Origin of the sequence: Streptococcus cristatus (genome assembly GCF_001588905.1) — a bacterium.
In the GTDB taxonomy this organism is placed as follows: domain Bacteria; phylum Bacillota; class Bacilli; order Lactobacillales; family Streptococcaceae; genus Streptococcus; species Streptococcus cristatus_N.
The window spans coordinates 57672-115342 of sequence record NZ_LAWH01000019.1; the positions used below are offsets into that span (position 1 = coordinate 57672).

The window sequence follows — 57671 nt, forward strand, 5'->3', positions numbered from 1 at the left end:
TTATTTTCAAATATTGGAAAGTTGTACTGAAAAATCAATTAGAATTGAGAAAAGAGGTAAGTTAAAACCAATTGATATGTCTGATATAATCTCTATTTGTGATAATGGTTTAGGGTATGAAACATCAATGGTTTTAAATGCGATTAACAACAATCTTGAAAAAATAGTTGGGGATGGATTGGAAGTATTGACTATGTTAATAAAGAAACTTAAATATGGGCTACCTCTGGAAAAAGAGATCAATATTTATGAGTTAGGGTTTTCAGATAGAATTGTAGCCCAAGTTATTGGTCAAGAGATTAATTCTCAAAGTAAGGATCAGATTAAGAATGAAATCAAGCGAAAATCAGCTGGAATAGAAGATAAATTGAGTGATTTTCCAAGTTACTACATACAGTTAATTAATGAAATTTAAAATAGTGAAAAGAAAGGAGAAAAATGACTAGGATATCTTTTGAAATCCAACAACAAATTATTCAATGTTTTGGATTATGTTTTCATTATAAAGATACTGTTGCTGCATTTATGCAGGCTTCGGGAGTTCCTAATGATTTGATAGTAAGATGGAAATATGAACCGAAGTTTGTTTGGGCAAAAAATGTTATAAATGAACTTAATAAAACAGAAAACGGAAGATTTATAATTAGGCAAATAGCAACTGAATTTTATAAAATGAAAAATATTCCTGATGAAGTACAAGATAGAAATAGGGGATTAGATGCGTTAAGAAAATTAAAGCGATTGTTAGGTAATATCCAACAGGATAAGACTAATGAAACATCGAATAATTCCTACCATCGTTTAAAACAAGAAAAAAAAATTCAAACCAAGCAACATCAGCTTCAAAAAATCGAAGAGCTAAAAATGGAGTATTATTCGCTATTTTCAAGTGAGAATCCTCAAGAAAGAGGATATCATTTAGAACAAATTATTGCTAACTTATTCAAAATTAACGATATTGATTATCATGATCCGTACAGAAATAGCTCAAATACTCAACAAATAGATGGCTATTTTAGGTTTGAGGGGTTTGATTACTTAGTCGAGATAAAATGGACTAAAGATCCAATAAATTCATTAAACATTTCTTCTTTAAAGCAAAAAGTTGATACAAAACTAACTTCTACTCGTGGACTATTTATTTCAATAAATGGTTTTAGAGATGAAGTGATTCAAGATTTTTCTAATAGAGATGCAAAAATTTTATTTATGAATGGACAAGAATTATCGTATATTCTAGAAAATAGAATTAGTTTGGATGAAGCTTTAAAGTTGAAGATAATTGGAGCTTCTAAAACAGGAAATCCGAATATTTCTATAATTAACTAATATATTTCTAAAATCTCCTATCGACTTTTATTGTATTATTTTATTTTTGATGTGCTTATAATCGATATAGGATAGTTGAAATTTGGCATAGGTTTCTATTTCTATAAAAATGTACAAAACAATAACAAAAATGGTGTGAACTTTTTTGTAAAATCTAGCTCAATTCGTGTATTTTTAGGGTAAAATTCACACCATTCAACTGAAATTTATTCAAATTAGATGAAATTCTGTTTTCTGTAAATGTTGGAAAATATTGATTTTAAGCGGATATTGAAACTTATTCAAATAAAAGTGTTTCCAACCAGGTCTTAAGAAAGCTCGTAAAGCATCACAATTATCAAAACGTTAATCAACACGCTTATATCAACGTTTACAGACATTTAAGAAATTTCTCTTGGATGTCTTTTTTTGTCTAGCTAAATTTTACAAATTGGGCAATTTAGGTTACTCAATAATATAAAAAAGATAAAAATTTAAAGTTCGAATTTTAATTTTAAAAAAAGTAATTATTATTGAATATCTGTTCAAACATTTTTTCTTTTCTAAGGTTAATATAAATATATATACTTTAAAAAAGGAAGTCAAACATCTTGCTCATAGATTTTTGCATTTTTAAAAAATACATTTTGTCATATAATAATGTGGAAAATTGACGGATTCCTTAAATAATCATATAATATGAATATGTAAACCCTTACATACTATTCTACTTATACTTGATAAAATGCAAGTTCTTGAGGATCTATAAATATATAGACACTCTTCTATTTATAAAGTGAAATAAAGAATCACGGAGAAAGTTTATGGATATTAAAGAGTCATTCAACCAGCTAGATAATACAAAATTTAATGATTTCAATAATCGCCTTGAAGGTTTTGAGAAACTTTTTAAAGACAAATATTATTTTACCCATCCCGAAGATTTTAGCTCAATCTTTAGCATTTTGGTAAAGTATGGAAAAAGTACAAGTAAATATATTTTATCGAAAGGAGAGATATATGAGTGAAATAGTTATTAATGCTCAGAATTTATCTAAAAATTTTTATAATTTTGATTCAAGACTCCCATTTATCAAGAGATTTTTGAAACGTAATCAAATAACGATTCGAGCTGTTCAAGATATTAGTTTTACGATTAAGAGAGGGAGTATAGTTGGCTTTATTGGGAGTAATGGAGCTGGTAAATCCACAACGATTAAAATGTTGACTGGGACTCTTTATCCTAGTTCCGGAAAATTAGAAGTGAATGGAGAAATTCCATTTAAAAGAAGTATAAATTTTAGAAAAAAAATTTCAATAGTAGTAGGAAATAAATTACAGTTATTTCAAGATGTTTCGGCTATGGATTATTTTCAATTGATTGGTACTTTATATGAGGTAGAACCGGCGATTTTACAAGAACGAATTCAGGAATTAAGCAATTTGTTGAATGTAAAAGATCAGCTTTACCAGCAGGTCCGGACCCTCTCTCTTGGACAAAAAATGAAAATGGAGTTTATCGCGGCATCTTTAACAAGTCCGGAAATATTATTTTTAGACGAGCCTACTATAGGGTTAGATATACAGTCTAAAAAAGATATCAGAACATTTTTAAAGAAAATGAATGAAGAATGTCATACTACTATTATTTTAACGAGTCATGATATGGATGATATTTCGTCTGTTTGTGACGAATTAATCGTCATTGACAAAGGAAAAATTATTTTGCAGGAGTCAATGGATGTTATTTTATCTAAATTTTCTGATTTTAAATATTTAAAGATAAAAATGACATTAGATTTGGTACCAGAGTTATGCTCTGTTAAAGGAGTAGTAGTCATTTCTCAAACAAAATCGGAATGTATACTAAAAATACCTAGAGATTTTGTCTTTGAGACATTAGAATCAATCAATAAGCTTGTAGATATAGAAGATTTTGAAATATCAAATCTTTCTTTAGAAGAAATTATTTTACAAAACTATTTTACAAAAAAGGAGCACAATTGAAAAAAGAAATGTCTATTATTCTGATATCATTTCGATCTATTTTGAACTATAAATCAAGTGTACTATTGTTAATGTTACAGGCAAGTATACAAATTATGATATCAGTATTTTTATGGACGTATATATATCAGAGTAACCAGATAAATATAGCAGGATATGATTTTACCTCAATGGTTCAATACTATTTGGGGACTATAATTTTTTCATATTTTGTTTTTTATCCAGTTGATTGGGAAATCAATGACGATGTTCATTCAGGAAATTTTTTTAGCATATTAATAAAACCTGTTACTTTTTATAAGTATTATTTTTGTAAAATGCTTGGAGATAGGCTTGCTCATTTATTATTTATCATCATTCCTGTCATTTTATTCTCCAGTGTTTATTACAAGAATGAGTTATTAACCATTGAAATTCTTATTTTAGGAAGTATTGCAATTATTCTATCTATGGTTCTATGGTTTTTAATATCATGTTGTGTAGGTATGCTTTCTTTTTGGTTAGAAAATATATTTTTTGTCCTTACTGTTAAAGAAATAGTAATTCAGTTTTTATCAGGAATATTATTGCCTTTAAGTTTTTTTTCAAATAATTTTCGTCTGTTTTTAGATGTATTACCTTTTAAATACTTAGTATATGAACCGCTTCAGATGTTTAGTAATGATACATATAAATTAATAGACTATTTGAGAATTATTTGTATTCAATTGATTTGGTGCATCATTTTTTATATTATATCAAGATTCATATTGAGAAAAGGAGTGGAGCACTTCTCAAATGTGGGAGGATAAAATGTTTAGAATAAAAGTAATTTTTAGGCTACTTCATTTTGGTTTTAAATCTGATATGAATTTTCATTTTGACTTCTTTTGTGGTCTATTTTCGTCGATACTGTGGATTGGTTTACCTATTGTATTTTTTAGATTGATTTTCTTAAACATAGACTCTTTTAATGGTTGGGACTATTATCAAATTTTATTTTTGGTAGGTTCCTACACTATTGTAGATGGAGTTATGATGGGATTGTTAATTAGAAGTATGGGAATTTTAGAATCAGATATTTTGAGTGGTAACTTGGATCAAATTTTATTGAGGCCGTTTGATACTCAGTTGTTCTATATTTTTAGATCATTTAATTTAGTTCAATTCGTGAATACTTTTTTTGGTCTTGCGATCATTTTTATAAGTTATGGAAATTTAAATGTACATTTAAATTCATTAAAAATATTATTTTATATCCTTTCTTTAATGTGTGGTTGTATTATATATTATTCAATTTGGTTTCTAATAACGATTAGTTCATTTTGGTTCCCAACTAAATTTTCAAAAGTAGATGTATTTTTGAATTATATTGGAATTTCTAAGTATCCATATAATATTTTTACAGGTATTAACAGATTGATCACTATGTTATTTGTTCCCAATTTATTAATTGCCAATCCTGCAGTATTAATATTTTTAGGGAAAGATACATTGAACCTATTTTTCTATCAAATAGTTTTTACAGTTTTTTTGATTATTATCAGTCGTACAATTTTTAGAAAAGGATTGAAAAAATATGAAAGTGCAGGAAGATAAACAATGTTGTTCAGTTATATGTTTGACTAAAGGAAGTGATTCGCTGTACTTTGTTTTGTGGTCATTGAAACATCAGATAATTATAAACTATAATTTAAAGAATAGTATTATTAACTTATAGGTGCTAAGAAAAAATTTAAAGAAATTCCTTCATTCAATCAAACTTATTCATATTTTTTAAAATAAGAAAATAGTTGGATTTTGATGATGGTTGATATAAAGCTAAACTGAAAGTACCTGAAATCCAACTGTGTCAAACCAGGTCATACGATCTGTGAGAAAAAGAACACATAACAAAAAGAGGAGCTTCACAATAAAGTTCCTCTTCTTTTATATATCCGAATCATTATTCTTATTTCAAAAAAGGTAGTGAAAAAGGTAGTGATTCGGTTGATTTATATTGCAATGTAGTGAAATTTAGAATTTCAAGAATCGCTTAAAATCAAGGTTTCTAACATCTATTGACGTGTAGTGAACCCCTATTTCACCTCTGTAAAGATTAAATAATTTCTATTTTAGCTGTTAGAAACGTTGGTACATCAATGTTTTTAGAGTGCTACATAATAAAAGGTAGAGTGAATGGTAGAGTAGTAAAAATAGTTGTTATCCTAGTTGATTAAAAAAATCTCTGATTTCCTCATCTTTTATAAAATAATATATAATTTTCCCCTCTCTTCTAGTATCCAAGATGTTTTGATTGGCTAGTTTACGAAGATGGTGGGAGGCAGATGCCATACTGAGATTTAGTAAACAGGCTATATCACAGACACAGAGTTCTTCAACAGCAAGGAGATAAAAGATGATATTGATCTGTTTATTATCGGTAAACTTTGATAAAATACGAAGTGATTTTTGGACTTTTTCCTTTTCAAGGTAGTTCGTTGCGGTTGTAACATTTTGTTGATTTATAATATTCACTTGGCAGATACTATCTTTTTTCATAATTTTTTCTCCTAGCCGAACACAGTCCTTAGCATGTCAAAGCTGTTGTTTTCAATCAGGATATACATCCCCAATCCTAAATAAACAACGGCAATAAACCATCTGCTATATTTTTCCAAAGTTTCTCCAACAGAAGGGACTTGTGCCAATTTTTGGGCAGAAAAAACCAAGAGATAAATCATGACTAGAAAAGTAAGTAAAGCCACTATCAAATTCGCTAAATTTAAGGTAATAAAATATGGGACAAAAACACCAATATTGTCAGCACCACAACTTGCAAAAGTAATCATAGCGACTAGAAAAATCAGGTTTTTATCATCTTTGCGCAAACCATCTTTTGCAATAGCTTCTCCATCAGAATCTCCTAAAAGCAAAACTTTGAGTCCTAGGAAAATTGGAATCAAACCGAGCAAACCTAAAATCTCTTTACTAGGAATATAATTTAAGACAAATGCAAAAAGCAAACTTAGGAATATTAGACTAACAGAGCCTAGAAATTGTCCTAAATAGATGTTAATGATGTCCTTTCTGCTTTTTCTTTTGGCAAAAAATAACATTAGGATAATAAGTAAGTCTACGGCTGTCCCAGAATACAGGATTATTGAAGTAACAATATTTTGAATCATAAAACACCTCATTCAAATATATTTTTGAATGTATTTTAACATTAAACTTTGTAGATGTCAACTTCAGCTCCATCAAAATATAGATAAGAAGGTAGTGTACCAAACATTAAAAAGCCCTGCCATCGAAATGATAGCAGGGCTTAACTTCAATATCCAGATGATATATTTATCTAAAAAAGGTAGAGAAAAAGGTAGAGTTTGGACTGAAATATAGTGAAATGTATTGAAATTGAAAAAAGAAAAAACGCTTGAAATCAGCGTTTTTCTTATGTATTGATTCGTATTGAATGCTTACTTCACTTCTATAAATTACCAAGTATTACAACCTATATTTCTTTTAATATTTTACCAAATAATTCTTCTAACTTCCCTAAGTCTCCATAGACAGTTCCGTCCATATAAAGGTTGTAAACTTCATCATCTTGTTCTACTCGTATTTGTGCAGAATACCCTTTTAATAGTGCTAAGGAACGAATAACTTCTCGTTGAGTTCGTCCATTTCCTTCTCGAAAGGGATGGAAATAATTAAGATTATCAAGAATTTTTGCTAAATGTTTAATGATTTCATCTTTTGAGTTGGCAGTTTGATGATAGGAATGAATGAGATGATTTATATAAGTTTCTGCAGCATTAAACGACTGTATCGACATAAAAGGATTACCACTTTTAGAGATATTCACCTTGCGATATTGTCCTGACCAGGCATAAACGTCTTGAAACAAATAGTTATGAATGGCTAAAATATTACTCATGGAATAGACTTCAATGGCTTTCAAGCGCAAGTCTGCAAGTCTTTTAGTAACGAATAAGTGTTCATTTCGGTAGGCTTCTTCAATATTTGTAACATTTTGTTTGTTGATTAAGACTGTGGAATTTGGATAGGTATATTGGTGATTAGGGTCAATGTACTTATAGCCTTCGTATTGATTTTTAACCAATATTCAATTCCTTTCGTCTATTGACAACATAAGTTTTTAAATCAATCACATCTTGAACAGTAGGTTCATAATTTTCAATCATTGATGATCCAATAGCATACCAGACGGTATCGAAATCTGAAAAATTATCAAAGGGAATCCCTAAAATTGTTAATTCTTCTTTATTTACATCAAGAGTCATGGCACACCTCCTTATATAACGTTACCTTATTATACCATAAAATCGGTATTTGTACCTAAAGGGATAGTGACTAAATCTATATTATGTTTAATGTAGATTTATGATAAAATAGTTTTATTATAAAAAGAAATAACAGAGGTATAGCATGGAGCCATATATTACAGAAGCTTTAGTAAAAGCAGGGATTGAGTTGGGAACTCTAACATTTAAGGGAACAACAACACTAGTGAATAGTAAAATTCAATCATTAAAGGAAGAACGTAGCGCCGATAAATTACGAAATACTTATGATGAGATTGTAAATGAGTTCCTTTCGGAACGAGAACAGGCAATCAGAATTGCTCAGGCATATAAAGAAGAATATGAAAAAGTACATATTGATGATAAAGATATTGAGTATTTGCACAACACTTTAGAACGGGTTATTTCTCTTCTATCTTCATTTACTAATGTTGAAGATGGGAAAGAAGATTCAATGAAACAATTGGTTGCTCTGCTTAATAAGGATACTTTAAAGACTATGCAACTATTAGGATTTAATTACAAGGAGGCAATAGGAGAACCTTTAACGGAGGTTTGCTCAAATGCTATAAGAAATACATTAGGAAGTCTATCATCTAAGAAAAACGTACGTAACAAAAAATAATTGAACCAATGGTGTGAACTTTTTGGTAAAATCTAGCTCAATTTGTGTATTTTTAGGGTAAAATTCACACCATTCAACTGAAATTGATGAATGTAACGATAACAAATAAAATGTTTGATAAGGTAAAGAGATTTAATAAGCGGAGGAAAACAAATTGAAAATTTTTAAGGGAGAGTTTTATCGAATCTCTGTATTAACAGACAAGTTAGTAAGGTTAGAATACTCTCAAACTGGAAGTTTTGAGGATAGAACTACACAACTTATCTATAATAGAGATTTTGGTCAAGTTTCGTTAGATTATATCGAGACATCAAACGTACTAGATATTATGACGGACTATTTTCATCTGCACTTTAATAAAGGAGAATTTAACGCCGAAAATTTATTTATAGAATTAAAAGGAAATTTTGCCGTATATGGTAGTCGCTGGTATTTTGGTGAATCTATTGAAACGTTAAAAGGAACAGCTCGGACTCTGGATGAGGCAGATGGAGCAATCTCGTTAGAAGATGGAATTATTAGCCGAAATGGTATTGCCTTACTGGATGATTCTCAAGGATTTATTTGGGATGAACAGTCTGGTTATATTGAGAGAGAAAATCAAATTGACCTGTATTTCTTTGCCTATGGGCATGATTATAGAGGAGCAATCAGAGACTTTTACCATTTGACTGGTTCAACACCCTTGTTGCCAAGATATGCTTTAGGCAATTGGTGGAGTAGATATTGGCCTTATACGTCGGATGAATACTTGGATTTAATAGACAGATTTGAAACAGAGAAAATTCCATTATCTATCGGTGTTTTAGATATGGATTGGCATATAACTGAAATTCCAGCCCGTTTTGGAAGTGGGTGGACAGGATATAGTTGGAATAGAAACTTAATACCAAATCCAGAACAGTTATTGCAACAACTTCATGATAGAAAGTTAAAACTCTCTTTAAATGTCCATCCTGCTGATGGTATACGGGCTTATGAAGAAGCTTATCCTCGGGTCGCAAAACGATTAGGGTTAAATGTAGAATTAGAGGAACCTGCTATTTTTGATTTTTTTAATCCATCTTTTAGAGAATCCTACTTTAAAGATGTTCATTATGAGCTAGAAAAGCAGGGAGTAGATTTTTGGTGGATTGACTGGCAACAAGGGACTCAAGGTATGTTGGATCCACTGTGGCTTTTAAACCATTATCACTATCAGGATAGTTGTAAAAATGCAGAAGGTGGTTTGATTTTATCAAGATATGCAGGTCCTGGCAGTCATCGCTACCCTGTTGGTTTTTCAGGAGATACTATTATTAGTTGGAATTCGTTAAGATTTCAACCTTATTTTACAGCGACAGCATCTAATATTGGTTATAGTTGGTGGAGTCATGATATTGGTGGGCACATGCTTGGAGATTATGACGAAGAATTACAAACTAGATGGCTACAGTTTGGTGTTTTTAGCCCGATTACTCGATTACATAGTTCTATAAGTCCCTTTAATAGTAAAGAACCTTGGTTTTTTTCAGAAACAACATCTAAGATTATGAAGAAATACCTTTGTTTGAGACATCAGATGCTTCCATATCTATATACCATGAATGTAAAGACACATGAGGAAGGTGCCCCATTAATCAGCCCAATGTATTATTTCTACCCAGAGAATGATGAGAGCTATAATGTTCCTAATCAATACTTTTTTGGAACAGAACTGATGGTGGCTCCCATTGTAGAAAAGATGGATTTGGTATTCCAATCTGCAAAAGTAGATGTATGGTTCCCTGAAGGTGAATGGTATGACTTCTTTTCAGAGAAAAAATATACAGGTGGTGTAAAGTTGAGTGTTTATAGAGATATTTCGACGATACCTGTGTTCGCAAAAAGTGGTGCAATCATTCCCTTGGTTGGTTCTGAGATAGATATGGGTGTTGATTTACCTGAAGTTGTAGATTGGTATGTATTCCCGGGCAAACAACATTCTTTTGAAATGATTGAAGATCAAAATGGTCAAAGATACAAAACAAGATTATCAATCGATTGGGAAATGGGAATGGTAGAGTTAGTATTACAAGGAGATTCTAGTATCGTTCCAAGTAATAGAAGGCATAGAATTCATTTTAAAGGAACGAATGTGTCTATAATTGAATTGCCAAATAAGAATGATACAGCTAAATTCGAATGGAAAGATAATAAAATTCCATCTCTAAATGATGAAGTTTTTAGACTACTAAAGACGGCTTCTCTGCCATATGAATTAAAAGATAGATTGTTAAATCAATTCATCAATGCGAAAAATTCTCCTGAGTTAATGAATATCTTGCATCGTCAGGACGAGGAATTGAGAGGGCGTTTGTTAGAAATGATATTTACTAGTGAAAACTAATTGAGACATTTCGTAAACAATTTCGATTCTTTAATGTGTAATAGTTTTACATCTCTATGCTTATTGGCTTGTATTGCACTAGCTACAAGCTTGGTATAGGGATTTTTTTGTTTATTGAAGAGGATAAGTACGTTTCAAAGTTTGAAAAACTACTTTAAACCAAACAAGAGTAAATTTATATATACAATGATCATTACTTTATTTTCTATCAATATGAAGAAAGATAGTAGAGGAACTTAGCAGTATGTATATCATTAGAATTATTGTGAGAGTTTTTGTAGTTTGAAAGTATTGAAAATCGTAAAGATATCATTACGAGAATACAAGAAGATATTGTTCTATTTCCATTTAAAATTACTTCTTTCCTTAACAATAAGGAAAAAGAATGCGTTTTCATCTTTTGGTTTGAGGTTTATAATAAGAGTATCAAAGTCAGGAGGAAAAAAGATGACTACTTTTAAAGATGGATTTTTATGGGGTGGTGCTGTTGCTGCTCATCAACTTGAAGGCGGATGTCCTTGAAAAAGAAAAACCAGGAATCTTTGATGATCCATCTAAGACATTCATTGATTTGTACATGACATGAAGTCAAGTCTCTATATTGCAGAGGTTGTTAAGCGACTATATAATAGCGAAGGCTTGAAAGATGTATTTCCGAATTCTGAAGAACGATTAAAACATATCCTAGAAAATCAAGTTTATGGATTTGCGCCTTCAGAGATTATCTATAACATCTCGACTAATTTTATTTTTAGAAATCTCTCTCAAGATATCAGTAGAAAGAACTTTGTTCTAGAAGATACTATTCCTGCTGCTAAAGAAGGTAGGATTCAGGAATTAGTAGATAATCATTTCGGGTAGAATGGTTAAAATATAATAAAAGTTTCCATTCCTATAAACAATATAGGAGAACAATAACAATTTAAATGGTGTGAACTTTTAGGTAAAATCTAGCTCAATTCGTGTATTTTTAGGGTAAAATTCACACCATTCAAATGAAAGTTATTCAAATTAGATAAAATCGTTCTTTCTGAAAACGTGGGAAAACATTGATTTTAAGTCCATCTTGAAACGAATTCAAATAGAAATGTTTCCAACCAGGTCTTAAGAAAGCTCGTAAAGCTTCACAATTCTCAAAACGTTAATTCGTTGCTGGGAAGCACAATACAAACGAAAATACTTTGCAACTTGCAAGGTGTTTTTTCTATGAGAACTGGCGGTGCGCAATTAGGATAGCTCTAGCGGCTTTAGTCGCATAGAGATATGCTATACACAGTTGCCCAAAGAAAACAAGCGAAGCGATGCTTGATTGGATTGCAACCACTATATAATGGAAATATCTAGAAATGTCTATTATAAGCAAATAAAAAAGTTTCAGGGAAATAGGTCTTTTTCGGAAAGTAATTATTGAATGTTGGTATCATGTTATTCTATGATATACTGAAATAGAACCTTGTCAAATCAGTCTTGAATAAGTTTGTAAAGTTAGCCAGTTATCTAAATGATAATATTCATTTATGTTAACTCAAATCATTAGCATTTCGTTATATACGAGATGATTTTTTATATTATCTAATGATTATCTAATATGTATTTTTTAATTGGAATAATCAAAAAGACATCTGAGAGTGATTAAATCAGATGTCTTTTATTCTGTCTTTTAAAGTAGTGGCTATGACACAATTATTGCTCAGGATGTTCGTTTTTAAAGGAATTATATACTTCGAAAAGTTGATTTCGTTTAGTGATCTCAAGTTTTAAAAAAATATTGTGTACATGTGTCTTCACGGTTCCAACTGAAAGAAACAATTGATCCGCAATTTCCTGATTGTTTTTGTGTTCAAGAAGTAAAGGAAGAATTTCTTTTTCACGTTCAGTTAAATGAAGTTTTTCAGAGAATAGATCTAGTGTACTGGGGTTGTCAATTTTTTGGGATTTATCAAATGAACTTAATTGTTCTTCTACATTCGAAATAGCTTTCCAATCAGAAAGAATATATTTGATTATTAAATAACAAACAGCAATAGTAAACATGTCTTCACACATATTTCTATTTTGAATTCGCAGATTCAACAAGTCATACGAATCTATATTAAAAATTACAAATAAATCTTCTAAGATAATTAGAATGCCAAATAGCACTCCGATATTTGAAATAGTTTTTAAGTAATTTTTATTTCGACTACTAATATTCAAAGATTTTAGATTTCGTCTCGCATATATACCAGTATAAATCAAAAGAAGCTGATTGGGTAAATAGTACATAAAAACTCTTAATGGAGAATTGTTTAGAATTGGGAAAGCCATCCATATGAAAGTAATAGAAATAAAGCAATAGTGCGTTAATAAAGGTGTTTCTTTCCTCAGTCTAGCAACTATCCAAAACTGACAAATATTATTAACAAGATATATGACAGTTTTAACAAATGGAACTCCCAGAAAGTGTTGGTTATATGTGTTTCCGAAATCTTTAATTATTTCTGTCATTGATAGGATCAGATTATCAAAAATAAAAAAAACAAGATATAAACCGACTACAAAAAATAAGTATTTTTTATCCTTTTCTGAGTTTAAAGAATAGGTCAATACAATACCAAGGGTCAAAGTATACAGTATAATTAAAAATACATTGTATATATAAACTATTTCAATCATATTTAGCCTCCATTTATTCTGTGAAACTAATTAAAACTCTAAACTTTATTTAAAAGCAATAAAATAGGGAGTTTATATTTAAAATAGCATTACATTTTTAAAAGCATAAATACTGGGTTTAGTACTTAAACTTTTAAAAAAGAGGGTTTACACCTTTAAGTTTATCGCAAACTATAAAATTTTGCAATATCATTAAAGCATAACAACACAGGAGGTCTCAATTATGAGCAATAAAATTGATTATATTACAACAGAAGAGTTCTCTAAAGAGCAACTTTTAGAAATAGCTGAGCTATCTCTTAAGATTAAAGCTTGTATTAAAAATGGGTATTACCCACCTTTGTTGAAAAATAAAACTCTAGGTATGATTTTTCAACAATCATCTACAAGAACACGGATTTCTTTTGAAACCGCTATGACTCAACTTGGAGGGCACGCACAATATTTGGCACCCGGTCAAATTCAACTAGGAGGACACGAAACACTAGAAGATACAGCAACCGTGGTTTCTCGCTTAACAGATATTATAATGGCACGTGTTGAGCGTCATAAGAGTGTAGTTGATTTAGCAAAATTTTCTCAAGTACCAGTAATTAATGGTATGAGTGATTATAATCATCCTACACAAGAATTGGGAGATCTGATTACGATTATTGAAAACTTGCCGAAAGGAAAAAAATTAGAAGATTGTAAAGTAGTATTTGTAGGGGATGCAACTCAAGTATGCTTTTCTTTAGGATTAATAACATTGAAAATGGGTATGGAATTTGTTCACTTCGGTCCGAAGGGATTCCAATTAAATGATATGCATAAGTCAAAATATGATGAAATTTGTAAACTATCAGGTGGTAAATATTTGGTAACTGATGATATAGATTCAATTACTGGTGCAGATTTCTTATACACTGATGTATGGTATGGCCTATATGAAGCGGAATTATCAGAAGAAGAACGTATGAAGATTTTCTATCCTAAATATCATGTTGATCCAGAGATGATGGCAAAAGCAGGAGAAAATTGTAAATTCATGCACTGTTTACCTGCTACACGTGGCGAAGAAGTGTCTGATGAAGTGATGGATGGCCCAAATTCAGTTTGTTTTGATGAGGCGGAAAATCGTTTAACTTCAATGCGAGGTATCTTAGTTTATCTACTTCGTGATTTTGAAAAACGACATCCATATGACCTAGAAAAACAATCTATAGCTAAAGCAGAACTGGAATCATTTTTAAAATAAAAAGGTTCAATTTGCTTTAAATTGACGATGTTATAACTCTCCTCTTAAAGGAAGGAGAAAAAAATGGAAGAAAAGAAAAAATTTAGTTTGTTTACTACAGTATTAACTGTAATATGTGTAGTATTTGTTGCAGAAGCTGCAGCTCCAGTTGCAGCGATTGGGAATTCTCAATTCTTTTGGTGGTTATTTTTATTAATTGCTTTTTTGTTACCATACGGATTGATTTCAGCTGAATTAGGTACTACTTATATAGGTGATGGTGGAATCTATGATTGGGTGACGAAGGCGTTTGGACATCGATGGGGCTCAAGGACCTCCTGGTATTATTGGATTAATTTTCCATTGTGGTTAGCATCACTAGCTGTTATGACTCCTGGGTTGTTGACAACGATAACTGGAGTTGAGTTTTCAACGTTCTGGACATTATTAATTGAACTTGTATTTATTTGGTTAATTATATGGATAAGCTTTTATCCTGCAAGTGATAGCGTATGGATCCTCAATGGTGCGGCAATTATAAAAATGATATTAGCTCTATTAGTGGGAGTCTTGGGATTATATATTGCCTTTACAAAAGGAATGGCTAATAAAATTACGTTGGATTCACTTTTACCATCATTTGATTTAAACAGTCTATCATTTATTTCTGTTATTATTTTTAATCTACTTGGCTTTGAGGTTATTTGTACGTGTGCAGATGATATGGAGAATCCTAAAAAACAAATACCACAATCTATAATTGTTGCAGGTTTAGTTATTGCGGCTATTTATATATTTTCTGCATTTGGAATTGGTGTAGCGATTCCTGTTGATAAAATTTCTACTAGTAGTGGTATGATGGACAGCTTTAAACTTTTGACCGGATCAGAAAATGGATGGTTTATAATTTTAATGGCATTTCTATTCTTACTAACTCTTTTTGGAAATATGATTTCATGGTCATTAGGAGTGAATAACACGGCATGTTATGCTGCAGAAAACGGAGATATGCCAAAGTTTTTTGCAAAACGTAGTAAAAAGAATAACATGCCAATTGGATCAGCTTTAGCAAATGGTTTTGTTGCGACATTTGTAGTAGTCATTGCACCAATATTACCAAATCAGGATTTGTTTTGGGCCTTCTTCTCATTAAACCTTGTTATGTTCCTGCTTTCTTATATACCAGTTTTTCCAGCATTTTATAAGTTAAGAAAAATAGATCCAGAAACTCCTCGACCTTTTAAAGTAGGAGGAAGTGATTTTATTTTAAAAATTATGGTTGTAATTCCAATTGTTATGATTTTGATTTCGCTTTTATTTACAGCGTTCCCATTATCTTTTGATGAAGTAACATTAGCTGATAAATTACCTGTAACTATCGGTTCATTAGTTTGTCTTATCTTAGGTGAAGTTATTATTCGTGTGAAAAAAATCAAAAAATGATAGTAACTAAATACCAATACAATAAAAGGAGGACTTGAGATGTCTAAACGTATTGTGGGGACAACCCCTAAACTAGATGGATTTCGAATGCCAGGAGAATTCGAAGAACAAGAACAAATTTGGATGTTATGGCCATGGCGAAATGATAATTGGCGTTTAGGAGCCAAACCTGCTCAAAAAGCATTTTTAGATGTTGCCAAAGCCATTAGTGAATTTGAATCAGTTTCACTTTGTGTACCACCTCTTCAATTTGAAAATGCTATAGCTCGTGTATCTGCTCTTAATTGTGAAAATATAAGAGTAATCGAGATGACAAATGATGATTCGTGGATTCGCGACTGTGGTCCTACATTTCTTATAAATGATAAAGGTGAACGTCGTGCAGTAGATTGGGAATTCAATGCATGGGGTGGTTTAGTAGATGGACTCTATTTCCCTTGGGATCAAGATGCGCTTGTTGCAAGAAAAGTTTGTGAATTAACAAATACTGATTCTTATAAAACAGATGATTTTGTTTTAGAAGGTGGATCAATTCACGTTGATGGTGAAGGTACAGTGATGGTTACTGAAATGTGTCTTCTTCATCCAAGTCGAAATCCACATTTGTCAAAAGAAGAAATTGAACAAAAATTAAAGGATTATTTGAATTGTGAAAAAGTAATTTGGGTGAAAGATGGTATTGACCCATATGAAACGAATGGTCATATTGATGATGTAGCATGTTTTGTAAAACCTGGAGAAGTTGCATGTATTTACACTGAAGATGAAAGCCATCCTTTCTACAAGGAAGCAAAAGCTGCGTTTGAATTCCTAAGTGAACAAACAGATGCAAAAGGCAGAAAATTAAAAGTACATAAAATGTGCGTTACTAAGAAGCCATGCTATCTAAAAGATGCAGATACGATTGATTTTTCAGAAGGGGCTATTCCAAGAGAGGAAGGAGAAGTTGCAATCGCATCATATTTGAATTTCTTAATAGTGAATGGAGGAATTATTCTCCCTCAATATGGTGATGAGAACGATGCATTAGCAGTTGAACAAGTGCAAGCGATGTTCCCTGATCGTAAAGTTGTTGGAGTTGAAACTACAGAGATTGCATATGGTGGTGGTAATATTCACTGTATTACACAGCAACAACCAGCAACGAAATAACATATGCAGAGTCTGGTAAAGCAGACTCTGTTTTTTCTAATATATCGCATTAAGTAGACGGAGGAATATGAAGATAAATTGCTTTACAAAGAGGTATTAGAGATGAAAAATATTAAAGTGGAATATAGCTGGTTGAAAAATTCTGCTATAACAGGAGTAAATCAATTACCTGAACATTCTGAGCATTATTATTTTGATAAATATGTAGGTATAAATCAACTAGACTATTTTCAAATAGATAAGATACACTTAAACAATAATTGGACTTACATGAAATCAGATTTCAATGAAAAAAATGGTGATGACGAATCTACATTGGTAACTTTGTTTAATCATTTTAAAGGTGAAGATAAATTAATTACTAAAAATATTATCTTGAAAATGCAAAGCTTAAATCTGCCCGTGTATATTTGGATGAATGGGTGCTTTGTTGGATTTTCAAAGGGACTTGAACAGACTATAGAGTTTGAAATTACAAATCTACTACGTTTGGAGGAAAATGAACTTATAATTAAGGTATGCTCTATTGAAGAAGAAAAACAAAACAATAATGTGATGCTAGATTCAACGTTAGATTCAATCTTAGACAAAATTCCGGAGAGTATTATTTATAGTACTCCTAAACTACATGTATATGATTTTAATGCTGTATTAGGAAATAGTCAAAATTTAAATAAATCGACATTAACCATTAATTGCTTATTAAATGGATATTCTAATAGCGCTATAATTAGTGTTTATATATATGATAAAGAAAAAAATATTATTTTTAAGGAGAATATAGATTATACTAATAAAATTGAAAAAAGATATGATTTAGATATGAATTATTTAGCGATCTCTTTTGTAGAATTGTTGATAATTGATGATGGAACAATAGTAGAAACAGCTATAACAAAAGTTTAATAATTTATTTTGTGTTTATATAAACAAGGGGTTAGAATTTAGTAATAGTTAAATAATCCAAAAATTATAGTAGTATTAAGTTTCTTGATAGTGTTAGAAACAAAATGAAAACTCTCTATCTTAATTAAATTCATAAAATTACTTTGAAGTCAAAAAAGAAAAATCTGTGTGATGTTGGAAGCAAGTGATCTCGAAACAACCTAAAATAAAACTTTGACAAAATAAGCCTTAAGGAAGTTTGTAAAGAATCAGATTTCTTAAAACGTTAATAAATAAGCTAATACTAACTTATATAGACATTCAAGATGACTTTCTTGAATGTCATTTTTATTTTAATATACTTTAGTTAAATCTAAAATTGTGTTATTTTATATTTGATGTAGATTAGTTATTATATGTCAGTTCTATTTTCGGGACCTAAATATCCCAAAAGTGATTACTTAATATGTAAAAGTGAGTTATAATTTATATATCGAACTGAAAGGGAATTGCGATGTGGAAAAAGCAAATTGAAAATCCAACAATTATTAAGAGACAAAAGCATGATAAAATGAAAAGTCTTTAGGAATATACTATTTCGTTAAAATTTTATATTTATAAGGGTTTGGAGAAAGATGAAATTTATAAATGGGATGAAGGATTTATCACAAGAGATAGTAGACAAAACGGTTGATGTGAGTCAAAAAAGTTTTAAGTGGGTTAAAGATAATCGTGTAGAAATTATAGAATATGCAGCTATTACTATCTTAAAAAGTGTTGTTGAAGTTTTAAATGAAGATAGGAATAGGAAAGAAATATATGAGAATGAGTATGATTATAATGAAAGTTTTGAATCTAATATAAATGAGTCAAGCTATATAAGTACTATAAATGATGAGCAGGTTGTGTTGAAGGAACCACAAATTAAAAATAATAAAAATTATCCTCAAAACAGAAAATCTCCAGACTGTCATTTTTGCCATAGTAAAAATGGTAAAATCTTCGTTCGAGGAGGAACGGATGAACAAAAGCAGCAATTTAGAGAGATGCATCGATTTGTAGGACAATATGTTTGTACTGAATGTGGAAACGACTTTGATGAAGATGATCTTGATTGGGAATTTAGCGATCCAGAAACTGGTTTCTATTATTGTAATTTCTGCAGTAATTCACTTGAGCAGGCTGGAATTGATGCAATGGATCCCGATGGTTTTGGATACGATGATTATGGAAATTGGGATTCTGACCGTTTAGGGTTATAACCTGTCTAAGGTTATTAGAAAAAATTAATAAAAATTTTTTTAATTTGGTCAAAAAAATTTTTTATCCTATATGGAAGATCTTATAATGTGTATTAAAATCCTTAAAATATCGCTATTTCCGCTATTTTAAAGGGCACTTTGTAAAGTGTCCTTTTTAAATTTTAGTAGAAAATGGAGCAATTTTTGGTAGAAAAAGCGACTTTTTTTGATTTTTCTTTTTTTTACTTTTATCAAAAAATGGCAGACTATAAGTATGAAAAGAAAATTTATTGAGTGTAAGAGAGTTGTAGCTATCAAGCTACAACTCTTTTTTTTTGCTCTCAAAAATCTTTTCAAATAAATAAAAAAGAGGTTATATAATGCCTGTAGATAAAAATGAGAAAATCGAGAAGATTTTAAATGCACCAACTTTGAATTTGCTAACTTCTGTTAATTTGAAAACAGTTGACAAAGTAAGGGATCCGATCACTAATCAAACTTCGATTCATTTAGAGACTGGTACGATTCATATTGAAAACTTTGACGCTAACAAAGATTATTTCAAGCTCCGAGTATTGAAGATGTTGGATTTATTGATTCTTCTTGTCGGGAAGAAGAACCAATATAGACTAAGTGAAGAAGAGGCTGTTAATTGCTTGGTTGAATTTTCAATTAAACAGTATGCAGAACTTATGGGGAAATCTAAACCAGCAAGTATCTCAACGAAAAAGAATGTACGTCGTATCATTGAAGAGGCATTAAGCTTGCTAAACGATCTTTCTATTAGTACTGCAGAAAAGAGAAAATCGGAAATCAAAGAATTCAAAGATATGAAACTGATTGAGGAATTCAACTGTAAAAATGGAATTTATACAGTTCAATTGACTGAAAAATTCGTTAGATATTTAATTACTTCTTATGTTACTAATTTCCCCATCAGACTTTTTAAAATTGATGAACGTAGTAAAAATGTTTATTCTATCGCAAAAAAACTAATCTATCATCAAAGTATCCATAATAATAGAAAGAAAAAGATTCATGAAGTCATATCTGTTGAAGTTCTATTGAATGTATGTCCTAAAATTCCTTCAATAGAAGAAGTTCGATTGAAAAAAGGCGGTTGGCATTCAAGAATTGAGGATAGCCTTGATAATTCACTTACTAAACTAGTCGATGATAAAATCCTGATAAGTTGGGAATACTGTGATTCTAATAACAATCCTTTATCGGATAAACAGTTAGAAATGAAATCATTTTTTGAATTTCAAAAATTTAGGATTCGTTTTAAAGTTTTAGGGATTTAAATTTACTGATTTATCGATTTACTTCGATTAAATCAGTATTTATGGGGTGTGTTGAATTAGAATTTGGAGTATGTTGAATTAGAATTTGGGGTATGTTGATTTTGTAAAAAAATTTTTCACCCTTGGTATAACTGATATTTTAGCATCTCTGATTTTCAATACTAATAATATTAATAAGCATCATATGCCTTCAATTTTCGTATTGAAGGCAATGCTATAATTTTTCCTGTAAAGAAAAAATCCGGATTTTATTTTTTTACAGGAAATGAAAAAAGGAGTACAAATATGTTTGAAGAAGAAAAATCCTATTTGAAAGCCTACATTGACCAAATCTCTGAACAAAGTCGTAAAGGTGGTAAGGGAGCATATATTTGCCCTCTCTGCCACAGTGGTGAAGGTCGAAATAGAACTGGAGCTTTTCATATTTACGCTGAAACTCAATGGAAGTGTTTCTCTTGTGATAGAGGTGGAGATATCTTTGATCTTATCGGCTATATAGAAGGACTTGATAAATTTAAGGATCAATTGAAGCGTGTCAGAGAGTTGTTTAATCTATCAACTGAATGTGATGGATTCAAGAACCAGAGAAGTGAATATTTAAATTACAATGCTGTTTTTCCTTTAAAGGGAGAAGAGAAAAAAGATAATTATTTAAGCTTTTATAATGAGGCTACAAAGCATCTCTGTGAAACTGACTATTTTCTTAAACGAGGGTTGAGTTTTTCAACAGTCCAACGGTTTAAAGTTGGTTATGTAAAAAAATGGAAGCATCCCCATGTGACTAATCCAAATGTCCCTGAAACTCCCAGGTTAATTATTCCTTTAAGCGAGAGTTGTTATTTTGCTCGTGATACAAGAGAAATTGTACCAGAATATCAATTAAACTATATGAAACAGAAAGTGGGAGAAAGCGATCTTTTTAATAAAAGTGAACTCTTCAAAAAATCTACGGATCCAATTTTTATTGTAGAAGGCGAAATAGATGCCATGAGCATCGTTGAAGTTGGTGGAAAGGCAGTAGGACTCGGGAGCATTGGAAATATAAATAAACTAATTAATCTTGTTTCTGATCTAAAAATTGATCGTACATTCATTCTCTCATTGGACCAAGACGAAAAGGGGAGAGAGGCTGAACTAAAATTAGCAGAGCAATTTATAAGTAAGAAAATTAAATTTATTACTTATAAATTAACTATTGATGATGTAAAAGATCCTAACGAAATGTTAGTGAAGAATAAAGGAGTATTTAACAAAATGGTAGAAAATGCAATCAATCAAACAAAAAGTGAAAAAGAGCGGTATCTTGAATATTCAACAGCTAATCATCTTCCGAAGTTTTTTAATGATATTACGAATGGTTCAAATACTTCATGTATTAAAACAAATTTTGAAGGTTTAGATTATCTGTTAGAAGGTGGTCTTTACGAAGGCTTGTATTGTGTTGGTGCAATTTCCTCCCTTGGAAAGACAACATTTGTAACTCAGATTGCTGATCAAATTGCAGCACAGGGAACAGATGTTTTGATTTTTAGTCTTGAAATGTCTAGGTGGGAAATAATTAGTAAAAGTATTAGTCGTCACACTGTTATCGAATCTATTGCCTCTAATAGTGATATCAGAAATGCAAAAACAGCACGAGGAATTACTGAGGGGAGTAGATATTCAGGTTACAGCACCCCAGAGATTGATTTGATTAAAAAAGCTAGAGAAAATTACTCTCAATACTGCAAAAATATTTACATTGTCGAAGGTACAGGACCTATTGGTGTGGAACTAATTCGGAGAAATGTTAAAAATCATCTCAAATATACTGGAAAAGTACCTGTCGTTATTATTGATTACTTACAGATTCTATACTCGGTGAATGAACGATTAACTGAAAAACAAAACACAGATAGATCGGTAATAGAATTGAAAAGGATCAGCCGAGACTTTAAAACACCAGTAATTGCTATTTCTTCTTTTAATAGAGAAAACTACAAATCTATTGTAAATATGCAGTCGTTCAAGGAGAGCGGAGCAATCGAATATTCTAGCGATGTTTTGATTGGACTTCAACTTAAGGGTACTGGTCGAGATAGCTTTGACGTTAATGAAGCGAAATCAAGAAATCCTAGAGAAATTGAGTTAGTAGTTTTAAAAAATCGTAATGGAAGAACCGGTGTTAAGATGGAATTCGACTATTATGCAATGTACAATTATTTTAAGGAAAAATAGTTTAAGGCTTTTGGTTAATGATCTAATTTGTTGAACTATTCTAAGCCTTATCAAAAGATGGAAATCTCTGTAATTAAGAATTAGAAGGAAAAGATGATGCAAACAATAAATCATACAGAATTAATGAAATTGGGTTTCCCTGAACATACGGCACGGGATATTATAAGACAAGCAAAGTTAATTGCTGTTCGTCAATTTGAAGAATCTAGAGTTTTATCAAATAATGTGGTAGAATTAAGTAAATCACCATTTGATAATTCTCGTCTTAATTTAGCTCCTACGTATATTGTAGAAGAATTACTCGGCTTTAAGTTGCTTTCTGAAAGAAAGGAACAAAATGAGTAAAAAATATAAATGCGTAAGTCGAAATAAGAAAGGAAAAATTTACTATGAGGTTGAATTCGGTGTAGATCCGTCTACGGGTGACCGAAAGAGGTTTAGGGTTAAATCTTATAAAGATCAATTTGGAATTGATTTTAAAACAGAAAAGCAAGCCTTTGACGAAGTCTGTAGGATAAGAACTGAATACAATGCTAAATTAGCTAGTGCCAGTGCAAATAGACCACAATTAGATATTCCATTTTCAAAATTTATGGAAGATGTCTATTTGCCATATTATAAGAAAACTGTTCAGTCCGTAACCTATCAAACAGCTTATCCTCAATATAAGACTTTTATTGAAGTTTTTGCTGACAAGAAATTGTCTGAAATCAATGTTCGGGAATGCGAAGATTTTAGATTATCTTTAATGGAAGACTACTCTCCAAACTACGCAAAAGGACTTTGGGGTAAACTGAAGAAGTGCTTAAATTATGCAGAACGCTTGGAATACATCGATAATAATCCTTGTCGAAAGTTAGACAATCCTAAAGGAGAAAAACCGAAAACTGAATTTTGGACTGTAGAGGAACTTGATAAGGTATTAAAAACTTTTGATCAGACAGTTTATGAAGAGAGGCAGTTTTATACGGCTATCTGGCTTTATTTTATGACGGGGATGCGAGTCTCTGAGGGTCTTAGTTTAAAGTGGTCAGACATAGATCTTAAAAATAAGGTTATTCATATTCAGTCTACCCTCGAATATCAAGGGAATGGGAAATACGTTCGAAAAGAGCAGACAAAAACAAGGGCAGGAATGCGTTTCTTAGAAATAGATGAAGAAACTGTTAAAGTGTTGCAAAATTGGAGAACTGTACAAGTGTATAATAGAGAAGATAATTTTGTATTAGCACGGTTTAACACTCCCATGAACAAATCTACCTTAAGTAGAATGTTAAAAAGGCATGCACTAGTGGCTAAGGTTCCGGTTATTACTGGGAAAGGTCTACGTCATAGTCATGATTCATTTATGATAAACGTTCTAAAAAAAGATGTTTTGTATGTCTCGGCTCGTTCAGGAAGAACGGACAAAGCTACAACACTAAACACCTATTCTCATTTCTATGATAGACAGATTGTTACTGGCGGTGCTGAAATAACAGAGGTGTTAGGAGAGCTCGGACTAACTGCAAGTCCCGCCACAATCCCGCCAAGTAAAGAAACCAAGTAAAAAATAGCTGTGTGAGAACAACTAAAGCAACGACGCTTCAGTTACTCTTAAATAATCGTTTATCGATTGCTTAGGACCGAAAGCCTAGTATTAAAGCCTTTTCGTTGAGTTAAGGCGATTAAAAAATAGGAAGTTTCATTTGAAACACCCCTACAGACCCCCCCACAAATTGCTGTGGGGGGGGTTTGTGTAAACTACTAAAGATTTATTGTCTTATCAATAAATGATATAATTAAGTAATTGAAAAAATAGAAAGTGTGCATTCTCTTTGCTACTATTTTGAAAAGTGGAAACTAGAAATGGGGAGAAGTTGACTAAGAAGTCTTACACTGTAAAAGAACAAAAGAAATGAGCAAAAGAGTTTGTTGCTTGTTGGAAAGATAAAGACCTGACAAAAGCTATTAAACAGTCAGATGGTACTTTCCTAATACCATTCTAGCTCTTTAGCCTACATTTACGTTGAGTTAGCAATGTCAGTAGAACTCCGTACATCTCACCAAGCAAATGATAAGGCAATTTATAGGAAGCTTATGGAATGACCAAAGAAGTTGATGGTAAAAAGACTTGGTTTACCAAAAGTGAAACTATGGCTAAGTTCTTTTAGATGTATGAAGAGATGTTGAGATAATTAACCTCCCATCACATATGTTACAGTAGAGGAATTTTTTCTGAAAAAGTGTGACTTATTCAAGACGATGTCCTGATATTATATTATCAGGAGGATCTTTATATGAAAAAATACAGAAATTTATATTCGTCAAAAAATAAATTACCTTCTTCGTATCTCAAAATGACAGGGATAATTTTTGAGTTTGATAATAGAAGGTATGTGGTAGAAAATATTGTTAGCAAATCAGAGCTTCAATACTTATCTGACCTACATAAAATTAGAAGAGTATTACTTTATATAAGTGATTTTGAACCATCTAATTGTTTGCACTATGAACAAGATAAAAGTATGTCTAGGAAAAAGAGAAAATTGAAAGATGAGAATATATATAAAACATTATCAGATTTTGATAAAGACTCAATAGGTTTCCCTAGGAAGAAAAATGGGAAAACGTATTCTGGTAGCTTTATAGAGAAGTTGATGACTTTGGATAAGGTTAATACTGAATTTGTCTATGATACAGTCACGAATCAAAATTTCTTAAAGATTTTAATTGATTCTATCAAATCTAAGTTAGGTTATGATAACAAGAAATTACAAGATCATCTTATTAATTCAATAATTAATTTAGCATACTATAATTCTGGTCAAAAGATTCCTAAGAAGAAATTTAAAGAAAAATTTTATCGAGAAGCACTACAGGAAGCTAAATTATTAAATTAAGGCAGAAAAATCTGCCTTTTTTAATTTTATTTTTTAAGTGAGAGTTATTGGATAAATTGCTATGAGAAAATAAAATCAGAAATATAGATTGTACCATTTTTAATTTTATTTTTTAAGTGAGAGTTATTGGATAAGTCGCTATGAGAAAATAAAATTAGAAATACAAATTGGGTATTTCTAATAGGCCGTCCTATAATGGGCTGGGATAACAAAAAGGCGGATACTATCCCTAGAAAATATAGGTAAAGTCTAATGGCTAAGGCATCGTTCGTAAGAACTATTGAGGAAGTAACAGGTTTCCCATCTGAAACGAAGACTCTAACGAGTTCAAAGACAGGTAAGGAATACCAAGCTGAAGTGATTGAGCGACTAGTAGCTCTTTCTACTGGGGTTGTGGAGGTGGTTAATGGAGGATGGAAATACTCAGTTGTATTGAAGCCTAAAAACCTTGAGCTTGAAATCAAAGTTCCTGAACTTCTTGAAGTTGAGATGGGAGATGTTGTTGCTTTCTATGGAGTAACAGGAGGTCCTATTGGCCACAATGGTTCATGGTTCAAAGCGGAAAAGCTTGAATTGGAGGTGTAATATGATTGAGATTTTCAGAACTCTAATTATTGCAATCCTCTTATTTCCTCTAGTGCTGTGTCTCCGAGAAATCGGAGACTTGCTTAGTGCCTATATAACGGCTTGGCGTAAAATTTGGAATTATATTATTCCTAAAGCTAAGGAAGAGTGGAATGTACGAAATCAGCGTATCAACTATGTTAAAGCTAGTTCAAAAATCAGATATCACTTAATGACTTTGTTAGATACTGAGGGTATTATCAGAGATTTTAAGTTTGATTTGAATAATAGTTGGGTATCCTTTAAGCGAAAGCCGACTTTAGTTGAATTTGAGGATCTAAAAGGTCAATTGCTTGACTTGAATCAAGTTCGGTTATTGAGTACAGGATTCCAAATTGTAGGAGTATCTGAACCAATTTTGAATGAAGATGGTTTCTATTATTCTATGGTTCAACTTGCTTCGATCGAGCAGGTTCAAAATGCAAGGTATGATACGGAACGCTATGAGCAGTCAAAAACCTCAGAAGTTGACTCAGTTGAAAGTGAGTTGAACTAATGAGAAAATTCCCATTATTTCATAATAGAAAGACGGGATACCCTATTTGGCTAAATCTAAAAGGGCATTTGCTCTTATCAGGATCTACTGGTTCGGGGAAGTCCGTTGCTATGTTGCATATTGCACATTGTATTGCTAAGCTGTCTCCTTTAGGGGATAAAATGACCGTACTAGATTATAAAGGCTCAAAGGACTGGAAAGAGTTACGAGATGTTGCCGGTTACTATTCAGTTGAAGGTGCCAAAGAGGGCTTTGAACAGGCTTATTGGCTTTTTCGTAAGCAGTTAGAAGGTATCGAGCCTATCGGTGATGACATCCACTGGTTGATTATCGAAGAAATGGCTTCGCTTGCTGAAGCTTATACTGGAAAAACTGAAAAGGTTAAGTTCTTCCAACGATTCGGAGAGATGTTGCGACTATCTCGAAATATTGGTGATGGAGAAGGTGGATGGCGTATTATCGTGACTATGCAACAGCCTGATAGTTCTCTACTAGGAGGAACTCAGAACCGTTCAAATTTTGGATTACGAATCTGTGTAGGTGGAATCAGCACTGAGGGTAAGCGCATGATTTTTGACCGCCAAGATGATGATTTAACGGAAGTTAAAAGCTCTCCAGTAGGCAAAGGGTATGCTCAGGAGTATGGTGGTCATATCATGCCAATCATTTTTCCGTATGAGAAACGCCGTGAGTTGGTCTTTTTGAGAATAAAGGATATGCTGAAACGCTAGATAAGGTAGAACGTCCTGGGGTGGTAAAATAGCCGAATCCGATACAGTAAGCATCTTGTTTGTTTTGTCAGTGTATCGGGTGAACTCCAATAACCACCCCATGGATAATTGAGTCAAGGAGCCCGTAGGGCAAGGGATAAAAGTTTTCTGTCAGCGACCAAAGGTTAGCGCTTAAACAGGAAAGTTTTATCCCTGTTCCTTTACTCGGTTAGAGTGAAGTCTATTGTGGTGTAGTGGCGCTTCATCTGTCAGTTTGAGGGGTGGGGTTGCAAGGGGCGAAGCCCCTGCCCTGCGGAGCAAGAACAAAAGTCAACAGTATAGTATTACCTGTTGACTTTAATGACAGTGACAAGGCGGTCTTGAAAGCCTGTAATTAAGGTGTTTGACCTCTTGATTCTGTCACTAATGAAAATGACTTGAGGTATTAGTAATGACAACTAAAGAAATAAGTAGCACTTTCAGAGCAAGTAGTTTCTGTTGTGTGCTGAACAATGTAGATAAGCTTTTTGATAAGTCGTCATACTATTTTGATGATAGGTTCAAAGATAAGACGAAAAAGCGGATTAGTGCTTTTAGAAATAATCTTAATCAAGACACGTATACTCCTGAGGAGATTGTGGATTATCTTATGGAGTTGTGGATTGGGCGAAATGAAAATTCCGTCTGTGCAGTCAATTATGAAATTGGAGACAAAGGCACTCACCATTGTCATATGGTTTTGGAAGATAAGCAAAGTTTTCGATTTTCAACTTTGCAAACTTTATTTCCAACTATCCATGCTGAAATCACACGAGGAACTAAAGAGGAAGTCCTTGCATACTTTGAGAAAAAAGGTAAACATGAAGAAAAAGCTCATACTATTGTAGTTCCGATGAAGTTATATGGAGAGTTAAGAGCCAATCGTCAAGGACAACGTTCTGACCTCGATTATATCCAGCAGCAGTTAGAAGAAGGTGCAACACCTGAGGAAATTATGCTTGACCATTTAGAGTATCGTGCCTATTCCAAAATGATAAGGGAACATTATTATCAACTCCGTCTCAGAGATACACCAGACCACAAAGAATTGAAGGTATATTGGCATACTGGAGATTCAGGTTCAGGTAAAAGTTACACCCAAGTCAGACTTAAGCAAGAATTTGGAAGAGAGTCCGTTTATGTTTGGAGTGATTACCAAAATGGTGGTCTTGATGGCTATCAGGGTGAGGGTATTCTCTTTATGGAAGAGTATAAAGGTGAGATGAATTATGCAGAGTTTTTGAAAGTTACCGATAGATACCCTCATCAGATGCACGCGCGATATAGCAATGTTTTTGCCTTGTGGGAAGAAATCCATATCACTAGTATATTCTCACCGAAACAAGTGTACAATATCATGGTACCTGAGGAAAAAAGAACTGCTGATTCAGTTGACCAAATGATGAGGCGTATCAATAAGGTTATTTATCATTTTAAGGTCACTAATGAAGAAGCGAAAATCTTATACAAGCAACTGATATTCTCGGTAGCTGACTATAATAGCCACTCCAAAGAACAAATTGAACGCTTCGCTTATCAGTTTGATCGCTCTAATCCTGATGTGTTGCTTTATGATTTTGAGAAAGATGCATTCCACTCAACTATGAACCCAATAGGAAATAAAGGAAAAAACTCATTGAAATCCTCGCTAAAGTCTTCCAATGAGTCCAAATAGTTGTAGCAAGGGGTAACTTGCGTACCTCTATTATACACGAAGGAGGTGTAAAATGAAAACAGTAAATCATAAAAGGTTAATAGAATTAGGCTTTTCAAAAGCCAGTGCAAAACAAATCATCAGAGAAGCGAAAGCTATTGCCATTAGGCGATTCAATGAAGCTAGTAATTCTTCGGATAATGTGCTAAAATTGAGTAAATCGCCTTTTGATAATCGACGATTAGATTTAGCTCCGACTGAAATAGTAGAAGAGCTATTAGGCTTTCGGTTGACCTAATAGAGAGGACAACTGAAATGACTAAAAACAAAAAATACAAAGGTGTCTTTAGAGACAAGAAGGGGCGTATCTACTGCCAAACTGAATTTAAGGCTTCAGCTGATGGTAAACGACAACGCTTTAAAAGCTATCGTGATAAGTGGGGTAAACCATTTGAGACTGAGAAACAAGCCTATGATGAACTTTGTAGAGCAAGAGTAGAGTTCTATGAAAGATTTTCCTACACTGACTATAATCTAACCTTTGCTCAGTATATGGAAGATGTTTTTCTGCCATACTATAAGCAGACTGTTCAAGATGTCACTTATCGTACAGCCCTAACGCACTTTGCTACCTTTATTAAGGAGTTTGGGAATCAAAAGTTAAAAGATATTAGTCCAAGAGATTGTGAGAGATTTCGGATTAAACTGATAGACAAGTATTCTCCGAACTATGCTAGAGGTGTTTGGATTCGTTTCAAGCAATGTATGGGCTATGCTGAAAGGATGGAGTATATCAAGGCTTTTCCTTGCAAGAGCCTTGATAACCCTAGAGGTGCTAGAACTAATACGAAATTTTGGACTTTTAATGAGTTCAAGAAAGTTCTTACAACCTTTGATTTGACCGACTATGAAGACTTACTTCGTTTTACTACGGTCTGGCTCTATTATATGACTGGTGTCCGAGTTAGTGAGGGGTTCGCCTTGTTGTGGTCTGATTATGACAGTGAGAATAAACGTATATTTGTTCATGCTACTTTAGAAGCTTTGAAAGGTGGAGTTTACCATCGAAAAGAGCAGACCAAGACAATGGCAGGTATGCGATATGTTGAGCTTGATGATGAGACTGTAAAAGTTCTTGATAGGTGGAGAAAGGTTCAAATAGCTAACTCTGATAGTGACTATATTTTGTCACGATTTGGAGAGCCAATGGTTAAGAGTACCCTGACTAGAATGTTAAAGCGACATGCAGAAAAAGCGGGAGTGCCAGTTATCACTGGCAAAGGCTTGCGACATAGTCATGATTCATTCATGATTAACGTTCTGAAAAAGGATGTTCTGCTAGTATCTCAACGCTCAGGACGAGTTGATAAGGCAACCACTCTGAACACCTATTCGCATTATTATGCTCATCAGAGTACAATAGGAACAGAAATTACCGATTTACTTCAAAATGAAGGTATAAATGCTGACACCCCGTCAGACACCCCCACAACCAACTAACTAAACTGAAAAACGCTTTAAACCGATGATTATCAGGGTAACGCCTATGTTACTCTTAAGTAATATAGTATCCAATTTTAAAAAAACCGAGTCTTTCGACTTGGTTTTTTTGTAATTATTCAAGTTGTAACAATTTGTATTAAATAATGTATTCTTAAAATATAATACAAAATCGAAGAAAAGATATCCTGACAAGTCTTTACGCTCTTTCATATTTCTGCTATAATATTTTTAATAAGGCGTGCATTTGCGCGCTCTTTTCTGTCTAAAAGTACTCTTCAGTGCTTTTTTATTGTTATAGAAAATGGAGGGATTATGCTTTACATTTGGTCTTATTTGAAACGCTACCCCAAGTGGTTGGTGCTAGATTTTGTGTCGGCCATCTTTTTTGTAGTGGTCAATCTAGGGCTGCCAACGGTTTTGGCGCGCATGATTGACGAAGGAATTAACCAGGGCGATCAGGAACGCCTGTATTTCTGGGGCTTTATCATGCTGCTGGTTATTATCCTTGGGATTTTGGGGCGGATCGTCCTTTCCTATGCCGCTGGGAAACTAACGACCAGCACGGTGCGGGATATGCGGAATGATCTCTATGACAAGCTGCAGGAGTATTCCCATCATGAGTACGAGCAGATTGGCGTTTCTTCGCTAGTGACGCGGATTACCAGTGATGCCTTTGTCCTTATGCAGTTTGCGGAGCAAACACTCAAGATGGGAGCTATCACGCCTATCATGATGTTGTCGTCTATCCTCATGATTTTCCTGACCAGTCCGTCCATGGCTTGGATCGTGGCGATTTCAGTGCCATTTTTGGCAATCGTAGTTTGGTATGTTGCGGTCAAGACGCGTCCACTGTCTGAAAAGCAGCAGAAGACGCTGGACAAGATCAACCAGTATGCTCGGGAAAATCTGACTGGTCTGCGGGTCATTCGAGCCTTTGCCCGTGAGGAATTTCAGGAAGAGCGCTTCGCTAATGAAAATGAAATCTATGCGGAGAATTCCAACCGTCTCTTTAAACTGACCGGTTTGACGGAGCCCCTCTTTGTACAGATTATCATTGCTATGATTGTAGCCATTGTCTGGTTTGCTCTTAAGCCACTGGGCAGCGGCGAGCTGAAAATAGGAGATTTGGTTGCCTTTATTGAGTACAGTTTTCATGCCCTTCTGTCCTTCCTGCTCCTGTCCAGTCTCTTTACCATGTATCCACGGACGGCGGTTTCTAGCGAGCGGCTGAAGGAAGTCATGGATATGCCGATTTCCATCGATCCAAATGAGAATGGGATCACGGAAACTGCGACTCGTGGCTATCTGGAATTTGACAATGTAACCTTTGCCTATCCAGGTGAGACGGAAAATCCTGTCCTACATAATATTTCCTTCAAGGCCAAGCCGGGGGAAACGATCGCCTTTATCGGCTCAACAGGTTCTGGTAAATCTTCCTTGGTTCAGCTGATTCCGCGTTTCTATGATGTGACCTTGGGCAAGATTTTGGTAGATGGTGTGGATGTCCGCGCTTATAATCTCAAGGCCCTCCGTCAGAAGATTGGTTTTATCCCGCAGAAAGCTCTGCTATTTACCGGGACGATCGCTGAAAATATCCGCTATGGTAAGGAAGATGCTAGCTCTGAGGAGCTCAATCAAGCAGCAGATGTGGCTCAAGCTCGCGACTTTATCGAGAGCAGAGAAGAGCGCTTCGAGACGCATTTGGCTGAAGGCGGCAGCAATCTTTCTGGTGGTCAAAAGCAACGTCTGTCCATCGCGCGTGCGGTTGTTAAGGAGCCAGATATTTATATCTTTGACGATTCCTTCTCGGCTCTGGACTACAAGACAGATGCGACTTTGCGCCGCCGACTCAAGGAAGTGACGCAGGATGCAACGGTTCTTATCGTGGCTCAGCGAATCGGAACTATTATGGATGCGGATCAAATCATTGTCTTAGACAAGGGTGAGATCGTGGGTCGAGGCCGGCACGAGGAATTGATGGAAAATAATGCCATCTATCGCGAAATTGCCAATTCCCAGCTCAATAGCCAATCATTAACAGAAGAATAGGAGGAAGAGATGAAAGAAAATAGTTTTATCCGCTTATGGGGCTATCTAAAAGTCTATAAAGCCGCCGTACTTCTTGCAGTCTTCCTCAAGATTGTCAGCGTGGTCATGAGTGTCCTAGAGCCTTTTGTCCTAGGGCTTGCCATCACTGAGCTGACGCAAAATCTGCTGGATATGGCCAAGGGAGTGCCCGGTGCAGCCATCAATAGCAGCTATGTGGCTTGGATCATGCTGCTCTACTTTATTCGTGCCCTCTTTTATGAGATTGGTGCCTATTTCTCTAACTATTTTATGACCAATGCTGTGCAGAGCACCGTTCGCGATATGCGCAATGAGCTCAGTCGTAAAATCAATCGAATTCCTGTTTCGTATTTTGATAAGCACCAGTTCGGTGATTTGATTGGGCGCTTTACCAGCGATGTGGAGACTGTCTCAAATGCTCTCCAACAAAGCTTTTTGCAGGTGGTTAATGCCGTTATGACCCTGATTTTGGTCATCGGGATGGTTCTTTACCTGAATGTCCAGCCGGCCTTGATTGTTATCGTCAGCATTCCTCTGACTTATTTTGGAGCTAGATTTATTCTTAAAAAATCCCAGCCTTACTTTAAGCAGCAGGCGGATGTTTTGGGTGCTATGAATGGCTTCGTTCAGGAAAATCTGTCAGGCTTCAATGTCCTCAAACTTTATGGTCGGGAAGAGACCTCGGCTGAGGATTTTCGAGCTATTACTCAAAATTTGCAGGAAGTCGGCTTTAAAGCTAGCTTTATCTCGGGGCTCATGATGCCCGTCCTCAATGGGATTTCAGATTTGACTTATCTCATCGTGGCTCTGGTTGGTGGTTTACAGGTTATTGCTGGTCAGCTGACCATCGGAAATATGCAGGCCTTTGTCCAGTACGTCTGGCAGGTCAATCAGCCTATCCAAAACCTTACCCAGCTTGCAGGTCAGCTCCAGAGTGCCAAGTCTTCGCTGGATCGGATTTTTCAGATTTTGGATGAGCCAGATGAAGTCATGGATAATACTGTCCAGCTAGACAAGGACTTGACTGGCCAAGTCAGCTTCAAAGATGTAGACTTCCAATATGTGGCAGACAAGCCGCTGATTCGCAACTTTAATCTGGAAGTTCAGCCAGGTGAAATGGTGGCTATTGTTGGGCCGACTGGAGCTGGTAAGACGACCTTGATCAATCTTCTCATGCGTTTCTACGATGTGACCAAGGGCTCTATCAGCGTGGATGGCCACGATATCCGCCAGCTATCCCGCCAAGACTATCGTAAGCAATTTGGTATGGTTCTGCAGGATGCTTGGCTTTATGAAGGGACTATCAAGGAAAATCTCCGCTTTGGTAACCTTGATGCTACCGATGAGGAGATTGTGGAAGCAGCCAAATCAGCCAATGTGGATCACTTTATTCGTACCTTGCCGGGTGGCTACAATATGGAAATGAATCAGGAGTCTAGCAATATTTCGCTGGGTCAAAAACAACTTCTGACGATCGCACGGGCGCTCTTGGCCGATCCTAAGATTCTAATTTTGGACGAGGCGACATCCTCAGTGGACACTCGTTTGGAGCTGTTGATTCAGAAGGCCATGAAAACTCTGATGCAGGGGCGGACGAGCTTTGTCATTGCTCACCGTTTGTCCACTATCCAAGAAGCAGACAAGATTTTGGTGCTCAAGGATGGACAAATCATTGAGCAGGGCAATCACGAGTCGCTGCTGGCTGACAAGGGCTTCTATCATGACTTATATATGAGTCAATTTTCAGATAAGAAAGAAGACTAGATATACAAAAAGAGGAAACTCAGCTGAGTTTCCTTTTTGATTTATAATTTGATGGAGTTTTAAACCAAAAGCTTGTCGGGTGAAAAGGTGCTTAAAGATCGTCTACTTGAATGACATGGGTTTCGAATTCGAGATTTGGCATGGCTGCTGCTAAATCCTGGTGGATGCGTTCAAGCGCTTCTAGACGCATTTGGATAGATGTATGGGCATTTCCTTGGATAATGAAAATGGCATTTTTAGTGCTATTATCAAATTTATAAAGGTCACTGTCACGGACATCAAGCCAGGCAAGGATGCCTTTTTCATCTCGATAGACATAGTCGGTCGGAGCCACGTGTTTTTCCTTGGATAAGATAGGAAGGAAAATATCATCCTTCTGACTGACAGTAAACTCGATCTCATCACCGATTTTATCAAGGTCATGACCGCCGATAGCTAGGAGAGAATGCAAGGATTCTACATTATAAATATCAATAACGCTGTTAATCCTTGGAATGGAGCCACGGTGTTGGATATTGCGGATCAAAGCTGGTACTGTTGGCGGGTTCTTTTTAACACTGCGCCCAACTTTCTGCAACAAATCACAGTAGCCTTGGATAGTCGGATGGTCAGTGATTTCCGCTAGATTGCAGTTCAAGGCCCAGTTTTCTGCTTCCTTCTGTTTCTGGAGAAAGTCTTCTGATAAAGGTGCTTGGGGATCGACGTTTCTAGCAATGCCAAGGACGACACTTGTGATGCCAAGTTCTGCTAAACTTTTATCAATGGTAAATTTCATCTTAGACGGACCTCCATTTTTTTTCTTACCATCATTATACCTTCTTCAAGGGCTTTTCACAATGAAAAATATGCGTGGAATAAGGAGAAAAGGAAGGGAAGCAGTAGAATTCCGATGATAAACGCATGCCATTTCCAGTAGATACGGATCAAACCGGCAGTTTCTCGGATCCATGCAGAAGGAAGAAAATAGAAAGCCGTGCGAGAACCAATACTGCGGCCTTTGAGACCAACTTGTCTCATATAGATCCCTGCACGTAGCGCGTGGAAAGAATTTGTGACTAGGAGAACTCGATCTTGCTCCAGTCCTTGTGCGAGCATGAGCTCTTTACTGAATATGAGATTTTCAAGCGTAGTGCGAGATTTATTTTCGAGGAAAATACTGTCAGCTGGGACTCCTTTTTCCATCAAATAACCTGCCATAGCCTCTGCTTCGGAAATCCACTCGTCGTCTCCCTGACCGCCAGAGACAATGATGACTGGCTTCCGATTAAATTTTTCATAGATTGCTATCCCTTTATCTAAGCGTTGAGCCAGCAGAGGAGGCACCTTATCTCCAAACAATCCTGCACCGAGGATAATAATAGTCTGAGGCTCTTTCTTGACTGGAAAAATATTTAAAAAGAATGCATAGATGATATAGGAAAGATAGAGAAAGGTTCCGTAAAATAGTAGTAAATCAGCGAGGGAAATCAAAGTTGCAAGAAATGACCGAGGAGCGAGAAAATGCATCAGACCAAGCCCCACAATCGCTAGGCCGTAGAGAAGGGATAGGAGATTGGCTAATCTAAGCCCCTCTAGCTGCAACATTTGGCGACCATTAAAAATCAAATAGGCAGTAGAAGCGAAAATACTAATAGGAATTGCTAAAAGCAGGATATAAAAGCTAATCATAGCTGGTGTATAACCAATAAATCGCTCAAGACTAACAATCGTAAGCCCAGCTAAAACAATGCCCATCATTATAAGAGTGAAGGTCAGGAGATAAGCATTGAATAAACTTCTAGGTTCCCGATAGAATAAAAGAGCAAAGATAGCAGCAGGGATGAGCCAGATTAGATGAATTAACATATTAAAACCTCGCAAATGAACTTATAACTAGTATAGCATAAGTCCATCTAATAAAAAAGGAATTGTGCATATGATATAAATCGAAAACAAATAAGAGTTATTTGTAATAAATCGAATTAAATTTCGTGATTTTATTGGGTTAAGAAAAGGCAATTTTTATTTCAAAATTCTTGCAATGAGTGGTGTTTATCGGTATAATGGAAAAATCTTAAAAAGACTGGAGATGACGATGATAAAAAAAGGATCCTTGACCGGTTTGCTTTTATTTGGAATGTTTTTCGGAGCCGGTAACCTGATTTTCCCACCTCAGTTGGGCTTGGAATCTGGTCAAAATTTTTGGCCAGCTATTGGAGGTTTTGTCCTATCAGGTGTCGGTATTGCCATTTTAACTTTAATTATAGGTACTTTGAATCCCAAGGGTTATATTGATGAAATTTCGAAAAAGATTGCCCCTTGGTTTGCGGTTGCTTACTTGGTAGCCCTCTATCTTTCAATTGGTCCCTTCTTTGCCATTCCTCGGACGGCGACCACTGCCTTTTCTGTCGGGATTGAGCCCATGTTGCCTGAAGGTTCTCATGCCATTTGGCTTTTTGTATTTACGCTGGTTTATTTTGCTTTGGCCTATCTGATTGCCCTCAATCCCTCAAAAATCCTTGATAGTATCGGCCGTTATCTAACACCAATTTTTGCCCTCTTGATTGTAGTTTTGGTGCTACTAGGTGCTACCAAATATGGATCTGCGGATCCTCAAGAAGCAACAGCGGGATATGCTGCTTCAGCTTTCGGGGCAGGCTTTCTTCAAGGCTACAATACTCTAGATGCTTTGGCTTCAGTTGCTTTTAGTGTGGTTGCTGTGACGACACTCAACCAACTCGGTTTCAAGAATAAAAAAGAATATATTTCTACTATTTGGATCGTGGGTATCCTTGTGGCGCTGGGCTTTAGCGTTCTTTATATCGGTTTGGCCTTCCTTGGAAATCACTTCCCACTTGATCTAGCGAATTTGCCGAAAGGTGCAAACGTAGGGGCTTCTGTTTTGTCTTCTGCAACTCAGGCCATCTTTGGTCCAATGGCTCAAATTTTCCTAGCGATTATGGTAACAGTGACCTGTTTTACAACTACAGCAGGACTTATCGTCTCAACTGGCGAATTTTTCAACAATACTTTCCCGAAAGTATCTTATAAGGTTTATGCGACCATTTTTACGCTAGTTGGTTTTGCTATTGCAAATCTTGGTTTGAATGCTATTATTCAGTATTCAGTTCCAGCTCTGGAAATTCTTTACCCTATCACCATTACGATTGTGATGATTGTCATGGTTAATCGCTTTTTACCACTTTCTAAACCAGGGATGCAGTTGACCATCGCAGTGGTGACTCTGATTGCTTTTGCTAGCATTTTGGGACGACAATTCAAGCTAACTGCCATTCTCAATCTGGTTAATGCTCTACCATTTGCTCAAGCTTCTCTACCTTGGTTGCTGCCGGCTCTGGTTGGGATCTTGCTTTCCCTCCTTTTGCCAAACAAGCAAAAAACTGAAGCATTTGAATTTGAAGCATAAGAAGAAAATTCACCACAGTGTGGTGGATTTTTTTTTGACTCATTGTCAATTGTATTAGGTGATTTAAGTTTAAGACTGGGAATGTTTGGTGAAGAAACTCAAGTTGTTTCTTATGAATAATAAGACAATATAAGCATTTTATAAGATAGATTTAAGAAAAATTTTAACTCTTTCTTATCCCCATTTAATCTTAGGAGATTATACTAAAGTCATCAAAAAAAAACAAACCTAAAGGAGAATCTTATGAAATTCAATTCAAATCAAAAGTATACTCGCTGGTCAATCCGTCGTTTAAGCGTAGGTGTGGCTTCCGTCGTAGTTGCCAGTGGTTTCTTTTTGCTAGTTGGTCAACCAAACACTGTACATGCAGATGTTCTCACTACGACTCCGACTGAAGTTCTTCAAACAGATTCATCATCACTAGAAAAGAATGAGTTGCCAGAGACAGTTTTAAAAGAAGGAGTGGATTCAGCTCTTCCTGAAAATCAGTCAGCTCCAAAGGAAGTGGTCGATGAGACTAATCCTTCAGACAAGTCTAGCCTAGCTCCTAAGGAAGAAGTAACAAAAACCAAAGAAGAACAGAATATTACAGAAGTTACCGATCAGAAAGAAGAAACTAAGCCAGTGGCAACTCTTGATGTAGTTTCAAACCAAGCTCGTGAAGCAGCTATTTCTCAATCAGTAACGACTCAAGATGAAGTTAAAAAAGGAGTTGAAGAAAATACTAAGGACTCAGTAGACGTCCCAGCTAGCTACTTAGAAAAAGCGAACGTTCCCGGTCCATTCTTGGCCGGTGTTAATCAAGTCATTCCGTATGAAGCTTTCGGTGGAGATGGTATGTTGACGCGTCTCTTGTTGAAAGCCTCAGACAAAGCCCCATGGTCAGATAATGGTTCGGCTAAAAATCCTGCTCTATTGCCGCTTGAAGGCTTGGCCAAAGGTCAATACTTCTACGAAGTGGATTTGAACGGCAATACTACAGGTAAAGACGGGCAAGCCCTTCTTGACCAACTTCGTATTAATGGCACTCATGATTACCAAGCGACTGTCAAAGTCTATGGTGCTAAAGATGGAAAAGCAGATTTAACCAATCTTGTAGCAACAAAAAATGTAACTGTTAGTTTAAATGGCCTTATTTCAAAAGAAGCAGTCAAAGATTCAGTCACTAAAAATATTAAAGACCATATCGACGTTCCAGCCAGCTACCTAGAAAAAGCAAATGTTCCTGGTCCATTCTTGGCGGGTGTTAACCAAGTCATCCCGTATGAAGCTTTCGGTGGCGACGGCATGTTGACGCGCCTCTTGCTCAAATCTTCTGACAAGGCTCCTTGGTCAGACAATGGAACAGCTAAAAATCCAGCTCTCTTGCCACTTGAAGGCTTGGCCAAAGGTCAATACTTCTACGAAGTGGATTTGAACGGCAATACTACAGGTAAAGACGGGCAAGCCCTTCTTGACCAACTTCGTGCTAACGGAACTCACAGTTACCAAGCTACTGTCAAAGTCTATGGTGCTAAAGATGGAAAAGCAGATTTGACCAATCTCGTAGCTACAAAAAATGTAACTGTTAACTTGAACGGCCTTGTTTCAAAAGAAGCAGTCAAAGATTCAGTCACTAAAAATATCAAAGACCATATTGACGTCCCAGCCAGCTATTTAGAAAAAGCGAACGTTCCCGGTCCATTCTTGGCTGGTGTTAATCAAGTCATTCCGTATGAAGCTTTCGGTGGAGATGGTATGTTGACGCGTCTCTTGCTCAAATCTTCTGACAAGGCTCCATGGTCAGATGATGGAACAGCGAACAATCCAGCCCTCTTGCCACTTGAAGGCTTAGCCAAAGGTCAATACTTCTACGAAGTGGATTTGAACGGCAACACGACAGGTAAAGACGGACAAGCCCTTCTCGACCAACTTCGCGCTAATGGCACATATGCTTACCAAGCGACTGTCAAAGTCTATGGTGCTAAAGATGGAAAAGCAAATTTAAGCAATCTCGTAGCTACAAAAAATGTAACTGTTAACTTGAACAGCCTTGTTTCAAAAGAAGCAGTCAAAGATTCAGTCACCAAAAATATTAAAGACCATATTGATGTCCCAGCTAGCTACTTAGAAAAAGCGAATGTTCCTGGTCCATTCTTGGCCGGTGTTAATCAAGTTATTCCGTATGAAGCTTTCGGTGGAGACGGCATGTTGACGCGCCTCTTGCTCAAATCTTCTGATAAGGCACCTTGGTCAGACAATGGAACAGCTAAAAATCCAGCCCTCTTACCACTTGAAGGCTTAGCTAAAGGTCAATACTTCTACGAAGTAGATTTGAATGGCAATACTACAGGTAAAGATGGACAAGCCCTTCTCGACCAACTTCGCGCTAATGGCACATATGCTTACCAAGCGACTGTCAAGGTCTATGGTGCTAAAGATGGAAAACCAGATTTGACAAATCTTATCGCGACTCGTCAAGTAACGATTCAGCTTCGTGGAAAAGAAATGGCTACAATACCATCTCAAGAAGGTCAAATGAATATGAAACCTTCTACAACACCATCTCAAGAAGGTCAGATGAATAAGAAGCCTTCTGCAACAGATTCTATGAGTACAGCTGAGGGTACGAAGGAAGTAGATCATCGCATGACTGATGTGAAGGGGGAACACCCAACTTCTAAGCCGATGGCAGATACGATGAAAAAAAATGATAAGCCTACGTTACCAAAAACTGGTGAAGCTCAAACAGCTACTGCTACCATTGGTTTCTTAGGACTAGCTTTGGCAGGAATTCTTAGCCTTCTAGGTTTGAAAGAAAAACAAAAAGATTAAGGTTCAAATCATTTAAAAATTACTAAAAATAGTGTTATACTAAAGCCAGTATAACACTGTTTTTATCAGGAGATTGGCAAATGGGAAAGACAATTTTACTCGTTGATGATGAGATGGATATTCTAGATATTCAAAAGCGCTATCTTATGCAGGAAGGCTACCATGTTTTAGTGGCTCGAGATGGCGTGGAGGGGTTGGATCTTTTCAGAAAGAAATCTGTTGACCTGATCATCACGGACATCATGATGCCGAATATGGACGGTTATGACTTTATCAGTGAGGTTCAGTATATGGCACCTGATCAGCCTTTTCTTTTTACAACAGCTAAGACTAGCGATCAAGACAAAATTTACGGTTTGAGCTTAGGAGCAGATGATTTTATAGCCAAACCTTTTAGTCCTCGCGAGCTGGTGCTAAGAGTCAATAATATTTTGCGCCGACTTCATCGTGGAGGCGAGATCGAACAAATTGAGCTCGGTGATTTGGTGATGAATCATGCGGTTCATGAGGCTCGCATCGGAGAGCATTTTTTGGAATTAACAGTGAAATCCTTTGAATTGCTCTGGATTTTAGCTAGTAATCCTGAGAGAGTTTTTTCAAAGACGGAGCTTTACGAAAAGGTGTGGCAGGAAGACTTCGTAGATGATACCAATACCCTTAATGTTCATATCCATGCTCTGAGACAGGAATTGACCAAGTATGCTAGTTCAGACACTCCTGCCGTCAAAACTGTCTGGGGTCTGGGGTATAAAATGGAAGGAGCACGAGGTATAAAATGAAATTAAAAAGTTACATTCTAGTAGGGTACCTAATTTCTAGCCTACTAACGATTTTACTCGTTTTCTGGGCAGTCCAGCGAATGTTGATTGTAAAAAGCGAGATTTATTTCCTAGTTGGAATGACCTTGATTGCTAGTTTTATAGGAGCGGCAGTCAGTCTCTTTCTTTTATCGCCAGTATTTTCTTCCCTTCGGCATCTGAAAAAACAGGCTCAGAATATAGCTGACAAGGATTTTAGTACAGAGATTGACGCCAAGGGCCCTATCGAATTTCAAGAGTTAGGTCAGGCTTTTAACGATATGTCGCATAATTTGCAAGAAACGTTTGAATCGCTTGATGAAAGTGAACGAGAAAAAGGAATGATGATTGCCCAGCTTTCTCACGATATTAAAACTCCCATTACCTCTATTCAGGCGACTGTGGAGGGGATTTTAGATGGAGTGATCGAAGAAGAGGAGCAGATTCATTACTTGACCACGATTAGCCGTCAGACAGAGCGTTTGAATAAATTGGTGGAAGAGTTGGATGTTTTGACTCTTAATGCCCAGCCTCGAATAGAATCAGATGGAGAAGCTGAAATAGTCTTTCTAGACCAGCTATTGATTGAGGTCATGAGTGAATTTCAACTATTGATTGAGCAAGAGGAGCGAGACATCTACATTCAAGTGTCTCCTGAGTCAGCGAAAATTAAGAGCCATTACGATAAACTTTCTCGTATCTTGGTCAACTTGCTAAATAATGCCTTTAAGTATTCAGACCCTGGAACTAAAATTGAGGTCGTGGCTCAATTAACTGAGCAGATCTTGACAATAAGTGTGAAGGATGAAGGACAGGGTATTGCTCCTGAGGATTTGGATAAGATTTTCAAACGCCTTTATCGTGTAGAAACATCTCGTAATATGAAGACAGGTGGGCATGGTCTGGGCCTTGCTATTGCTCGTGAGTTGGCTCATCAGCTGGGTGGAGAAATAATGGTTGAAAGCCAGTGTGGCCTAGGAAGCACTTTTACATTTACTCTCAACCTAACATAAATCCACAGCAATTGGTATACGTTTTCAATTCTTGATTTAGCAAAGATAAAACCAAATTCAAGTTTTTCCAAATCGATCTCCCTATTTTTAGGGAGATTTTTATTTTATACTAGAGTCAGAAATTGATAGAGAGGTTTTTGAAATGGCAACAAGTTTTTTGTTCTTTATTTCTGTTTTTCTGGCAGGGATTCTTTCCTTTTTCTCCCCCTGTATCTTACCGCTTATGCCAGTCTATGTGGGGATTTTGCTGGATTCGGATCAGCCGAAAACGGTTCGGTTTATGGGAAAAGACATTTCCTGGTATGGATTGGCTAAGACTCTATGTTTCATAGCTGGTTTATCAACTGTATTCTTAGTTTTGGGCTATGGAGCTGGCGCTCTAGGACAAGTCCTCTATGCTCCTTGGTTTCGCTATGTTCTGGGTGGAATTGTCATTCTACTGGGAATCCACCAGATGGGAATCATCAATATCCAGCAGCTGCAAAAGCAAAAGAGCATCCAACTTAAAAAGAATAGTAAAAGAAGTGATTTTCTTAACGCATTTCTCTTGGGTATCACCTTTAGCTTTGGTTGGACGCCCTGTGTGGGACCTGTTCTGAGCTCTGTTTTAGCAATTGCTGCTTCTGGCGGTAACGGCGCTTTTCAGGGAGGTTTGCTTATGTTGGTTTACACACTTGGATTAGCACTTCCATTTCTAGCTATGGCTTTGGCTTCTGGCTGGGTATTGCAGCGCTTTTCGAAACTAAAACCTTATATGGGAACGCTTAAGAAAATCGGCGGTGCACTCATCATCCTCATGGGAATCTTGCTTATGCTCGGAAATCTAAACGCTTTAGCATCGCTATTTGGATAAATATTATATAATTAAAGGAGAAATATCATGAAAAAAATCGCTACCCTTACAATGGCTACTCTTAGTATCTTTGCCTTGGCTGCTTGCTCCAGTCAAAAGTCAAATTCAGACATGAAAAAGATGGATGATAGCAGTATGATGAAGAAAGAGGATATGAAAAAAGACGACATGAAGAAGGAGGATATGAAAGACTCCAGCATGTCTGATGACAAGATGAAAAAGGACGATATGAAGGACTCTTCTATGATGTCCGACAGTAAGTCTGACATGAAAGATGATATGAAATCAAGCGACTCAAGCATGAAGGATGACATGAAAGATTCATCCGAAATGTCATCTGAAAAATAAAATTATCAATAAGGGTGGAAGTCGTCAGTTTTGTCGGCTTTCTCCTTATTTTGAAAGGAAAGAAAACGATGAAGAAACTATCGATTTTGACTGCCAGTCTGCTTTGTGTCGGCTTATTGGGAGCTTGCTCAAATCAGCAAATGAATTCGGAAGCTTCTAAAAATGATAAAAGTTCCATGACTAGTAAGGCAAATTCTAATCAAGCTACAAAGATGGCCAAGGACTTTAGTCTGCAAGGAGTGGACGGCAAGACCTACAAGCTGTCTGATTTCAAAGGCAAGAAAGTATATCTAAAATTTTGGGCATCTTGGTGCTCTATTTGTCTATCCACTCTTGGAGATACCAATGATTTGGCTAAGGAGCAGTCTGGAAAAGATTATGTTGTCCTGTCGGTGGTGTCTCCGACCTTTAATGGAGAAAAGTCAGCAGATGATTTTAAGAAATGGTACAAGTCTTTGGACTACAAAGACTTCCCAGTTCTCATGGATACCAAGGGAGAATTGCTGAAAGAATACGGTATTCGCTCGTATCCATCTGCTCTCTTTATCAATAGTGATGGCTCACTTGCTAAAACTCATGTGGGCTATATGAGCAAGGAAGATATTGAAAAAACACTGAAAGAAATCAAGTAGAAAGGAGTAATGAGCATGGAAGGCAAATGGAAGATTTTTCTGGTTTTGTTTGGCTTGCTTGCCTGTTTTGGTCTATTTTTCTTAATCAAGGGCTCCATGTCTATTAACCCATCTCAGGCTAATATTGAGCAAATCAAGAAAGCCTCTATGAGCAAGACAGAAGTGACTAAACAGAAGAAAGAAGATGTCAAGGAAGAGGACAAGCGGGAGATTTATCTGGCTGGCGGCTGTTTTTGGGGAGTAGAAGAGTACTTTTCTCGCGTGCCAGGTGTAATAGATGCAGTATCAGGCTATGCAAATGGTAAGGGCGACACGACCAAGTATGAATTGGTCTCTCAAACTGGTCACGCTGAGACGGTAAAAATTACTTATAACGTTAAAAAAATATCTCTCAAAGAAATCCTGCTGCATTATTTCCGCATTATTGATCCAACTTCTAAAAACAAGCAGGGAAATGATCAGGGTACCCAGTATCGGACAGGTGTTTATTATAAGGACGAAGCTGATCTTGAGACTATTAATCAGGTCTTTGATGAGGTTGCAAAGAAATATGATAAGCCTTTGGCTGTTGAAAAAGAGTCTCTGAAAAACTTTATCAAGGCAGAAGATTATCATCAGGATTACTTAAAAAAGAATCCTAATGGATATTGCCATATCGATGTCAATCAAGCTGCTTACCCTGTTATCGAAGCTAATCGCTATCCTAAGCCTAGCGATGAAGAGATTAAGGCCAAGCTCTCTCCAGAAGAATACGCAGTCACACAAAAGAATGACACAGAGCGGGCTTTTTCTAATCGCTATTGGGATAAGTTTGATGCTGGTATCTATGTGGATGTGGTGACAGGCGAGCCTCTTTTTTCATCAAAGGATAAGTTTGACTCAGGCTGCGGTTGGCCGAGTTTCACACGCCCTATCAGTCCAGATGTTGCGACTTACAAAGAAGACAAGAGTTTCAACATGACACGGACAGAAGTTCGCAGTCGGGTTGGAAATTCACATCTGGGCCATGTTTTCACAGACGGTCCTAAGGACAAGGGTGGCTTGCGCTATTGTATTAATAGTTTGTCAATCAAGTTCATTCCAAAAGCTGAGATGGAGGAGAAGGGCTACGGTTATCTGTTGGATTATGTTTAAGAGCATTTTGATTAAAAATTTGCTATAATAAATCCAGTAAAAATAAGGAGTTGAATCTTGTGTATTCAATTATGATTGTAGAGGATGAGTATCTGGTAAGACAGGGAATTGCGTCCTTGGTAGACTATGAACAGTTTGGTATGCAGGTCATTGCCCAGGCTGAAAATGGAATAGAAGCTTGGCAGAAATTTCAGGAAAATCCTGCTGACATCCTGCTGACCGATATCAATATGCCACAGATGAATGGCCTTGAACTGGCCAAGCTAGTCAGGGACCAGGCTCCTAAGTGCCATATCGTTTTCCTGACAGGCTATGATGATTTTGACTATGCTCGGACGGCCATTAAGCTAGGTGCAGATGACTATCTTCTCAAGCCGTTTTCCAAGGATGATGTTGAGGAGATGTTGGCCAAGGTGCAGACTAAACTTGATCAGGAACGTAAAAAAGCCCAGATTCAAAACTTGGTCGATCAAGGCCAACATTCTGAGTTGGAAGAGGCTATTCACGCGCGTCTAGCTGATTCAGAATTAAGCTTGAAAAGTTTGGCTTTCCAATTGGGATTTAGTCCGTCCTACCTAAGTGTTCTTATCAAAAAAGAATTAGGCTTGCCTTTTCAAGATTATTTGATTCAAGAACGGATGAAAAAAGCTAAACTCTTACTCTTAACCACAGATTTGAAGATTTATGAAATAGCAGAGCAGGTAGGTTTTGAAGATATGAACTATTTTTCTCAGCGCTTCAAGCAGGTGGTTGGGCTGACACCTCGGCAGTTTAAAAAAGGAGAGGAGAAATGAAACGTTATCCGCTTCTTATCCAGTTGATTGTCTATATTTTTCTGCTGGTTCTTTTACTCTTGGGATTTGTTGGGAGTCTCTACTATCAGACTAGCTCGCAGACTATTCGGCAGCTGACAGAGCGGACGACACGCAATAGCATGGAGCAAAGCGGGCAGTTCATTGCTTCTTATTTGCAGAAATTAAAACAAACCACCTCCACACTGAGCAAGGAAGAAACGATTCGTAAGTTTGCTCAGAATCAAGAAAGTAGTGAAAGGTCAGTACAGGCTTTGATGAAAACCATTATTGAGACAGATCCGGATTTGGTGTCGGCAGTATTGGTTACCAAGGACGGGCGCGTGGTCTCGACAGATTCTCAAATCAGTATGCAGACTTCCTCTGATATGATGAATGAAAAATGGTATCAGGAAGCTGTTCATACCAAAGCCATGCCTGTCTTGACCCCTGCTCGCAAGGAGTCTCTGTCATCAGAGAAAGAGAAGTGGGTTGTTTCTGTCACTCAGGAAGTAGTGGATGAAGCAGGGCAGAATCTCGGTGTGTTGCGCCTGGATATCGGCTATAAGAGTCTCAAAGCCTATCTGGATAGGCTTCAGCTAGGAAAGAAGGGCTTTAGCTTTATTGTCAATAGCCAGCATGAATTTGTCTATCATCCCAAGAAAAGTGTTTATTCATCCAGCCAGGAAATGAAAGCTATGCAGCCCTATATCTCGGTCAAGGATGGTTATGCAGACCAGAAGCAGGCTTTTGTCTATCAGATTGACATTTCAGATAGTGATTGGACTTTAATTGGTGTTGCCTCATTAGAGCAATTACAGATGCTTCAGTCACAAATGCTTTATTCTTTTGTGGGAATGGGCCTTTTAGCACTCCTGATGTGTTTGGCTGGTATTTGGTTTGTCCTGCGTTTGTGGATTAAGCCTCTGCAGAATCTGCAGGCTGTCATTCTGAAGATCGGCTCGGGCGACTCAAACCTTCGGGCGGAAGCAAAGGGGTCTCCAGAGTTGGTTGACTTGGCTCAGCAGTTCAATAAAATGCTGGATCAAATCGAACGACTAATGGAAGCTGTCAAGACAGAAGAACAAAATGTCCGCCGCTATGAGCTCCGAGCTCTCTCGGCTCAAATCAACCCTCATTTCCTTTATAATACCTTGGATACGATTGTCTGGATGGCTGAATTTAACGACAGCAAGCGCGTTGTTGAGGTAACAAAATCACTCGCTCAGTATTTCCGCTTGGCGCTCAATCAAGGACACGAACAGATTGCTCTTAGAGACGAGATTGATCACGTTCGTCAGTATCTTTTTATCCAGAAGCAGCGCTATGGTGACAAGCTCCAATATGAGATTGAAGAGGATGAATCCATAGCTGATTATAAATTGCCCAAGCTGGTACTTCAGCCTTTGGTTGAAAATGCCATCTACCATGGCATTAAAGAAATTGACCGACAAGGCGTGATTCGGGTAACGTCAGCAGCAGAAGAGGGGCAACTGATACTGTCTATCTATGATAACGGCCGCGGATTTGATCTCCAAAATTCAGTGGACAAGACTCTCCCTCGCCTAGGTGGTGTCGGTCTGAAAAATGTCGATCAACGTTTGAGATTGCAGTTCGGAGACGACTACCATATGGAAATCCAGTCCGAACCAGATACATTTACCCAGATTAACCTTTATTTTCGACTAGATTCAGATGCTTAAGTTCGCTATCCTTCAGTACTCCAGCCGGAAAACTTCCGGCTTTTTTGCTGTTTAGGAACGAAATAGGCCTTTTACAGATGGCTTCTCCGATAAATGATACAAGAATGAGGATAGTGTAGCAAAATGTGGAAAAATTTAAATCGTTTGTTATAATAATATTGAAAACACATCTTAAAGGAGGTTGGGATGGAGTCTGGTTTATTTTTTGTTTCGGTCTTTTTGGCTGGAATTCTCTCGTTTTTCTCACCCTGTATCTTTCCCTTGTTACCAGTCTACATAGGGATATTGCTGGATGAAGAAGAGCCTAGAGAAGTCAAGTTTCTGGGCAGAAAGATCGCTTGGACTGGTCTGATCAAGACCCTGTGTTTCATTGCTGGAATTTCTTTAGTTTTCTTTCTACTAGGCTTCGGTGCAGGATTCTTAGGCAGAGTGATTTACGATGAGAAATTCCGTTATCTGATGGGGATTATCATCATTTTGCTAGGAATTCACCAGATGGAGCTGATTAATATCAGGCAGTTACAATTCCAGAAAAATGTGGAATTTAAGAAAAATAGTCGTCGGAATGATTTTCTTTCAGCCTTTTTACTTGGTATTAGTTTCAGTTTTGGTTGGACGCCTTGTATCGGACCTGTCCTTAGTTCGGTTCTGGCTCTAGCTGCCTCTGGAGGAAATGGAGCTATCCAAGGAGCGCTCCTAACACTGGTTTATACTTTGGGAATGGCCTTACCATTTCTCATCTTAGCTTTAGCTTCTAGCTTCGTTATGCGCTATTTTTCAAAAATCAAACCCTATATGGGGCTAATGAAAAAAATTGGAGGAGCCTTAATCATTTTTATGGGAATCCTTCTCATGCTCGGGCAGTTAAATGCTTTATCAGGAATTTTTGGATAAAAGGAGAAAAGGATGAAAAAAATTCTTTCGCTAGTTGTTGCTTCGATAGCTTTTCTGACACTATCAGCTTGTTCATCTGACGAAAAGGGGATGGATAGTAAAAGCCAGTCCAGTACAAGTGTCCAATCGCTGGTTGCAGTTGGCCAGGAGGCACCGGACTTCACTCTTCAGTCAATGGATGGAAAAACTGTCAAGCTTTCTGATTACCGTGGAAAAAAAGTCTATCTGAAGTTCTGGGCTTCTTGGTGCGGACCTTGTAAGCGAAGCATGCCAGAATTGGTTGAGTTAGCTGGTAAAAAAGACCGTGATTTTGAAATATTGTCTATTGTAGCACCGGGTCTCCAAGGAGAGAAGTCTGTTGAGGACTTCCCAAAATGGTATCAAGAACAAGGATATAAGGATGTGCCCGTTCTATTTGACACGTCTGGTGCAATCTTCCAAGCCTATCAGGTTCGCAGTATTCCAACAGAAATCCTCATTGATAGTCAAGGAAAAATTGGGAAGATTCAATTTGGAGCAATCAGCAACGAAGAAGCAGAAAAGGCCTTCAAGGAGATGAAATAAAATAAAAAAGAATGGATATAAAAATCCATTCTTTTCATTTTGTTCTGATTAAGCACTAGCGCCAGATGTTGCATCGGCATCTCCACCGCCGTGACCACCGCCGGTATCTGAAGCACCAGAAGTGGCATCGGCTGCTGCAGCTGCAGGAGCAAAAGGACCACTTCCTCCAACCAAGCGTTGACCAGTTGTTTTTAGATACCAATCTAGCCAAGGTTGGAAGTTGAAGACGATTTCGTTGATACCAGCGTAGGATCCGTCAGGATAGTACATTGCTTGGTAGTTGTGGGTATTGATGACACCTGCTGGTGAACCAGGAACGATCGTACGAACGTACTCTTGATCACCATTACGAAGAACACCAACTACCCATTCCACGTTCTTCATGCGAGCAGCAGGAAGAGAGTTGTGTAGAGTTGAGAGACGGCCACCAGATTGGGATGGTACACGTTTGGCAAACATAGTGTCCGGATCTTGATGAGCGTTGTTATAGTAAAGGAACTGGTTGTTATCATCTGCGTAAGTCAATTCAAACGGCATAGCCTTTAAGAACATGTCGATTTGGTTAACAGTCAGGATACCATGGTCAAGCTTGACATAGGTATCGCCAGAAACAGCACCAACAGCTTTTGCAGCTTTTTCTACCCATTCTGGATCGTCAGGGTCAACTTCTGTGATGGTTGTTGCGATTGGGTTCGTGACATCTAAGTCTTCAGGAGCAATTGGTTTAGGTTTTTTCAATTTTGAGACTACCTCAACATATTTTACAAAGTTATCTAAGCAAGATTCAAGGAATTTAACAGTTCCTTCGTTTGTGATATTGCCTTCATTATCAAAAGCTTCTTTCGCTTTACCAAGAAGGAATTCATTTCCTGGTAACGTATAAGCATTGACACCTGGAGCATCCAAGATCTTACGCAAATGTACTTGGGCACGAGAGGTTCCTTGGTCGTAGTAGGAAGCTCCCACAATCATAACAGGCTTGCTTTCAAATGGGTGAACTTCATAAGAGAGCCATTCAAGGACGCTCTTGAGAGCTGCTGTAATGGTGTGGTTGTGCTCAGGAGTGGCAATGATGACACCGTCAGCGCGCGTGATGCGGTTGTACAAAAGGCGCAGCTGGAAGGATTCGTCCCATTTTTCATCTTGATTAAAGAGTGGAACTTCATCAATTTCCAAAACTTCTAATTCAAATTTCAGTTTAAATTGTTTTCTGATGAATTCTAGTAATTTACGGTTGTATGATTGGTCTGCATTTGAGCCGACAAGTCCAACAAATTTCATGTGATTCTTTCCCTTCTAGTTCTTACAATTTTTCCCAGTCAAAGTTTTCAGCTTCTTGATGAAGAAGTGCTTGGGCACTTGATAATTTTTCTGTAATTTTAACAAACAGACGGAAGTCATCAAAAAGAGCGTCTAATTTTTGAATGGTTTCGAGGTCAATCAAGTCTCCATTTTTATCAAAGGCTTGAAGTGAGTGAGAAAGTAGGAATTCAGAACCTGGCATAACAGAAGCCTTGAGTTCTGGTGAATCCAAAATTTGACGGAGTTGTAGTTGGGCACGAGATGACCCTAGAGTTCCATAAGAGGCTCCTGTAATCATCACTGGTTTACCAAGTAATGGATAGATACCGTAAGACAACCAAGCTAAGGCACTCATAAGAACAGCGGGAATAGAGTGGTCGTATTCAGGCGTTCCGATGATAACACCATCAGCAGCTTCGATTTTCGCAGCGATTTCTTTAACGATCTCTGGGACTTGCATATCAGACGGTTTGTTGAAAATAGGAATATCTTTGATTTCAATCAACTCGATTTCTGCTTTATCAGCGAAATGCTTTTGCATGTACTGAAGGAGTTGGCGGTTGGTTGATTTTTTTGAGTTTGTACCAACTAGACCGATAAATTTTAACATAGTAGGTTCCTTTCTGGATTTAGGATAAGATTTCTGGGCTGAGACCAGATGAATAAAAAGTTTGATGATTTTCTGTAATAACGAAGGCTTCAATTCCATTTTCTTGTTCGACTTTCTCTAAGATGGAAGTAGGGCTCTCCCCGAATAAACGGGTCGTCCATATTTCACCATCGACGGACTTTGATGAAACAATCGTGAGACTAGCTAGTTGATTGTCAATTGGGTAGCCTGTGGTACGGTCAAAAATATGATGATAAACCCTGCCATCTACCTGCAGTTTTCTTTCATATATTCCTGAAGTCACGACAGACTGATTCTGAACTGACAGAAGAGCTAGGTTGTTTCCACGTGGCAAGATTGGATTTTGAATGCCAATCCGCCAGCAACGATTATTTTTTTCATTTAGACCGATGGTTAAGATATTTCCACCAAGATTGATGAGGGCAGAAGCAACGCCTTGACTCCGTAAGAAAGCAGCGATTTTATCTGCAATATAACCTTTTGCAAGGGCGCCTAAGTCGATTTTCATGTCTTCCATTGTCAGAAAAACACTGGAGGCAATTGCATCTAACTCGATACACTCAGGGTCAGTGAGTGACAGCGCTTGCTTGATTTCTTTTGGACTGGGAACTTTTGCATCTGCAAAGCCAATTCGCCAAGTTTGAATCAGGGGTCCCAAGGTAATATTGAGATGACTGTCTGGAGCGAGACTATGTTTTTTTCCCAACTCAATCAACTCAAACAAATCAGGATGGACACAAACGGGATGTTTACCGGCAGCGTGATTGATTTGCATGAGCTCAGAGCTGTCATCATTTGCACTAAAGCGCTTTTCATACAATCTCAGGAGAGAAAATACCTGGTCTAAAAGACTGTCGGCCTTTTCATGGAGAATCGAAATAGTGATAGTCGATCCCATTAAATGGATGGATCTAGAAATAAGATCCACTTTTATCACAACCTTCCCTATTAAATTTCTTAATCTTCTCTATTAGTATAACAGAAAGATACCGTTTTCACAATTGTAAATATATAATATTTTCAGAAAGATTGAAATTTTTTGTTTAAAATAAAAGTTATTTGCCAAATTTAAAAAAATTCTGAGCATATATCTTGTAAACGCTAACAGATACATGGTATACTAGTTTGGTAAATTAAATTTAAAGGTGGATTATTCTATGAGTAAAATTATTGTAGTTGGTGCTAACCACGCTGGTACAGCTTGTATTAATACGATGTTGGATAACTTTGGTCATGAGAACGAAATCGTAGTATTTGACCAAAACTCAAATATTTCATTCCTTGGTTGTGGAATGGCGCTTTGGATCGGGAAACAAATTGATGGCCCAGAAGGTCTCTTCTACTCTGATAAAGAAAAATTGGAAGCAAAAGGTGCTAAAATTTACATGAACTCACCAGTTCTTTCAATTGACTACGATAACAAAGTTGTGACTGCTGAAGTTGAAGGTAAAGAGCACAAAGAGTCTTATGACAAATTAATCTTTGCAACTGGTTCAACTCCAATCTTGCCTCCAATCGAAGGTGTAGAAATCGTTAAGGGGAACCGCGAATTTAAAGCGACTCTTGAAAATGTACAATTTGTTAAGTTGTACCAAAATGCAGAAGAAGTCATCGAAAAACTTGCTGACAAGAGCAAACACCTTGAGCGCATTGCCGTTGTTGGTGGTGGTTACATTGGTGTAGAACTTGCCGAAGCTTTCGAGCGTCTTGGAAAAGAAGTGGTGCTTGTGGACATCGTAGACACTGTTTTGAACGGCTACTATGACAAAGACTTTACCCAAATGATGGCGAAAAACTTGGAAGACCACAACATCCGCTTGGCACTTGGTCAAACAGTTAAAGCAATCCAAGGTGATGGTAAAGTGGAACGCTTGGTAACAGACAAAGAAACATTTGATGTGGATATGGTAGTTCTTGCTGTTGGTTTCCGTCCAAACACAGCTCTTGCTGATGGTAAGATTGAACTCTTCCGTAACGGTGCCTTCCTTGTAGATAAGAAACAAGAAACATCTATCCCAGGTGTCTACGCTGTTGGTGACTGTGCGACTGTTTATGACAATGCTCGTAAAGACACTAGCTATATCGCTCTTGCATCTAACGCTGTACGTACTGGTATCGTTGGTGCTTACAATGCTTGTGGACATGAATTGGAAGGAATCGGTGTGCAAGGATCAAACGGTATTTCAATCTATGGTCTTCACATGGTTTCAACTGGTTTGACTCTTGAAAAAGCAAAAGCAGCAGGTTACAATGCAACTGAAACAGGCTTTAACGATCTTCAAAAACCAGAATTTATGAAGCATGATAACCACGAAGTTGCGATTAAGATTGTTTTTGACAAAGACAGTCGCGAAATCCTTGGTGCGCAGATGGTGTCTCGTGACTCTGCAATTAGCATGGGAATCCACATGTTCTCACTTGCTATCCAAGAGCATGTGACAATTGACAAGTTGGCCTTGACAGACCTCTTCTTCTTGCCACACTTTAACAAACCATACAACTACATCACAATGGCTGCACTTACAGCTGAAAAATAATCTATCAAAAGTCCCGATAAGGGACTTTTTTTGTCGCTTGTTTTATCAAGTTGAATTGTCAATACGATACAGAATGATGCATATATATTATGTGTTTATCAACTAGTACAATAATTAATAATCATTCTAATGAGTCTTAAAATTAGTTCCATTTTAGATTTTTTTGTTATACTAAGATGAAAATAAAATTTTAGAAAGTTGTTATATGAAGAAAAATATTGTTCTTTTCATTTTTCTCCTTCTGAGCGCGATTGGCTTGGAATACGAGACGCAAGCTTATACTACTGGCAGTATGTCAGGTACTGGTTATGGAATTGTCGGACTGTCAGCCCTTTTGGCTCTGCTCTATATCATTCCAGCTCTACTTTTGATTCGCGGCTTGGGTAAAAAATGGCAGACGCCTGCATTTAGCCTTGGGCTTGCTCTGCTAGGTGGGCTATTCATTTCTGGATGGACGTCTGGCTTAGCCAATACTTATATCCACGAGTGGGTCAGCACGAGCTTTCCAAATACTGTGATCAGTTATCTGGAGAATGCCCTTGCAGCTCCGCTGGTTGAAGAGCCGCTTAAGCTTTTGGCAGTTGCTTTCGCTGTCTATCTAGTGCCAGTCAAAAAACTTAAAGGCTTTTTACTATTGGGAATTACAGCTGGCATAGGTTTTCAGATTAGTGAGGACTTTTCTTACATCCTTTCCGACCTTCCTGAAGGATTTTCCTTTACTATCTCTGGTATTTTAGGCCGTATCACAGGAGGGGTAGCTTCTCACTGGCTTTACACTGCTTTGACCACTATCGGATTAGCTCTGATGTTCCGATTTGCTAAGACTCAAAAGAGCTATTTTAAAGCTGGTCTATTTTACTTCTTATCAGCTTTTGTTCTCCACTTCTTCTGGAACTCTCCATTGACTTCTATTGAAACGGATATCCCAGTCATCGTTCCAGTCATGACTGCTGTGGCTGTCTTCATTTTCTACCAAGCTTATCGAACAGCTCACAAGATTGATCAGGAAGAGTTGTCAATCTAAATGCGAAACGACCTCAAGGTCGTTTTTTTGATGTCCAAACTGCATTTTTGGCATTCTTTTAACTCTGAGGGAGTTGATGTTAAAAGTTTTACATTCAAAAGTAAAATGTTCATGGATATCGCCTTGTTTCTTGACCACATGTTGTGCTAAAATGTTGCTATAAGATCTTTTGGAGAGAGATTATGATCAAACAAAAAGAACAGATTTCAGATACGAGAAAAGAATTTAATTTTATGTCCAGCTCCATCATTTCCCAAGTATCTAGGGGGATTCTGGTGGGCATTTTTGCTGGACTAGTAGTGGGGGCATTTCGTTTTTTGATTGAGAAAAGTTTTCACTTGATTCAGGCGGCTTATGTGAGGGGCAGGAGCGAGTGGTTTTGGCTAGTAGCCTTGCTTTTCTTGTATGCTTTCGTTGTCTTTATAAATGCTAGATTGGTAGCTACAGAAAAGGATATAAAGGGGTCAGGGATTCCACAAGTTGAGGCCGAGTTGAAAGGCTTGATGTCACTTTCCTGGTGGAGCATCCTCTGGAAAAAATTCTTAGTTGGTATTTTGGCGATTTCCAGTGGCTTGATGCTGGGACGTGAGGGACCGAGCATTCAACTAGGAGCGATGAGTGGAAAAGGCATCTCCAAGTGGCTGAACTTGAGTCCGGTAGAGGAACGAACCTTGATTGCCAGTGGTGCAGCTGCGGGCTTGGCTGCAGCTTTTAATGCGCCAATTGCAGGTTTGCTCTTTGTTGTTGAGGAAGTGTACCATCATTTCTCCCGCTTCTTTTGGGTTTCAACCTTGGCTGCAAGTTTAGTGGCAAATTTTATTTCGCTGTCTATATTTGGCCTGACTCCTGTTTTGGATATGCCAGATAATATTCCTTTCATGGGGCTGAATCAGTACTGGATCTATATCTTGATGGGCCTGTTTTTAGGATTGGCTGGCTTTCTCTATGAAAAAGCAGTCCTTAATATTCATTTGGTTTATGAAGCTCTGGGAAAAATATTTAGGCTACCGAAAAACTATTATCCGATTTTTGCCTTTGTTTTAATCGTTCCGATTGGCTATTTTTTGCCTCATTTACTGGGTGGTGGGAACCAGCTGATTTTGTCTCTGACGAGTGCTCATTACACAGTTGGAACCTTGCTTCTCTTTTTCTTACTCCGTTTTGTATGGAGCATGATTAGTTATGGCAGCGGTCTTCCTGGTGGTATTTTTCTGCCTATTCTGGCTTTGGGTTCTTTACTAGGCGCAGCAATTGGAGCCCTTTGTGTAGAAGCCGGGTTCATCACGCAGGAACAATTTCCAATCTTTATCATCTTGGGAATGAGTGGGTATTTTGGTGCTATATCCAAAGCTCCGCTAACAGCTATGATTCTCGTGACAGAGATGGTGGGAGATATTCGTAATCTCATGCCGCTGGGATTGGTCACTCTGATGGCCTATATTGCTATGGATCTGCTAAAGGGAGCTCCTGTCTATGAAGCCATGCTTGAAAAAATGCTGCCAGATCGGATTGAAGATGACGGAGAGACAACCTTGATTGAAATTCCTGTTTCAGAAAAGATCGCAGGTCGGCAGGTGCATGAGTTGGAGCTACCGCATGGCGTTTTAATCACCATGAATATCCATAAGGGCAAGACCCAGACGGTCAACGGAGCCAGTCGTCTCTACCTAGGAGATACGATTTATGTAGTCGTTAAGAAAACGGAAATTGGCAAAATTAAGGATATCTTGCTTTGAAATGCTCATTTTATACTCAGAAAGGAAAGTTTTATTATAATTATCTGACAATTTATTGAAATATGAGAAATAAATTGTTATAATTTATATGAATTTGCCCCTTTTAGGGAAAATAAAGGAGTCAAGATGAAAAAACTTGGAATTGTCTTATTGTCAACAGCTATTTTACTGACTGGCTGTGCTGCTAATCAAAAATCGAATACAAGTGCCAGCAGTTCGGAAGCTAAAACAAGCCTATCGGCCTCTGACCAGAAAGCTTTGGATAAGGCAACAGCAGAGTATAAAGCCTTTGTACAGAAAGAAATTGATCAATTATTGACGGATACGGAGAAATTCAGAGATACGCTCAAAGAAGGTAAGCTTGATGAAGCCAAGAAAATGTATCCGCTAATTCGCATGAGCTACGAGCGTTCAGAGCCGATTGCCGAAAGCTTCGGAGAGTCTGATGTGAAAATTGACTTCCGCTTAGCTGACTATGTGGATGAAAACAAGACCGAAGAAGGCTGGTCAGGCTTCCACCGGATTGAAAAAATTCTGTGGGAAAGCAATACAACGGCTGGTACGGAAAAATATGCAGACCAGTTGGTCAATGACATCAAAGAATTAAAGGCTAAAATCGCGACGGTTGAGGTTACACCAGACATTATGCTGACTGGTGCAGTTGACCTGCTTAACGAAGTGGCGACCAGCAAGATTACAGGTGAGGAAGAAATCTTTTCACATACGGATTTGTATGATTTCCGTGCCAATATCCAAGGGGCAGAAAAGATTTTCGAACTCTTTAAACCTTTGATTGAGAAGAAAGATGAAAAACTGGTAAAAAGTATAGAAACTGAGTTCAAGAATGTTAATAGCTTGCTAGACAAGCACATGACTGATTCTAAGAATTATAAACTTTATACCGAATTGAGCAAGGAAGATACTAAAGAGCTAGGAGAAGCTGTCACAAAACTGGGCGAGCCTCTCTCTCAAATGGGTATCATCCTAGATGGGAAGTAAGAAGATGACCAAGGACGAAAAATGGTTTAATAAAAAAATGGATCGTC

Annotated in this window: 54 protein-coding genes and 1 pseudogene (2 of these 55 cut by a window edge); 45 read left to right on the plus strand and 10 right to left on the minus strand. The window is 36.7% G+C overall.

The window, feature by feature from the left end:
• The 6 genes from A0765_RS04025 to A0765_RS04050 form a co-directional block, all read left to right on the plus strand.
• Positions 1 to 415, plus strand: the end of a protein-coding gene (locus tag A0765_RS04025; RefSeq protein WP_062004762.1) for a DEAD/DEAH box helicase. It extends 2669 nt beyond the left edge of the window; 415 of the gene's 3084 nt are visible here — the last part of the coding sequence; the start codon falls outside the window, past its left edge; its stop codon occupies positions 413 to 415.
• A 23-nt stretch (positions 416 to 438) separates the two neighbouring features.
• Positions 439 to 1329 (plus strand): restriction endonuclease, encoded by an 891-nt coding sequence (locus A0765_RS04030; protein ID WP_062004764.1) that lies wholly within the window; start codon positions 439 to 441, stop codon positions 1327 to 1329.
• Positions 1330 to 2132: 803 nt separating this feature from the next.
• Complete coding sequence (locus A0765_RS04035; RefSeq protein ID WP_062004766.1) at positions 2133 to 2336, plus strand: hypothetical protein; 204 nt, start codon at positions 2133 to 2135, stop codon at positions 2334 to 2336.
• The gene (locus tag A0765_RS04040) at positions 2329 to 3315 is read left to right on the plus strand and encodes an ABC transporter ATP-binding protein (protein ID WP_003010129.1); all 987 of its coding nucleotides are present in this window, start codon (positions 2329 to 2331) and stop codon (positions 3313 to 3315) included. Before A0765_RS04035 ends, A0765_RS04040 begins: the two co-directional genes overlap by 8 nt.
• On the plus strand, positions 3312 to 4106 hold the full coding sequence (locus tag A0765_RS04045; RefSeq protein WP_003013825.1) for an ABC transporter permease: 795 nt from the start codon (positions 3312 to 3314) through the stop codon (positions 4104 to 4106). Before A0765_RS04040 ends, A0765_RS04045 begins: the two co-directional genes overlap by 4 nt.
• 1 nt (position 4107) lies before the next feature.
• Positions 4108 to 4893, plus strand: a complete 786-nt coding sequence (locus A0765_RS04050) for an ABC transporter permease (protein ID WP_003013947.1) — start codon at positions 4108 to 4110, stop codon at positions 4891 to 4893.
• A gap of 603 nt (positions 4894 to 5496) precedes the next feature.
• Here A0765_RS04050 and cadX read toward each other — a convergent pair.
• Together cadX and A0765_RS04060 are read right to left on the minus strand one after the other, a co-directional pair.
• Positions 5497 to 5835 carry a Cd(II)/Zn(II)-sensing metalloregulatory transcriptional regulator CadX gene (gene cadX, locus A0765_RS04055; protein WP_000711085.1) on the minus strand — a complete coding sequence of 113 codons (339 nt, stop codon included), beginning with the start codon at positions 5833 to 5835 and terminating at the stop codon, positions 5497 to 5499.
• An 11-nt stretch (positions 5836 to 5846) separates the two neighbouring features.
• Positions 5847 to 6461, minus strand: a complete 615-nt coding sequence (locus A0765_RS04060) for a CadD family cadmium resistance transporter (protein ID WP_062004768.1) — start codon at positions 6459 to 6461, stop codon at positions 5847 to 5849.
• 28 nt (positions 6462 to 6489) lie between these two features.
• Between A0765_RS04060 and A0765_RS10615 the strand changes: the two genes are divergently transcribed.
• Positions 6490 to 6675 (plus strand): FanG protein, encoded by a 186-nt coding sequence (locus A0765_RS10615; RefSeq protein ID WP_080566886.1) that lies wholly within the window; start codon positions 6490 to 6492, stop codon positions 6673 to 6675.
• Positions 6676 to 6787: 112 nt separating this feature from the next.
• Here the strand turns inward: A0765_RS10615 and A0765_RS04065 are convergent, their stop codons facing one another.
• The gene (locus A0765_RS04065) at positions 6788 to 7399 is read right to left on the minus strand and encodes a Fic/DOC family protein (protein ID WP_000240415.1); all 612 of its coding nucleotides are present in this window, start codon (positions 7397 to 7399) and stop codon (positions 6788 to 6790) included.
• The gene (locus A0765_RS04070; protein ID WP_000171300.1) at positions 7392 to 7580 is read right to left on the minus strand and encodes a hypothetical protein; all 189 of its coding nucleotides are present in this window, start codon (positions 7578 to 7580) and stop codon (positions 7392 to 7394) included. Before A0765_RS04070 ends, A0765_RS04065 begins: the two co-directional genes overlap by 8 nt.
• A 145-nt stretch (positions 7581 to 7725) precedes the next feature.
• On the opposite strand from A0765_RS04070, the gene A0765_RS04075 reads away from it, so the two are divergent.
• From A0765_RS04075 to A0765_RS04085, 3 genes and pseudogenes are all read left to right on the plus strand, one after another.
• Positions 7726 to 8226 carry a hypothetical protein gene (locus tag A0765_RS04075; protein ID WP_062004770.1) on the plus strand — a complete coding sequence of 167 codons (501 nt, stop codon included), beginning with the start codon at positions 7726 to 7728 and terminating at the stop codon, positions 8224 to 8226.
• A 154-nt stretch (positions 8227 to 8380) separates the two neighbouring features.
• Positions 8381 to 10594 (plus strand): glycoside hydrolase family 31 protein, encoded by a 2214-nt coding sequence (locus A0765_RS04080; RefSeq protein WP_062004772.1) that lies wholly within the window; start codon positions 8381 to 8383, stop codon positions 10592 to 10594.
• Between the two features lie 511 nt (positions 10595 to 11105).
• Positions 11106 to 11455 (plus strand): annotated as a pseudogene (locus A0765_RS04085) (restriction endonuclease); the annotation flags it as partial.
• A gap of 822 nt (positions 11456 to 12277) precedes the next feature.
• Here A0765_RS04085 and A0765_RS04090 read toward each other — a convergent pair.
• A complete protein-coding gene (locus A0765_RS04090) occupies positions 12278 to 13249 on the minus strand; it encodes a response regulator transcription factor (protein WP_062004776.1) in 972 nt (323 codons plus the stop codon).
• 223 nt (positions 13250 to 13472) lie between these two features.
• Here A0765_RS04090 and ptcA point away from each other — a divergent pair, with 223 nt between their 5' ends.
• From ptcA to A0765_RS04185, 18 genes are all read left to right on the plus strand, one after another.
• Positions 13473 to 14486: a putrescine carbamoyltransferase gene (ptcA, locus tag A0765_RS04095; protein ID WP_062004778.1), complete on the plus strand. Its 1014-nt coding sequence runs from the start codon at positions 13473 to 13475 to the stop codon at positions 14484 to 14486.
• A 63-nt stretch (positions 14487 to 14549) separates the two neighbouring features.
• Complete coding sequence (locus A0765_RS04100) at positions 14550 to 15908, plus strand: APC family permease (protein ID WP_003011838.1); 1359 nt, start codon at positions 14550 to 14552, stop codon at positions 15906 to 15908.
• A 39-nt stretch (positions 15909 to 15947) separates the two neighbouring features.
• Positions 15948 to 17060: an agmatine deiminase gene (gene aguA, locus A0765_RS04105; protein ID WP_062004780.1), complete on the plus strand. Its 1113-nt coding sequence runs from the start codon at positions 15948 to 15950 to the stop codon at positions 17058 to 17060.
• Between the two features lie 102 nt (positions 17061 to 17162).
• Positions 17163 to 17966 carry a glycoside hydrolase family 2 protein gene (locus tag A0765_RS04110; RefSeq protein WP_062004782.1) on the plus strand — a complete coding sequence of 268 codons (804 nt, stop codon included), beginning with the start codon at positions 17163 to 17165 and terminating at the stop codon, positions 17964 to 17966.
• A gap of 614 nt (positions 17967 to 18580) precedes the next feature.
• Positions 18581 to 19207: a hypothetical protein gene (locus A0765_RS10620; protein WP_257000806.1), complete on the plus strand. Its 627-nt coding sequence runs from the start codon at positions 18581 to 18583 to the stop codon at positions 19205 to 19207.
• Positions 19208 to 19566: 359 nt separating this feature from the next.
• Positions 19567 to 20490 carry a hypothetical protein gene (locus A0765_RS04120; RefSeq protein ID WP_062004784.1) on the plus strand — a complete coding sequence of 308 codons (924 nt, stop codon included), beginning with the start codon at positions 19567 to 19569 and terminating at the stop codon, positions 20488 to 20490.
• 285 nt (positions 20491 to 20775) lie between these two features.
• Positions 20776 to 22707 (plus strand): DnaB-like helicase C-terminal domain-containing protein, encoded by a 1932-nt coding sequence (locus A0765_RS04125; protein WP_062004785.1) that lies wholly within the window; start codon positions 20776 to 20778, stop codon positions 22705 to 22707.
• Positions 22708 to 22800: 93 nt separating this feature from the next.
• Positions 22801 to 23052 carry a DUF3173 family protein gene (locus A0765_RS04130; RefSeq protein WP_062004787.1) on the plus strand — a complete coding sequence of 84 codons (252 nt, stop codon included), beginning with the start codon at positions 22801 to 22803 and terminating at the stop codon, positions 23050 to 23052.
• Positions 23045 to 24256 carry a tyrosine-type recombinase/integrase gene (locus A0765_RS04135; RefSeq protein ID WP_062004788.1) on the plus strand — a complete coding sequence of 404 codons (1212 nt, stop codon included), beginning with the start codon at positions 23045 to 23047 and terminating at the stop codon, positions 24254 to 24256. Before A0765_RS04130 ends, A0765_RS04135 begins: the two co-directional genes overlap by 8 nt.
• 730 nt (positions 24257 to 24986) lie before the next feature.
• The gene (locus A0765_RS04140) at positions 24987 to 25589 is read left to right on the plus strand and encodes a hypothetical protein (protein WP_062004790.1); all 603 of its coding nucleotides are present in this window, start codon (positions 24987 to 24989) and stop codon (positions 25587 to 25589) included.
• Between the two features lie 252 nt (positions 25590 to 25841).
• Positions 25842 to 26174, plus strand: a complete 333-nt coding sequence (locus tag A0765_RS04145; protein ID WP_062004792.1) for a hypothetical protein — start codon at positions 25842 to 25844, stop codon at positions 26172 to 26174.
• 1 nt (position 26175) lies between these two features.
• Positions 26176 to 26709 (plus strand): hypothetical protein, encoded by a 534-nt coding sequence (locus A0765_RS04150; RefSeq protein WP_062004794.1) that lies wholly within the window; start codon positions 26176 to 26178, stop codon positions 26707 to 26709.
• 161 nt (positions 26710 to 26870) lie between these two features.
• Positions 26871 to 27440: a hypothetical protein gene (locus tag A0765_RS04155; protein ID WP_062004796.1), complete on the plus strand. Its 570-nt coding sequence runs from the start codon at positions 26871 to 26873 to the stop codon at positions 27438 to 27440.
• 430 nt (positions 27441 to 27870) lie between these two features.
• Positions 27871 to 29133 (plus strand): hypothetical protein, encoded by a 1263-nt coding sequence (locus tag A0765_RS04160; RefSeq protein WP_062004798.1) that lies wholly within the window; start codon positions 27871 to 27873, stop codon positions 29131 to 29133.
• A gap of 52 nt (positions 29134 to 29185) precedes the next feature.
• Entirely contained in the window at positions 29186 to 29410 is a 225-nt protein-coding gene (locus A0765_RS04165) for a DUF3173 family protein (RefSeq protein WP_062004800.1), read from the plus strand.
• 17 nt (positions 29411 to 29427) lie between these two features.
• Positions 29428 to 30612: a tyrosine-type recombinase/integrase gene (locus tag A0765_RS04170; protein WP_062004802.1), complete on the plus strand. Its 1185-nt coding sequence runs from the start codon at positions 29428 to 29430 to the stop codon at positions 30610 to 30612.
• Between the two features lie 315 nt (positions 30613 to 30927).
• Positions 30928 to 32664: an ABC transporter ATP-binding protein gene (locus tag A0765_RS04180; protein WP_062004805.1), complete on the plus strand. Its 1737-nt coding sequence runs from the start codon at positions 30928 to 30930 to the stop codon at positions 32662 to 32664.
• Positions 32665 to 32673: 9 nt separating this feature from the next.
• Positions 32674 to 34446, plus strand: a complete 1773-nt coding sequence (locus A0765_RS04185; protein WP_062004807.1) for an ABC transporter ATP-binding protein — start codon at positions 32674 to 32676, stop codon at positions 34444 to 34446.
• Between the two features lie 91 nt (positions 34447 to 34537).
• On the opposite strand, the gene A0765_RS04190 is transcribed toward A0765_RS04185, so the two are convergent.
• Both A0765_RS04190 and A0765_RS04195 read right to left on the minus strand, forming a co-directional pair.
• Positions 34538 to 35221, minus strand: a complete 684-nt coding sequence (locus A0765_RS04190; RefSeq protein WP_045496846.1) for a B3/B4 domain-containing protein — start codon at positions 35219 to 35221, stop codon at positions 34538 to 34540.
• Positions 35222 to 35277: 56 nt separating this feature from the next.
• Positions 35278 to 36291, minus strand: a complete 1014-nt coding sequence (locus A0765_RS04195) for a YdcF family protein (protein WP_062004809.1) — start codon at positions 36289 to 36291, stop codon at positions 35278 to 35280.
• Between the two features lie 229 nt (positions 36292 to 36520).
• Here A0765_RS04195 and brnQ point away from each other — a divergent pair, with 229 nt between their 5' ends.
• The 12 genes from brnQ to sdbB all read left to right on the plus strand — a co-directional run bounded on the left by brnQ (position 36521) and on the right by sdbB (position 49395).
• Positions 36521 to 37852: a branched-chain amino acid transport system II carrier protein gene (gene brnQ, locus A0765_RS04200; RefSeq protein WP_062004811.1), complete on the plus strand. Its 1332-nt coding sequence runs from the start codon at positions 36521 to 36523 to the stop codon at positions 37850 to 37852.
• Positions 37853 to 38095: 243 nt separating this feature from the next.
• On the plus strand, positions 38096 to 40666 hold the full coding sequence (locus tag A0765_RS04205) for an SSURE domain-containing protein (protein ID WP_062004813.1): 2571 nt from the start codon (positions 38096 to 38098) through the stop codon (positions 40664 to 40666).
• Positions 40667 to 40746: 80 nt separating this feature from the next.
• Positions 40747 to 41445 (plus strand): response regulator transcription factor, encoded by a 699-nt coding sequence (locus A0765_RS04210; protein ID WP_062004815.1) that lies wholly within the window; start codon positions 40747 to 40749, stop codon positions 41443 to 41445.
• Entirely contained in the window at positions 41442 to 42476 is a 1035-nt protein-coding gene (locus tag A0765_RS04215) for a HAMP domain-containing sensor histidine kinase (protein WP_062004818.1), read from the plus strand. Before A0765_RS04210 ends, A0765_RS04215 begins: the two co-directional genes overlap by 4 nt.
• A gap of 142 nt (positions 42477 to 42618) precedes the next feature.
• Positions 42619 to 43329, plus strand: coding sequence for a thiol-disulfide oxidoreductase-associated membrane protein CcdA2 (gene ccdA2, locus A0765_RS04220; RefSeq protein WP_062004820.1), 711 nt, complete (start codon positions 42619 to 42621; stop codon positions 43327 to 43329).
• A 27-nt stretch (positions 43330 to 43356) separates the two neighbouring features.
• Positions 43357 to 43677 carry a hypothetical protein gene (locus tag A0765_RS04225; RefSeq protein WP_062004821.1) on the plus strand — a complete coding sequence of 107 codons (321 nt, stop codon included), beginning with the start codon at positions 43357 to 43359 and terminating at the stop codon, positions 43675 to 43677.
• A gap of 68 nt (positions 43678 to 43745) precedes the next feature.
• Positions 43746 to 44309, plus strand: a complete 564-nt coding sequence (locus A0765_RS04230; protein WP_062004823.1) for a TlpA family protein disulfide reductase — start codon at positions 43746 to 43748, stop codon at positions 44307 to 44309.
• Between the two features lie 15 nt (positions 44310 to 44324).
• Positions 44325 to 45443, plus strand: coding sequence for a peptide-methionine (R)-S-oxide reductase MsrB (gene msrB / locus A0765_RS04235; protein ID WP_062004825.1), 1119 nt, complete (start codon positions 44325 to 44327; stop codon positions 45441 to 45443).
• A gap of 59 nt (positions 45444 to 45502) precedes the next feature.
• On the plus strand, positions 45503 to 46237 hold the full coding sequence (locus tag A0765_RS04240; protein WP_062004827.1) for a response regulator transcription factor: 735 nt from the start codon (positions 45503 to 45505) through the stop codon (positions 46235 to 46237).
• A complete protein-coding gene (locus A0765_RS04245) occupies positions 46234 to 47937 on the plus strand; it encodes a cache domain-containing sensor histidine kinase (protein ID WP_062004829.1) in 1704 nt (567 codons plus the stop codon). Before A0765_RS04240 ends, A0765_RS04245 begins: the two co-directional genes overlap by 4 nt.
• A 186-nt stretch (positions 47938 to 48123) precedes the next feature.
• A complete protein-coding gene (gene ccdA2 / locus A0765_RS04250) occupies positions 48124 to 48831 on the plus strand; it encodes a thiol-disulfide oxidoreductase-associated membrane protein CcdA2 (protein WP_045496866.1) in 708 nt (235 codons plus the stop codon).
• A gap of 12 nt (positions 48832 to 48843) precedes the next feature.
• Positions 48844 to 49395 carry a thiol-disulfide oxidoreductase-associated lipoprotein SdbB gene (sdbB, locus tag A0765_RS04255; protein ID WP_062004831.1) on the plus strand — a complete coding sequence of 184 codons (552 nt, stop codon included), beginning with the start codon at positions 48844 to 48846 and terminating at the stop codon, positions 49393 to 49395.
• A 48-nt stretch (positions 49396 to 49443) separates the two neighbouring features.
• Here the strand turns inward: sdbB and A0765_RS04260 are convergent, their stop codons facing one another.
• Genes A0765_RS04260 through A0765_RS04270 form a run of 3 tightly spaced genes read right to left on the minus strand, consistent with a single transcriptional unit; the run spans position 49444 to position 52256 of the window.
• The gene (locus A0765_RS04260; RefSeq protein WP_005589802.1) at positions 49444 to 50676 is read right to left on the minus strand and encodes an NAD(P)H-dependent oxidoreductase; all 1233 of its coding nucleotides are present in this window, start codon (positions 50674 to 50676) and stop codon (positions 49444 to 49446) included.
• A gap of 22 nt (positions 50677 to 50698) precedes the next feature.
• The gene (locus A0765_RS04265) at positions 50699 to 51307 is read right to left on the minus strand and encodes an NADPH-dependent FMN reductase (protein ID WP_005589803.1); all 609 of its coding nucleotides are present in this window, start codon (positions 51305 to 51307) and stop codon (positions 50699 to 50701) included.
• A 19-nt stretch (positions 51308 to 51326) separates the two neighbouring features.
• Positions 51327 to 52256, minus strand: coding sequence for an FAD:protein FMN transferase (locus A0765_RS04270; RefSeq protein WP_306452466.1), 930 nt, complete (start codon positions 52254 to 52256; stop codon positions 51327 to 51329).
• 229 nt (positions 52257 to 52485) lie between these two features.
• On the opposite strand from A0765_RS04270, the gene nox reads away from it, so the two are divergent.
• The 5 genes from nox to efeB all read left to right on the plus strand — a co-directional run.
• Positions 52486 to 53865: a H2O-forming NADH oxidase gene (nox, locus tag A0765_RS04275; protein ID WP_048764240.1), complete on the plus strand. Its 1380-nt coding sequence runs from the start codon at positions 52486 to 52488 to the stop codon at positions 53863 to 53865.
• A gap of 205 nt (positions 53866 to 54070) precedes the next feature.
• Positions 54071 to 54889, plus strand: coding sequence for a PrsW family glutamic-type intramembrane protease (locus tag A0765_RS04280; RefSeq protein WP_062004835.1), 819 nt, complete (start codon positions 54071 to 54073; stop codon positions 54887 to 54889).
• Between the two features lie 182 nt (positions 54890 to 55071).
• Complete coding sequence (locus A0765_RS04285; RefSeq protein ID WP_062004837.1) at positions 55072 to 56625, plus strand: ClC family H(+)/Cl(-) exchange transporter; 1554 nt, start codon at positions 55072 to 55074, stop codon at positions 56623 to 56625.
• 126 nt (positions 56626 to 56751) lie between these two features.
• The gene (efeO, locus tag A0765_RS04290; RefSeq protein WP_062004839.1) at positions 56752 to 57624 is read left to right on the plus strand and encodes an iron uptake system protein EfeO; all 873 of its coding nucleotides are present in this window, start codon (positions 56752 to 56754) and stop codon (positions 57622 to 57624) included.
• Positions 57625 to 57628: 4 nt separating this feature from the next.
• Positions 57629 to 57671 carry the start of an iron uptake transporter deferrochelatase/peroxidase subunit gene (efeB, locus tag A0765_RS04295; protein WP_062004841.1) on the plus strand. The gene runs 1166 nt beyond the window's last position, so 43 of the gene's 1209 nt are visible here — the first part of the coding sequence; the start codon lies at positions 57629 to 57631; its stop codon lies beyond the right edge, outside the window.

What these genes read in the sequence shown, in the direction of transcription:
- A0765_RS04030 (WP_062004764.1), top strand. Translation starts at nt 439, where the DNA reads ATGACTAGGATATCTTTTGAAATCCAACAACAAATTATTCAATGTTTT.
- A0765_RS04035 (WP_062004766.1), top strand. Translation starts at nt 2,133, where the DNA reads ATGGATATTAAAGAGTCATTCAACCAGCTAGATAATACAAAATTTAAT.
- A0765_RS04040 (WP_003010129.1), top strand. Translation starts at nt 2,329, where the DNA reads ATGAGTGAAATAGTTATTAATGCTCAGAATTTATCTAAAAATTTTTAT.
- A0765_RS04050 (WP_003013947.1), top strand. Translation starts at nt 4,108, where the DNA reads ATGTTTAGAATAAAAGTAATTTTTAGGCTACTTCATTTTGGTTTTAAA.
- cadX (WP_000711085.1), bottom strand. Translation starts at nt 5,835, where the DNA reads ATGAAAAAAGATAGTATCTGCCAAGTGAATATTATAAATCAACAAAAT.
- A0765_RS04060 (WP_062004768.1), bottom strand. Translation starts at nt 6,461, where the DNA reads ATGATTCAAAATATTGTTACTTCAATAATCCTGTATTCTGGGACAGCC.
- A0765_RS10615 (WP_080566886.1), top strand. Translation starts at nt 6,490, where the DNA reads ATGTATTTTAACATTAAACTTTGTAGATGTCAACTTCAGCTCCATCAA.
- A0765_RS04070 (WP_000171300.1), bottom strand. Translation starts at nt 7,580, where the DNA reads ATGACTCTTGATGTAAATAAAGAAGAATTAACAATTTTAGGGATTCCC.
- A0765_RS04075 (WP_062004770.1), top strand. Translation starts at nt 7,726, where the DNA reads ATGGAGCCATATATTACAGAAGCTTTAGTAAAAGCAGGGATTGAGTTG.
- A0765_RS04090 (WP_062004776.1), bottom strand. Translation starts at nt 13,249, where the DNA reads ATGATTGAAATAGTTTATATATACAATGTATTTTTAATTATACTGTAT.
- ptcA (WP_062004778.1), top strand. Translation starts at nt 13,473, where the DNA reads ATGAGCAATAAAATTGATTATATTACAACAGAAGAGTTCTCTAAAGAG.
- A0765_RS04100 (WP_003011838.1), top strand. Translation starts at nt 14,550, where the DNA reads ATGGAAGAAAAGAAAAAATTTAGTTTGTTTACTACAGTATTAACTGTA.
- aguA (WP_062004780.1), top strand. Translation starts at nt 15,948, where the DNA reads ATGTCTAAACGTATTGTGGGGACAACCCCTAAACTAGATGGATTTCGA.
- A0765_RS04110 (WP_062004782.1), top strand. Translation starts at nt 17,163, where the DNA reads ATGAAAAATATTAAAGTGGAATATAGCTGGTTGAAAAATTCTGCTATA.
- A0765_RS10620 (WP_257000806.1), top strand. Translation starts at nt 18,581, where the DNA reads ATGAAATTTATAAATGGGATGAAGGATTTATCACAAGAGATAGTAGAC.
- A0765_RS04120 (WP_062004784.1), top strand. Translation starts at nt 19,567, where the DNA reads ATGCCTGTAGATAAAAATGAGAAAATCGAGAAGATTTTAAATGCACCA.
- A0765_RS04125 (WP_062004785.1), top strand. Translation starts at nt 20,776, where the DNA reads ATGTTTGAAGAAGAAAAATCCTATTTGAAAGCCTACATTGACCAAATC.
- A0765_RS04130 (WP_062004787.1), top strand. Translation starts at nt 22,801, where the DNA reads ATGATGCAAACAATAAATCATACAGAATTAATGAAATTGGGTTTCCCT.
- A0765_RS04135 (WP_062004788.1), top strand. Translation starts at nt 23,045, where the DNA reads ATGAGTAAAAAATATAAATGCGTAAGTCGAAATAAGAAAGGAAAAATT.
- A0765_RS04140 (WP_062004790.1), top strand. Translation starts at nt 24,987, where the DNA reads ATGAAAAAATACAGAAATTTATATTCGTCAAAAAATAAATTACCTTCT.
- A0765_RS04145 (WP_062004792.1), top strand. Translation starts at nt 25,842, where the DNA reads ATGGCTAAGGCATCGTTCGTAAGAACTATTGAGGAAGTAACAGGTTTC.
- A0765_RS04150 (WP_062004794.1), top strand. Translation starts at nt 26,176, where the DNA reads ATGATTGAGATTTTCAGAACTCTAATTATTGCAATCCTCTTATTTCCT.
- A0765_RS04155 (WP_062004796.1), top strand. Translation starts at nt 26,871, where the DNA reads ATGACCGTACTAGATTATAAAGGCTCAAAGGACTGGAAAGAGTTACGA.
- A0765_RS04160 (WP_062004798.1), top strand. Translation starts at nt 27,871, where the DNA reads ATGACAACTAAAGAAATAAGTAGCACTTTCAGAGCAAGTAGTTTCTGT.
- A0765_RS04165 (WP_062004800.1), top strand. Translation starts at nt 29,186, where the DNA reads ATGAAAACAGTAAATCATAAAAGGTTAATAGAATTAGGCTTTTCAAAA.
- A0765_RS04170 (WP_062004802.1), top strand. Translation starts at nt 29,428, where the DNA reads ATGACTAAAAACAAAAAATACAAAGGTGTCTTTAGAGACAAGAAGGGG.
- A0765_RS04180 (WP_062004805.1), top strand. Translation starts at nt 30,928, where the DNA reads ATGCTTTACATTTGGTCTTATTTGAAACGCTACCCCAAGTGGTTGGTG.
- A0765_RS04185 (WP_062004807.1), top strand. Translation starts at nt 32,674, where the DNA reads ATGAAAGAAAATAGTTTTATCCGCTTATGGGGCTATCTAAAAGTCTAT.
- A0765_RS04190 (WP_045496846.1), bottom strand. Translation starts at nt 35,221, where the DNA reads ATGAAATTTACCATTGATAAAAGTTTAGCAGAACTTGGCATCACAAGT.
- A0765_RS04195 (WP_062004809.1), bottom strand. Translation starts at nt 36,291, where the DNA reads ATGTTAATTCATCTAATCTGGCTCATCCCTGCTGCTATCTTTGCTCTT.
- brnQ (WP_062004811.1), top strand. Translation starts at nt 36,521, where the DNA reads ATGATAAAAAAAGGATCCTTGACCGGTTTGCTTTTATTTGGAATGTTT.
- A0765_RS04205 (WP_062004813.1), top strand. Translation starts at nt 38,096, where the DNA reads ATGAAATTCAATTCAAATCAAAAGTATACTCGCTGGTCAATCCGTCGT.
- A0765_RS04210 (WP_062004815.1), top strand. Translation starts at nt 40,747, where the DNA reads ATGGGAAAGACAATTTTACTCGTTGATGATGAGATGGATATTCTAGAT.
- A0765_RS04215 (WP_062004818.1), top strand. Translation starts at nt 41,442, where the DNA reads ATGAAATTAAAAAGTTACATTCTAGTAGGGTACCTAATTTCTAGCCTA.
- ccdA2 (WP_062004820.1), top strand. Translation starts at nt 42,619, where the DNA reads ATGGCAACAAGTTTTTTGTTCTTTATTTCTGTTTTTCTGGCAGGGATT.
- A0765_RS04225 (WP_062004821.1), top strand. Translation starts at nt 43,357, where the DNA reads ATGAAAAAAATCGCTACCCTTACAATGGCTACTCTTAGTATCTTTGCC.
- A0765_RS04230 (WP_062004823.1), top strand. Translation starts at nt 43,746, where the DNA reads ATGAAGAAACTATCGATTTTGACTGCCAGTCTGCTTTGTGTCGGCTTA.
- msrB (WP_062004825.1), top strand. Translation starts at nt 44,325, where the DNA reads ATGGAAGGCAAATGGAAGATTTTTCTGGTTTTGTTTGGCTTGCTTGCC.
- A0765_RS04245 (WP_062004829.1), top strand. Translation starts at nt 46,234, where the DNA reads ATGAAACGTTATCCGCTTCTTATCCAGTTGATTGTCTATATTTTTCTG.
- ccdA2 (WP_045496866.1), top strand. Translation starts at nt 48,124, where the DNA reads ATGGAGTCTGGTTTATTTTTTGTTTCGGTCTTTTTGGCTGGAATTCTC.
- sdbB (WP_062004831.1), top strand. Translation starts at nt 48,844, where the DNA reads ATGAAAAAAATTCTTTCGCTAGTTGTTGCTTCGATAGCTTTTCTGACA.
- A0765_RS04260 (WP_005589802.1), bottom strand. Translation starts at nt 50,676, where the DNA reads ATGAAATTTGTTGGACTTGTCGGCTCAAATGCAGACCAATCATACAAC.
- A0765_RS04265 (WP_005589803.1), bottom strand. Translation starts at nt 51,307, where the DNA reads ATGTTAAAATTTATCGGTCTAGTTGGTACAAACTCAAAAAAATCAACC.
- nox (WP_048764240.1), top strand. Translation starts at nt 52,486, where the DNA reads ATGAGTAAAATTATTGTAGTTGGTGCTAACCACGCTGGTACAGCTTGT.
- A0765_RS04280 (WP_062004835.1), top strand. Translation starts at nt 54,071, where the DNA reads ATGAAGAAAAATATTGTTCTTTTCATTTTTCTCCTTCTGAGCGCGATT.
- A0765_RS04285 (WP_062004837.1), top strand. Translation starts at nt 55,072, where the DNA reads ATGATCAAACAAAAAGAACAGATTTCAGATACGAGAAAAGAATTTAAT.
- efeO (WP_062004839.1), top strand. Translation starts at nt 56,752, where the DNA reads ATGAAAAAACTTGGAATTGTCTTATTGTCAACAGCTATTTTACTGACT.